Origin of the sequence: Psychrobacter sp. van23A, assembly GCF_030845275.1 — a bacterium.
Classification (GTDB): Bacteria; Pseudomonadota; Gammaproteobacteria; order Pseudomonadales; family Moraxellaceae; genus Psychrobacter; species Psychrobacter faecalis.
Genome location: NZ_CP132595.1, coordinates 230,687 through 288,357, shown reverse-complemented (window position 1 = coordinate 288,357; position 57,671 = coordinate 230,687). Strand labels below are relative to the sequence as shown.

General features: G+C 44.1%; 50 protein-coding genes and 4 tRNA genes (1 of these 54 cut by a window edge). 30 read left to right on the top strand and 24 right to left on the bottom strand.

The window, feature by feature from the left end:
- From RAH45_RS01265 to RAH45_RS01250, 4 genes are all read right to left on the bottom strand, one after another.
- Positions 1–690: the 5' portion of a tyrosine recombinase XerC gene (locus RAH45_RS01265; RefSeq protein WP_286795958.1), read on the bottom strand. 351 nt of this gene lie to the left of the window's left edge; only the first 690 of its 1,041 coding nucleotides appear in the window; the start codon lies at positions 688–690; its stop codon lies off the left edge, out of view.
- Positions 691–696: 6 nt separating this feature from the next.
- The gene (gene dapF, locus RAH45_RS01260; RefSeq protein WP_306495414.1) at positions 697–1,584 is read right to left on the bottom strand and encodes a diaminopimelate epimerase; all 888 of its coding nucleotides are present in this window, start codon (positions 1,582–1,584) and stop codon (positions 697–699) included.
- Between the two features lie 377 nt (positions 1,585–1,961).
- Positions 1,962–3,296 (bottom strand): diaminopimelate decarboxylase, encoded by a 1,335-nt coding sequence (gene lysA, locus RAH45_RS01255; protein WP_306495413.1) that lies wholly within the window; start codon positions 3,294–3,296, stop codon positions 1,962–1,964.
- Positions 3,297–3,411: 115 nt separating this feature from the next.
- Positions 3,412–3,723 (bottom strand): LPS translocon maturation chaperone LptM, encoded by a 312-nt coding sequence (locus RAH45_RS01250; protein ID WP_306495412.1) that lies wholly within the window; start codon positions 3,721–3,723, stop codon positions 3,412–3,414.
- Between the two features lie 693 nt (positions 3,724–4,416).
- On the opposite strand from RAH45_RS01250, the gene RAH45_RS01245 reads away from it, so the two are divergent.
- The 8 genes from RAH45_RS01245 to RAH45_RS01210 all read left to right on the top strand — a co-directional run bounded on the left by RAH45_RS01245 (position 4,417) and on the right by RAH45_RS01210 (position 12,078).
- Positions 4,417–5,646, top strand: coding sequence for an acetate/propionate family kinase (locus tag RAH45_RS01245; protein ID WP_306495411.1), 1,230 nt, complete (start codon positions 4,417–4,419; stop codon positions 5,644–5,646).
- A gap of 115 nt (positions 5,647–5,761) precedes the next feature.
- Entirely contained in the window at positions 5,762–7,918 is a 2,157-nt protein-coding gene (gene pta / locus RAH45_RS01240; protein ID WP_286797529.1) for a phosphate acetyltransferase, read from the top strand.
- A 201-nt stretch (positions 7,919–8,119) separates the two neighbouring features.
- The gene (locus RAH45_RS01235) at positions 8,120–9,013 is read left to right on the top strand and encodes a nicotinate-nicotinamide nucleotide adenylyltransferase (RefSeq protein WP_198328826.1); all 894 of its coding nucleotides are present in this window, start codon (positions 8,120–8,122) and stop codon (positions 9,011–9,013) included.
- A gap of 149 nt (positions 9,014–9,162) precedes the next feature.
- Positions 9,163–9,576: a ribosome silencing factor gene (gene rsfS / locus RAH45_RS01230; RefSeq protein WP_068406254.1), complete on the top strand. Its 414-nt coding sequence runs from the start codon at positions 9,163–9,165 to the stop codon at positions 9,574–9,576.
- Between the two features lie 199 nt (positions 9,577–9,775).
- Positions 9,776–10,549 carry an MOSC domain-containing protein gene (locus tag RAH45_RS01225; RefSeq protein WP_198328825.1) on the top strand — a complete coding sequence of 258 codons (774 nt, stop codon included), beginning with the start codon at positions 9,776–9,778 and terminating at the stop codon, positions 10,547–10,549.
- A 6-nt stretch (positions 10,550–10,555) separates the two neighbouring features.
- Positions 10,556–11,440: an N-acetylmuramoyl-L-alanine amidase gene (locus RAH45_RS01220; protein WP_198328824.1), complete on the top strand. Its 885-nt coding sequence runs from the start codon at positions 10,556–10,558 to the stop codon at positions 11,438–11,440.
- A 30-nt stretch (positions 11,441–11,470) separates the two neighbouring features.
- Entirely contained in the window at positions 11,471–11,674 is a 204-nt protein-coding gene (locus tag RAH45_RS01215) for a hypothetical protein (protein WP_191690133.1), read from the top strand.
- 8 nt (positions 11,675–11,682) lie between these two features.
- The gene (locus RAH45_RS01210) at positions 11,683–12,078 is read left to right on the top strand and encodes a hypothetical protein (protein ID WP_144297857.1); all 396 of its coding nucleotides are present in this window, start codon (positions 11,683–11,685) and stop codon (positions 12,076–12,078) included.
- 318 nt (positions 12,079–12,396) lie between these two features.
- Here the strand turns inward: RAH45_RS01210 and purL are convergent, their stop codons facing one another.
- Complete coding sequence (purL, locus tag RAH45_RS01205) at positions 12,397–16,440, bottom strand: phosphoribosylformylglycinamidine synthase (protein ID WP_198329199.1); 4,044 nt, start codon at positions 16,438–16,440, stop codon at positions 12,397–12,399.
- Positions 16,441–16,859: 419 nt separating this feature from the next.
- Between purL and RAH45_RS01200 the strand changes: the two genes are divergently transcribed.
- From RAH45_RS01200 to RAH45_RS01190, 3 genes are all read left to right on the top strand, one after another.
- A complete protein-coding gene (locus RAH45_RS01200) occupies positions 16,860–17,354 on the top strand; it encodes a pyridoxamine 5'-phosphate oxidase family protein (protein ID WP_198329200.1) in 495 nt (164 codons plus the stop codon).
- Positions 17,355–17,707: 353 nt separating this feature from the next.
- On the top strand, positions 17,708–18,409 hold the full coding sequence (locus tag RAH45_RS01195; protein ID WP_306495277.1) for an IS1 family transposase: 702 nt from the start codon (positions 17,708–17,710) through the stop codon (positions 18,407–18,409).
- 127 nt (positions 18,410–18,536) lie between these two features.
- Entirely contained in the window at positions 18,537–19,031 is a 495-nt protein-coding gene (locus RAH45_RS01190) for a pyridoxamine 5'-phosphate oxidase family protein (protein ID WP_306495410.1), read from the top strand.
- A gap of 136 nt (positions 19,032–19,167) precedes the next feature.
- Here the strand turns inward: RAH45_RS01190 and pgsA are convergent, their stop codons facing one another.
- The 3 genes from pgsA to acs all read right to left on the bottom strand — a co-directional run bounded on the left by pgsA (position 19,168) and on the right by acs (position 23,727).
- Positions 19,168–19,854, bottom strand: a complete 687-nt coding sequence (pgsA, locus tag RAH45_RS01185) for a CDP-diacylglycerol--glycerol-3-phosphate 3-phosphatidyltransferase (protein WP_198329160.1) — start codon at positions 19,852–19,854, stop codon at positions 19,168–19,170.
- Between the two features lie 524 nt (positions 19,855–20,378).
- A complete protein-coding gene (locus RAH45_RS01180) occupies positions 20,379–21,584 on the bottom strand; it encodes an NAD(P)/FAD-dependent oxidoreductase (protein ID WP_198329161.1) in 1,206 nt (401 codons plus the stop codon).
- A gap of 181 nt (positions 21,585–21,765) precedes the next feature.
- Positions 21,766–23,727, bottom strand: coding sequence for an acetate--CoA ligase (gene acs, locus RAH45_RS01175; RefSeq protein ID WP_289049683.1), 1,962 nt, complete (start codon positions 23,725–23,727; stop codon positions 21,766–21,768).
- Positions 23,728–24,125: 398 nt separating this feature from the next.
- Here acs and RAH45_RS01170 point away from each other — a divergent pair, with 398 nt between their 5' ends.
- The gene (locus RAH45_RS01170) at positions 24,126–25,427 is read left to right on the top strand and encodes a BaiN/RdsA family NAD(P)/FAD-dependent oxidoreductase (RefSeq protein WP_198329163.1); all 1,302 of its coding nucleotides are present in this window, start codon (positions 24,126–24,128) and stop codon (positions 25,425–25,427) included.
- 172 nt (positions 25,428–25,599) lie between these two features.
- Positions 25,600–26,595 (top strand): pirin family protein, encoded by a 996-nt coding sequence (locus RAH45_RS01165; RefSeq protein ID WP_289049686.1) that lies wholly within the window; start codon positions 25,600–25,602, stop codon positions 26,593–26,595.
- Between the two features lie 114 nt (positions 26,596–26,709).
- Here the strand turns inward: RAH45_RS01165 and RAH45_RS01160 are convergent, their stop codons facing one another.
- A complete protein-coding gene (locus RAH45_RS01160) occupies positions 26,710–27,813 on the bottom strand; it encodes an alkene reductase (RefSeq protein ID WP_198329165.1) in 1,104 nt (367 codons plus the stop codon).
- Positions 27,814–28,157: 344 nt separating this feature from the next.
- Positions 28,158–28,682 (bottom strand): hypothetical protein, encoded by a 525-nt coding sequence (locus tag RAH45_RS01155; protein WP_198329166.1) that lies wholly within the window; start codon positions 28,680–28,682, stop codon positions 28,158–28,160.
- 26 nt (positions 28,683–28,708) lie between these two features.
- On the opposite strand from RAH45_RS01155, the gene RAH45_RS01150 reads away from it, so the two are divergent.
- Entirely contained in the window at positions 28,709–28,891 is a 183-nt protein-coding gene (locus RAH45_RS01150; RefSeq protein WP_198329167.1) for a hypothetical protein, read from the top strand.
- Positions 28,892–28,937: 46 nt separating this feature from the next.
- On the opposite strand, the gene RAH45_RS01145 is transcribed toward RAH45_RS01150, so the two are convergent.
- Both RAH45_RS01145 and RAH45_RS01140 read right to left on the bottom strand, forming a co-directional pair.
- Entirely contained in the window at positions 28,938–29,840 is a 903-nt protein-coding gene (locus RAH45_RS01145; protein WP_198329168.1) for a DMT family transporter, read from the bottom strand.
- Between the two features lie 95 nt (positions 29,841–29,935).
- Positions 29,936–30,106 carry a hypothetical protein gene (locus RAH45_RS01140; RefSeq protein WP_373429171.1) on the bottom strand — a complete coding sequence of 57 codons (171 nt, stop codon included), beginning with the start codon at positions 30,104–30,106 and terminating at the stop codon, positions 29,936–29,938.
- Between the two features lie 241 nt (positions 30,107–30,347).
- On the opposite strand from RAH45_RS01140, the gene RAH45_RS01135 reads away from it, so the two are divergent.
- Positions 30,348–30,896: a GMC oxidoreductase gene (locus tag RAH45_RS01135; RefSeq protein ID WP_227678337.1), complete on the top strand. Its 549-nt coding sequence runs from the start codon at positions 30,348–30,350 to the stop codon at positions 30,894–30,896.
- A 103-nt stretch (positions 30,897–30,999) separates the two neighbouring features.
- Here RAH45_RS01135 and RAH45_RS01130 read toward each other — a convergent pair whose 3' ends face one another.
- Both RAH45_RS01130 and RAH45_RS01125 read right to left on the bottom strand, forming a co-directional pair.
- Positions 31,000–31,590, bottom strand: coding sequence for a DUF8453 domain-containing protein (locus tag RAH45_RS01130; RefSeq protein ID WP_198329201.1), 591 nt, complete (start codon positions 31,588–31,590; stop codon positions 31,000–31,002).
- 36 nt (positions 31,591–31,626) lie between these two features.
- Positions 31,627–32,073, bottom strand: coding sequence for a hypothetical protein (locus RAH45_RS01125; RefSeq protein WP_191690162.1), 447 nt, complete (start codon positions 32,071–32,073; stop codon positions 31,627–31,629).
- A 233-nt stretch (positions 32,074–32,306) separates the two neighbouring features.
- Here RAH45_RS01125 and RAH45_RS01120 point away from each other — a divergent pair, with 233 nt between their 5' ends.
- From RAH45_RS01120 to RAH45_RS01110, 3 genes are all read left to right on the top strand, one after another.
- Complete coding sequence (locus RAH45_RS01120) at positions 32,307–33,326, top strand: lipoate--protein ligase (protein ID WP_198329202.1); 1,020 nt, start codon at positions 32,307–32,309, stop codon at positions 33,324–33,326.
- A 220-nt stretch (positions 33,327–33,546) separates the two neighbouring features.
- Positions 33,547–34,557 carry a PAAR domain-containing protein gene (locus RAH45_RS01115; RefSeq protein ID WP_198329203.1) on the top strand — a complete coding sequence of 337 codons (1,011 nt, stop codon included), beginning with the start codon at positions 33,547–33,549 and terminating at the stop codon, positions 34,555–34,557.
- A 290-nt stretch (positions 34,558–34,847) separates the two neighbouring features.
- Entirely contained in the window at positions 34,848–35,378 is a 531-nt protein-coding gene (locus RAH45_RS01110; protein ID WP_201590155.1) for a hypothetical protein, read from the top strand.
- A 343-nt stretch (positions 35,379–35,721) separates the two neighbouring features.
- Here the strand turns inward: RAH45_RS01110 and RAH45_RS01105 are convergent, their stop codons facing one another.
- Both RAH45_RS01105 and RAH45_RS01100 read right to left on the bottom strand, forming a co-directional pair.
- Positions 35,722–36,354, bottom strand: a complete 633-nt coding sequence (locus RAH45_RS01105) for a DUF2238 domain-containing protein (protein WP_198327994.1) — start codon at positions 36,352–36,354, stop codon at positions 35,722–35,724.
- Positions 36,355–36,482: 128 nt separating this feature from the next.
- The gene (locus RAH45_RS01100) at positions 36,483–37,691 is read right to left on the bottom strand and encodes a serine hydrolase domain-containing protein (protein WP_306495409.1); all 1,209 of its coding nucleotides are present in this window, start codon (positions 37,689–37,691) and stop codon (positions 36,483–36,485) included.
- A gap of 164 nt (positions 37,692–37,855) precedes the next feature.
- On the opposite strand from RAH45_RS01100, the gene RAH45_RS01095 reads away from it, so the two are divergent.
- A complete protein-coding gene (locus RAH45_RS01095) occupies positions 37,856–38,611 on the top strand; it encodes a lysozyme inhibitor LprI family protein (RefSeq protein WP_306495408.1) in 756 nt (251 codons plus the stop codon).
- Positions 38,612–38,724: 113 nt separating this feature from the next.
- Here the strand turns inward: RAH45_RS01095 and RAH45_RS01090 are convergent, their stop codons facing one another.
- On the bottom strand, positions 38,725–40,860 hold the full coding sequence (locus RAH45_RS01090) for an NADPH-dependent 2,4-dienoyl-CoA reductase (protein ID WP_306495407.1): 2,136 nt from the start codon (positions 40,858–40,860) through the stop codon (positions 38,725–38,727).
- A 380-nt stretch (positions 40,861–41,240) separates the two neighbouring features.
- Between RAH45_RS01090 and RAH45_RS01085 the strand changes: the two genes are divergently transcribed.
- Positions 41,241–42,905 (top strand): AMP-binding protein, encoded by a 1,665-nt coding sequence (locus tag RAH45_RS01085; RefSeq protein WP_306495406.1) that lies wholly within the window; start codon positions 41,241–41,243, stop codon positions 42,903–42,905.
- 258 nt (positions 42,906–43,163) lie between these two features.
- Here the strand turns inward: RAH45_RS01085 and RAH45_RS01080 are convergent, their stop codons facing one another.
- The 4 genes from RAH45_RS01080 to hemA all read right to left on the bottom strand — a co-directional run bounded on the left by RAH45_RS01080 (position 43,164) and on the right by hemA (position 47,360).
- Entirely contained in the window at positions 43,164–43,583 is a 420-nt protein-coding gene (locus tag RAH45_RS01080) for a DUF6691 family protein (protein ID WP_144296760.1), read from the bottom strand.
- Between the two features lie 62 nt (positions 43,584–43,645).
- The gene (locus tag RAH45_RS01075; RefSeq protein ID WP_306495405.1) at positions 43,646–44,083 is read right to left on the bottom strand and encodes a YeeE/YedE family protein; all 438 of its coding nucleotides are present in this window, start codon (positions 44,081–44,083) and stop codon (positions 43,646–43,648) included.
- A 145-nt stretch (positions 44,084–44,228) separates the two neighbouring features.
- A complete protein-coding gene (locus RAH45_RS01070; protein ID WP_306495404.1) occupies positions 44,229–45,371 on the bottom strand; it encodes an aminotransferase class V-fold PLP-dependent enzyme in 1,143 nt (380 codons plus the stop codon).
- A 606-nt stretch (positions 45,372–45,977) separates the two neighbouring features.
- Positions 45,978–47,360 carry a glutamyl-tRNA reductase gene (gene hemA, locus RAH45_RS01065; RefSeq protein ID WP_306495403.1) on the bottom strand — a complete coding sequence of 461 codons (1,383 nt, stop codon included), beginning with the start codon at positions 47,358–47,360 and terminating at the stop codon, positions 45,978–45,980.
- 579 nt (positions 47,361–47,939) lie between these two features.
- Here hemA and RAH45_RS01060 point away from each other — a divergent pair.
- From RAH45_RS01060 to panD, 10 genes are all read left to right on the top strand, one after another.
- Entirely contained in the window at positions 47,940–49,862 is a 1,923-nt protein-coding gene (locus RAH45_RS01060) for a tetratricopeptide repeat protein (RefSeq protein ID WP_306495402.1), read from the top strand.
- 227 nt (positions 49,863–50,089) lie between these two features.
- Positions 50,090–50,725 (top strand): lipoprotein insertase outer membrane protein LolB, encoded by a 636-nt coding sequence (lolB, locus tag RAH45_RS01055; protein WP_198327985.1) that lies wholly within the window; start codon positions 50,090–50,092, stop codon positions 50,723–50,725.
- A 61-nt stretch (positions 50,726–50,786) separates the two neighbouring features.
- Complete coding sequence (gene ispE, locus RAH45_RS01050) at positions 50,787–51,752, top strand: 4-(cytidine 5'-diphospho)-2-C-methyl-D-erythritol kinase (protein WP_198327984.1); 966 nt, start codon at positions 50,787–50,789, stop codon at positions 51,750–51,752.
- A 40-nt stretch (positions 51,753–51,792) separates the two neighbouring features.
- Entirely contained in the window at positions 51,793–52,320 is a 528-nt protein-coding gene (locus RAH45_RS01045) for a hypothetical protein (RefSeq protein ID WP_198327983.1), read from the top strand.
- 187 nt (positions 52,321–52,507) lie between these two features.
- Positions 52,508–52,583 (top strand) — tRNA-Gln (locus RAH45_RS01040).
- 242 nt (positions 52,584–52,825) lie between these two features.
- Positions 52,826–52,901 (top strand) — tRNA-Gln (locus RAH45_RS01035).
- 110 nt (positions 52,902–53,011) lie between these two features.
- Complete coding sequence (locus RAH45_RS01030) at positions 53,012–53,959, top strand: ribose-phosphate pyrophosphokinase (RefSeq protein ID WP_068404706.1); 948 nt, start codon at positions 53,012–53,014, stop codon at positions 53,957–53,959.
- Between the two features lie 299 nt (positions 53,960–54,258).
- Positions 54,259–54,942: a 50S ribosomal protein L25/general stress protein Ctc gene (locus RAH45_RS01025; RefSeq protein WP_068404709.1), complete on the top strand. Its 684-nt coding sequence runs from the start codon at positions 54,259–54,261 to the stop codon at positions 54,940–54,942.
- 207 nt (positions 54,943–55,149) lie between these two features.
- Positions 55,150–55,731 carry an aminoacyl-tRNA hydrolase gene (gene pth / locus RAH45_RS01020; protein WP_144296768.1) on the top strand — a complete coding sequence of 194 codons (582 nt, stop codon included), beginning with the start codon at positions 55,150–55,152 and terminating at the stop codon, positions 55,729–55,731.
- 153 nt (positions 55,732–55,884) lie between these two features.
- Positions 55,885–56,265 (top strand): aspartate 1-decarboxylase, encoded by a 381-nt coding sequence (panD, locus tag RAH45_RS01015; protein WP_045443274.1) that lies wholly within the window; start codon positions 55,885–55,887, stop codon positions 56,263–56,265.
- A gap of 73 nt (positions 56,266–56,338) precedes the next feature.
- On the opposite strand, the gene RAH45_RS01010 is transcribed toward panD, so the two are convergent.
- The 3 genes from RAH45_RS01010 to RAH45_RS01000 all read right to left on the bottom strand — a co-directional run bounded on the left by RAH45_RS01010 (position 56,339) and on the right by RAH45_RS01000 (position 57,591).
- Positions 56,339–56,992 (bottom strand): RDD family protein, encoded by a 654-nt coding sequence (locus RAH45_RS01010; protein WP_198327999.1) that lies wholly within the window; start codon positions 56,990–56,992, stop codon positions 56,339–56,341.
- 248 nt (positions 56,993–57,240) lie between these two features.
- A tRNA-Arg gene (locus tag RAH45_RS01005) sits at positions 57,241–57,317 on the bottom strand.
- A gap of 184 nt (positions 57,318–57,501) precedes the next feature.
- Positions 57,502–57,591: transfer RNA gene (locus tag RAH45_RS01000), tRNA-Ser, on the bottom strand.
- Positions 57,592–57,671: the final 80 nt, after the last annotated feature.

Below are 57,671 nucleotides of genomic sequence, written 5' to 3'. Positions count from 1 at the left end.
TTTAATCGCCTCGGCGGCTTTGATGCCTAAAGGTACTAAGCGCGTTTTGTTGCCCTTACCCGTCACGCGCACGCGCAAATCAGCCAAGTCTATATCGGCCATATCGAGCGCCACCAACTCGCCAACACGCAGACCGCTACTATAAAGCAGTTCGAACATTGCCTTATCACGCAACCACAAGCGCGCCTGCTCTGGCGTATCAGGGATTTCTTGGTCAAGCAATTGCGTCAATAAATCCACATCGGCGATAGACGGCAGCGGTCTAGGGCTGCGCTTAAGCTGATAGCCCGTAGTCGGGTTAATACGCGCTAAACCCTCTTCTATCAACCAGCCATAAAAATGACGGATAGCCGATAGCTCTTGCTGAACGCTCGCCAGTGCCAGCTTATCTTCATCTAGGCGTTGGCTGATATGCTGGGCTAACTGCCGCTTATCACAACGCGTCCATGTCAGACGTTTGCCGCGTAAAAACAGCGCCAATTGATTTAGACCTGCAAAATAAGCCACCAATGTGTGCTCGGAGTGATTGCGTACCGACAGCGTATTTAGCCAACGATGCACTGGCGCTAGCAGTTCACGTAGCGTACTATCTGCTTCGATGGTTGTTGCCAATTCTGCCGATAGCCATGTGTTTGATTTAGTGTTTGATGTAATGTTTGACTGAATATTCGAGCTAGGCGTTGTCGTCATTATCTATTAGCCTTCTGGAGTAGGCTTAATGCCTGCTTGCGCCATTAAGCCATCTGGGCTAAACACCCCTTCATAGACAAACGCCGTTGGCCCAGTCATCATCACAGAATAACCCGGCTGCCATTTGATAATCATGCTGCCGCCATAAAGCTGCGCGCGTATGTCTTCGCCTTCATCAAGCCAGCCTTCACGGATACCAACCGCCACCGCTGCACAAGCGCCCGTACCACAAGCTTGGGTTTCGCCAACGCCGCGCTCATAAACACGCAGACGGATATGACGCTGATTCATGACCTGCATGAAGCCGACATTGACGCGCTCTGGAAAGGCCGGATGTGATTCGATGGCTTTACCCAAAGTTTCGACATCAGCTTCAAGGACGTCATCAACCCTGATGACCGCATGCGGATTGCCCATATTGGCGACATACAGCTGCACCGGCGTACCATTGACGTTTAGATGATAGGCGTTTTGGATTTTGGTCGTCGCTCTTGGAGTAAAGGGAATCTCACTTGGCTCAAATTTCGGTTTACCCATATCGACTTCGACCCAACCGTAACGGTCGGTCGTTAAGGAGATGATCCCGCTTGCCGTCTCAACGCGCAGGCGCTGCTTAAATGACAGTTTACGCGCTTGCACAAAACGGGCAAAACAGCGCGCGCCATTACCGCATTGCTCAACCTCTGTGCCATCGGTATTAAAAATGCGATAACTAAAATCAACATCGGGGCGCATCGGCGGCTCAACAACGAGCAATTGATCAAAGCCTATACCTAAATGACGATCGCCCAGCAGCTGTACCAATTCCTTGGTCAATTCTAAGCGCTGGGTCACCAAATCGATGACCATAAAATCATTGCCCAGCCCATGCATTTTTGTAAATTCTATTAGCATATCCTTGTTATCCTATCCTATTTTTATGTATGCCTTATAGTAGCACGCTGTCAGATACAATCATAATTATCACCGCTATCGAGCTTCCTTTTATATAGCCAGCTTTAAATAATAAAAAAGCATTTATAGTGAGTGAAAAGTAATATAGAGTCATCACGCACTGCTGATATCAATTTTTCTTGCTTGCTGTGCCTACGCAGACAGAGGCTACAAAAAATTGATATCAGCAGTACCGTTGCGCTTTTAGAATATTTTGACTATATAGTAAGGCGAGACGACTATCACTGTCTTACTTCGACCATAAAAAAACCCACTGTCTTTATCACAATGGGTCATTTTTAACTAAAAAATTAGTAAGCACTAAACTGGCTAAAAAACTATTTATCCTGCCACAACACTTCATCAGCATATAAAGACTCAAGCGTTTCGCGTTTGCGAATCAGTTGATGCTTATCATCGGCTACCATCACTTCGCTAGCACGACCGCGCGAATTGTAATTGCTACTCATGGTAAAGCCGTACGCACCAGCACCGGTGATGGCTAAAATATCACCTGTTGCTAATGACAATAAGCGGTCTTTTGCTAAAAAGTCACCAGTTTCACAAATCGCGCCAACGATATCCCACGGCTGTGTACCATCGGTATCTAAACCGTCTTTGGGCAATGTCGCAGGAATCACTGCCATTTCAGCTTGGTATAAAGCAGGACGTATCAAATCATTCATTGCCGCATCGACAATAGCAAAGTTCTTGTGCTCGGTTGGTTTTAACACATCAACCTTGGTTAATAATACACCGGCATTGGCCACGATACTGCGACCTGGCTCGAAGAATACCGTTAAACCAAGCTCACCCAGTTTAGGCAGTAATGCTTGCGCAAACGTCTCGATAGACACTGGCGTCTCATCGATATAACGTACGCCAAGGCCGCCGCCCAAGTCGATATGACGCAGCTCAATGCCTTTAGCTCGCAAACTATGTATCAGCTCAATCACTTTATCGAGTGCCGCGACAAATGGCGCAACCTCTGTCAATTGCGAGCCGATATGGCAGTCGATACCGACGATATCAATATGCGCTAATTGCGCCGCTTGCTCATAAACCGCAACGGCATTTTCATGGCTGATGCCAAATTTATTGTCTTTTAAACCGGTTGAGATATACGGATGGGTTTTGGCATCGACGTCTGGATTGACCCGCAATGAAATCGGCGCGGTTTTATCAAGCGCTTTTGCCACTTCATTAATCAGCGCCAATTCACTAATCGATTCAACGTTAAAGCAGCCAATACCTTGGTTAAGGGCATATTCGATTTCGCTATAGGTTTTGCCAACGCCTGAAAATACCACGCGCTCAGCTTTCCCGCCCGCTGCCAACACCCGCATGAGCTCACCACGTGAGACGATATCAAATCCTGCTCCTGCTTGCGCCAAGATGCCAAGTACAGCAAGGTTAGAGTTTGCTTTCACCGCATAGCAAATCTGATGCTTTAGGCTGGCAAAACTCGTCGTATAAGCCTGATAAACGTCTAAAACCGCTTGTTTTGAATAGACATAACACGGCGTACCATAGTGCTTGGCCACCTCATCAATACTTACCTGCTCCATATATAACGCGCCATCGCGATAATCGAGCGCAGGCAAATGGTCGGTTAAGGCTTCAGGATGCACATACAATCCTTGCTCAGTTTTGGTCGTGACTGACTGACTCATAAAGTTGTCTCTAATATAATCAATGTATTAAGGGATTAATGGGTTTAGTAGCTTGGATAGGCTGAGAATCGTTTGCGTATTTGGCTTTTAATAAACCAATACTAATAGACAAGCATTAATAATCGTTAGGATCCGTACTCGGCGCAGGCAACTGAAAATCTTTAGCGTTTTGCGCGTGATTTGCATTGTCATTAAGCTTAGTAAAGGCGGCATCTTGCGGATGACTGGTGCTCTCAAGCACAGCCGTATTATCTTTTACCGTTTGGCTACTCGATTCTGTTAAGTACAAATCACCTTTTTGCCCGCAACCTGCCAACGCAGTTGCCCCAATTACCAGCGTCGCTATGGTTAACTGATAAACAGAAGATTTGACGTCAACGCTTAAATTAGCGCTGTTAAAATTTGAGGTACGGCGTATAGTAAACATAGAATGGCTAACCTTTCATCTTGCAATGGTTTGCAGGCGATAACAATCACTATCAGCGAAAATAAGGCTGCAGTAGAAAAATAGGACAATTTTTTAATCATAGCATTATTCGATAAAGTTGTGCGCCCCCTGCTGCTGATTGGCGCATAAATTTATAAGAATTAACGACTAACGATAGGCAAAATGGGATTTTATAAACGCTATCAATAGCTACAGATAGAGAACCACAGACAAACTTACTTACAATTTTATAAAAAGTGCTTTTATCCTATTATTTCTGGCAGCGGTTGATGGCATTCGGTGTACACTTGTATAAAACGGCATGATTAAAGCCTTATAGTTATCGTGGTATAAACCTCAAAATATGGTACATTATAGTGAAGCCTTGCAGCGGCAATGAAGCGCTAATATGGGTTTTAATAGCCATTAACTGCTGCGAGAATTTTGGGCAATTATGCGCTTTTAAGGTATTTTAAAAACACTGCAAGCCTGAAATGCGAAAAACAATATTAAGAAAAATATTAAAAACAATGCGAAAAGTAAGACTAAAAGCAAGGATAAAAATCAGCGATAGGATTGTTGCGTATGGCAGCTGTTTGGCTTACGGCGACAAGAATATGGCTGGTTTTTTTATGTAATCGGTGACTATCGATGTCGAATCACCACCCAAAAAATAACTTCTAAGGATAGAGTATGAGCGCTGGCGTAACCACCAATTTTAATGATAAAGACTCTGAAACATCGAATCTAACCAACCCCACTTTAGTCCTTAATTGCGGCTCCTCTTCAATCAAATACGCACTCATCAGCGAAGACAATGCTACGCGTATCACAGGTCTGGCAGAAAACTTAGGCCTCGACACTGCGCGCATCAAACACACAACGCTAAATGGTGAAAAGCTAGAAATCGCCATCGCTGGCGGTCGTCATGAACTGGCCTTGAAAAAAATCCTTGAGTTACTTGAGCAATATCACTTTATTGCTGTCGGCCACCGCGTGGTGCATGGCGGCCGCGAGTATTCAGAAGCGGTGCGTGTCGATCAGCATGTGTTAGAAGAAGTCAAACGCTTAAAAGTATTGGCACCGCTCCATAACCCTGCCAACGCGCTAGGTATCGAAGCGGTACAAGCGATTTATCCCGAGATTCCGCAAGTGGTGGTATTTGATACCGCCTTCCACCAAACCATGCCACCTGTTGCGTTTCGTTATCCACTGCCAAAAGTCCTTTATGATGAATATAAAATCCGTCGTTACGGCTTTCATGGTACCTCGCACGCTTATGTATCAGAACGCGCCAGCGAAATCACCAGTGCTAAAGCGCCACATGGTTGGTTGACCGCGCACCTAGGTAATGGCTGCTCGGCGACGGCTGTCTATAATGGTGAAAGTCTCGATACCAGTATGGGTTTGACGCCGCTTGAAGGGCTGATGATGGGCACGCGCAGCGGTGATGTTGACCCAAGCTTGCATATTCATCTCAAGCGCCAGCTAGGCATGAGCTTAGAAGAAACCGATAAGATGCTCAATAACGAAAGTGGGCTGCTGGGTATTTCAGGCTTATCCAATGATTTACGTACCATCGAGCAAGCCGCCAACGAAGGTCACCAAGACGCCAAACTTGCGATTGAGATGTTTTGCTACCGCGTCGCTAAGTACCTTGCCAGCTTAAGCTGTGCGCTACCTAACTTTACCGGTATTGTCTTTACTGGCGGGATTGGCGAAAACTCAGTGACCACGCGGACGCGTATTTTAGAGATGATGCCGCATTTTGGCATCAAGGTAGATAGCACTAAAAACGCCAGCTTGGTCGGTGGCAAAGAAGGCAGTTTCCATGCCGACGATAGCAGCATTGAGCTGTGGGTGGTACCAACCGATGAAGAATGCCGCATTGCCCAAGAAACGCGCGAAGCCTTAGGTTTATAAGTATAAGATTGCTAAACAAACCATGACTTGTGCCATAAGAAAACAATAAGCGTTTGTATGGCACAAGGATAAGACGCGCTTAAAAAATAGAATAAAACAAATAGTAGGATACATTATGCAAACTTTTTTACTTGTGCCCATCAGTCGCGGTATCGGTGTGACGTCAGCGGCGTTAGGCTTGATTCGCGCCTTTGACTATAACGGTATCAAAGCTGGCTTTATGAAGCCGTTTTTACAAGACGATACCTTAGATAAGCAAAACAGTTTAGACAGCTCAAGCGCGCTGGCAATGCACGCTTTTGGTCTTAATCCACCCAAATCTATCAGCCGTCAGCGCCTTGAGCGTATGCTTGGCGACGACAATCTTGATGATTTGATGGAAGAAGTAGTCGTCAATTATCATACCTTAGGCGACGACTACGATGTGGTGATTTGTGAAGGCTTAGTATCGACGACTGAGACCTCTTATGCGTCGCAAATCAACCGCGCCATTGCCCATGCCTTAGATGCTAAAATCATTTTTGTCAGCACCGCCGATACCAGTAAACCTGCCTATCTGGCTGACAAGCTTGACGTCCACGCCCGTGAATTTGGCGGTATCGCCAGTGAGCGCACGCTTGGTTGTATCTTGATGCGGATGCACAATTTGCCAAACGCCCAAAGCACTCTCGAAAATCAAATGGTCGCCCCAGGCGAAGCCATCGTCAATTTAGACGAGGGCTTTATGCAAGAAGTGCAGCGCTTGTCACCGCACTTTAATACCGAAGAGTTTCGCTTAATCGGCGTGGTGCCCTTCAGTGATTCGCTCTCTGTACCGCGTACGTGGGATATCGCCGCTGAGCTCGACGCCACTTGGTTAAACGTCGGTGAGGCAAAATCGCGCCGTATCAACCGCATCAGTTTGACCGCGCGCTCGGTCGCTCGCGTTGATGAAGTCTTTAAACGTGGTACGCTTATCGTTGTGCCGGGTGACCGCGACGACTTACTGTTGGCCGCAGGACTTGCTTGTATCAACGGCATCCCTTTAGCAGGACTGGTATTAACTGGCGGCGTGGTTCCAAGCGAAACAGTCGCTGAGCTTTGGCAGTCGGCGCTCAAAACCGGCATCCCTATCATGAGTGTCGAAAGTGACAGTTATGAGACCGTACAAAGCCTAATGCATATGAGCTCTGAGATTCCAAGCGATGATACCGAGCGCGCTGAAGAAGTGGCGCGTTATGTCGCCGCGCATTTAGACCTCAACTGGATTAAAGAGTACTTTAGCCAAGAATATGAGATGCGCTTATCACCATCGGCATTTCGTCATCAAGTGGTCAAAAAAGCGCAAAATGCCAAAAAACGTATTGTGCTCCCAGAAGGCTCAGAGCCGCGTACGGTCGAAGCGGCGTGCATTTGCCAAAGTCGCGGTATCGCCAACTGCGTGTTGATTGCCAAGCGTAGTGAGGTCGAGCAAGTAGTGAAAAATCGCGATTTGGTGTTGCCTGAGGGCCTTGAGATTATCGACCCTGATACCCTTGATATGGATAAATATATCAATGCCGTGGTCGAGCGCCGTAAGGGTAAAACCAACGCCGAAGTCGCTGCTGAATACCTCAAAGACACGGTTTATTTAGGTACGACCATGCTCGAGATGGACGAGGTTGACGGTCTCGTTTCTGGGGCAATACATACTACAGCGAATACCGTGCGCCCTGCGTTTCAGCTGATTAAAACCGCGCCGCAGTATTCGCTGGTATCGTCAGTGTTCTTTATGCTGCTACCTGAGCAAGTGGTGGTCTATGGTGACTGTGCCATTAATCCTGACCCGAACGCCGAAGAGCTCGCTGAAATCGCCATTCAATCGGCGCAGTCTGCCGCCGCCTTTGGTATCAATCCAAAAGTGGCGATGATTAGCTACTCAACGGGTTCATCTGGTACGGGCGCTGATGTCGAAAAAGTCATTCGTGCAACCGAAATCGTCCGTCAGCGTGCGCCGCACCTCGCCGTCGATGGCCCATTGCAATATGATGCCGCTTCGGTCATGAGCGTCGGTAAACAAAAAGCCCCTGACTCACCGGTTGCCGGACAAGCAAACGTCTTCATCTTCCCTGACCTAAACACTGGTAACACCACCTATAAAGCCGTACAACGTAGCGCCAATGTGGTCAGTGTCGGACCGATGTTGCAAGGCTTGAATAAGCCCGTTAATGACTTATCGCGTGGTGCGTTGGTCGATGATATTATTTATACCATTGCCCTGACCGCCATCCAAGCGCATAGCGACGCGATTTAATCTCGTTACAGCTTATAATTTACAGTCATGCTTAATCGCTATACATTTAACCGACTATCATCATGATGGTCGGTTTTCTATGGACTATTTTTGTTAAATCTTTAGGGCTTTAAAACATACGACCCTACTGAGCGCTCGACAATAATGCTATAGTTCACTTAACGACACTGTCCATTCGCAGCGCTTTTTGCTCATTTATTTATGCCTCATTCTAAAGACTATCACCTAACGAAAAACGCCAAACCCGCCATTCGTGCCTATTTGGGCGGCTCATTTGATCCTGTGCATAATGGTCATCTGCAAATGGCGCTGTATGTTTATCAAAGTCTACTGCCGCTAGCAAAGCAGCAACAGCGCGAGCTACAGCTGTCATTATTGCCCAATGCGCGGTCGCCTTTTAAAGCAGACAGCACCGACCCTAAGCACCGTCTGGCCATGCTAAAGCTGGCTATAAAAGATACCCCGCTACAAATCAATGAGCTTGAGCTGTGGCAAACGCCGCCGGTCTATACCATTGATAGCGTAAAAACCTTACGCGCGCGCTACCCGCACGATAGCCTGATATTTATCATGGGCATGGACAGCGCGCAGAGTTTGGATAAATGGAAAGACGGTTTGACGCTGACCGATCATGTCAATTTATGGGTATTTAATCGGCTTAGCATTGCTGAAAATGACCCTATTATTAATAATAATGATGAAAATACTATTGCACAAGAAAAGCTTATTAATCAAGACTTAGTAACGTCAAACCTTACTGCACTGCAATCTCAGCTTCCCATAGCATTGCAACACTTCATCACTGACTCGGCTACTGACCTTGTCGCGCCAGCTTTAAAATCTTTAACAGCCAGCAGTAACTTGAAAAACGCCGCTCAAGGACGCATTTATATAGACCCGCGCCCTGTGGCAGCGATATCAAGCACCCAAGTACGTCAACAGCTGCGCAAGCAAGGTTCGCAAAACGCAACTTTAAAGCCAATAAATGCTATCATTAACCCGACTGTACCCAATTCGTTCGCTAAATGGCTAAATCCTGCCGTTTATCAATATATTATCGACCATCAGCTATATTCTGCTGCTCAATTCCGTTAAAATCGCCTTATACGTTTAACTTTACCTATTTTATCCATGTTGCCGTAAAAACACCTGCCTATTTACCTATTTTTCAAGGGCTCGTGAGCAAGCAATGTGATGATTTACTATTTTATTTTTAATATTTATGATTGAAGAGAAGACCATTTATGACCAATACCATGACTGAAGAACGCTTAAAAGAATGCTTAGCGGTAGTCGAAAACACGCTTGACGATATGAAAGCAAAAAATATCACTGTTTTAAACGTAGAAAATCTAACGGACGTGATGGAGCGCATCGTCATCGCTGACGGTACTTCAAAACGCCACGTCCGTGCGATGGCAGACAGCGTCGGCGCTGAAGTTAAGCAAGCGGGCTTTATGCCACTTGGCCGTGAAGGCGGTACCGATTCTGACTGGACGCTGATTGATTTGGGCTCTGTTGTCGTGCATATGATGACGCCAGCTGCGCGTGAGTTCTATGACTTAGAAGGCCTATGGTCGTCACCTGATCAATTGGCTGAGCTGGTCGCTGTACCGCGTGAGAAGAAAACCGCAGGTCGCCGTAATAAAAATAAATAATCTTGTTTGTTAACAGCACTGTTTAAAAAAAGACCAGAGTCAACTCTGGTCTTTTTTTGTTTAAAATTTGGTACAGATAAAGGTTAAATCGCTAAAGCCATATAATCACATGCCCGATTAGGCTAAGATAATAGCCATCTTTAACACCTCTAATGAGTTAACCACTCGCCTAATAAATCCCTATCGATTAGGATAATCCATGAGCATAGAGCAAATAGCATCTTCTAGCCAAAAAAATAGTGCTGATTTCAATCAACCTTTACCGCTACATATCGCCAATTTAACCTGCGTGCGTGCTGGCAAAGCCATGCCATTTGCCCGTGAGCAGATGAGCGCCATTGATAAGGCACCCATCAAAGAAGCGGTTGCGGTCAACTTCATGGGTCTGAGCACTGATGAACAAGCCGATAGACGCCATCATGGCGGCCCGCTAAAAGCTGTACATCAGCTAGCGACGTCAACTTATGACAAGATAAATACAGAGTTTGGCTTAAAGGTACGCGTTGGCACACTGGGTGAAAACTTAACGACTGAGGCGGTCAATGGCCTGCCTGCAATGGATGAGTCGACGGTGTGTATTGGGGATATTTTTCAATACGGTGGGCAATATGGCAATACTGATAATAACAACAGCGTCCAACTTCGCATCGTGCAACCTCGCCGCCCCTGCTACAAAATCAATGACCAAATCGGACAGTTTAAACTGAACAAAGTGCCAAATATCGCCTCTTGGGTGACCAAACAAGGTATCGCTGGCTGGTATTTTCAGGTTGTACGTGATGGTATGATTCACGCTGATTTGCCGGTTTATCTCATCGAACGCCCCTATCCTTTTGCGACACTTGAAAAGCTATGGCAATTATCAAACTCAAAAGAGAAGTTTGCAGCAAAAGTGATTGAGCCGTGGCTGGCGATTGAATGTTTAGAAGAAAGCTGGAAAAAGGTTTTAGCAAAGAAAATTAGGAAGGGTTAGCATTTCATGGCAAAAAATATCTTTTTAGCATTCGCATGTGCCTTAACGCTGCCCCTCATTGGCTGCGTGACCACTCATAATGTCCAAATAGCGACCAGCGAGCCTTTCGTCATCGATAGCGAAACCTATCAAGCTACGGGCAAAAGCGAGCGTATCAAAACCATTATTTTGCATTATACGGTGAGTAATAATGCCCGCGCTATTAGGCTTTTGACTACTGGTGACGTCAGCGCTCACTATCTGATTTTGGATAATAACGATAATAAAATTTATAACTTAGTGCCCGAGGGCGAACGCGCGTGGCATGCTGGCACGGGCGGTTTTGCTGGTAGAACGATACTCAACGATACCTCTATCGGCATCGAGATTGTCAACCCAGGCATCAAACCTGAATATCGAGACGCCTTAAAAAGCGGTGCGCTCGACTATCATCCTTATGAGCACTATGTCGAATTTAATGAGGTTCAGATTCGAAAAGTAGCGCAGCTGGTACAAGACTTGGCGAAAATATATAATATCTCAGCAAAGAATATCATCGGTCATGCGGATATGGCACCGTCGCGTAAAATCGATCCTGGTGCTAAATTCCCTTGGGAGCGACTGCATAAGGAGTACGGCATTGGGGCTTGGTATGATGAGTTTGATAAGCAATTCTTTATGAATCAAGACGCGTTTGCCGCGGCAACGATACCTGAGATTAAGCAAGCGTTTCGCGATTATGGTTATCAAATCAATGACACAGACGCGTGGGATAAAGCCAGTCGCGATGTCGTGTATGCCTTTCAATTGCATTTCCGTCCGCAGCAGCCAACGGGCGAGCTGGATTTAGAAACGTATGCGATACTACGTGCACTCAATAAGAAGTATGCTGGTCGTGATGACTTTTATTAATGGATAAAAAAATAGTAGGAGACATAAGCCATGAGCAACTCACAATACAACGAGAAAAATGAGCAAGACGAGCTACAGAAATATCTGGAAGAAAAAGCAAGGCAGGAGCAAGAACAGGAAATAAAAAAAGAACAAGAACATGAGCAGCTGTCGGCTTATGAGGCTTGTGTGTTAAGAGAAAGCGCAAAGATTCATGAGTTGATTGCTGAGGCGCAGAAAGGGAAAGCTGATTAGGAAAAAATATGGATAAAGAAATCATCTTTTATGATCTTCGTATGCTAGCGAAAGCAGAAAATGGAGCTTACACTTTAAGTATTTCTGTTGAAAGTGGTTTCGCAGAATATAACGTGATCATAGATATAAATGCTCAAGACTTCAAAATAATCGAGAACGATAAATATAGAGTGGCATTGCTTCAAGCTGCGCTACATAGACCCTTTCAACTTCAAGAAACTACATTAGACAAGAGTGAACAACGATATTACTTAGATAAGATACTTCATGCGAATGAATCTGAAGTCAATACTTTTCTTACAAAGCTAGACCATGGACAAGCTAACGGTGCAATATCTAACATGGTGCGTAAATCAAGTGACAGAGATATAGAAAATCTTCGTAATGGCGACTGGTTTTATTGAAAAGCTCGTAGTGTGCACCTAGCGCACCGATTAAAATTAAAGTTCAGACTAATTTATCATAAAATGGTCATTCAGAGGCGCGTTTTAGCCCCGACTGCAGCGGTATCCTGCTGGTTTGGGCGAGTTGCGATGGCTAGAGTTTGAGGTGGTGCCGAGGCAACAGCAACATCTCAACTCGTGTCACCGCCTCGCCCATACTGGCAGATACAAGCGGAAGGCGGGATTAGCTCCCCTACTTCTTAAAAACCCAAATCCCAAACACAAAAAAGGTGAGCCTAAGCCCACCTTTTTTTATGTTTAAAATTAACTCAAACTATCTTAACGCAACCAAGCCCGCGCATTACGGAACATACGCATCCACGCGCCGTCTTCATCCCATGCTTCTGGTTTCCAGCTATGATTGTAGGCACGTAGCGTACGCTCAGGGTGCGGCATCATGATGGTGACGCGACCGTCGGTGCTACACAGACCAGTGACACCGCCGACCGAACCGTTTGGATTGAGCGGATAAGTCTCAGTTGGATAACCTTGGCTGTCGACAAAGCGCATGGCGAGCTGACCGTGTTTTTCCATACCGTCGATCTCGGTATTGTCCAGCGTGGCATAGCCTTCACCGTGCGCGACAGCGATTGGTAAAATACTGTCTTGCATACCTTTGAACAGGATAGACTTGGTACGCTCGACTTTGACGTTGACCGTACGCGCTTCAAATCGCGCCGACTTATTGGCAATAAATCTTGGGAAGTTTTCCGCACCCGGTATGAGGTCTTTTAACTGCGCCATCATCTGACAACCGTTACAGACACCAAGCGAGAAGGTATCAGGACGGGCAAAGAAGCGCACAAACTGCATGCGCAATTCGTCATGGAATAAGATAGAGTTTGCCCAGCCAGAGCCAGCGCCGAGTACGTCACCATAGCTAAAGCCACCACAAGCGACCAGACCATCGAAGTCACGTAGATTGATACGACCTTCAAGTAAATCGCTCATATGGACGTCGACCGCTTCAAAGCCTGCTTGGGTAAAGCCTGCTGCCATCTCTGACTGACCGTTGACGCCTTGCTCACGCAGGATAGCGACTCTTGGTTTAGTTTCACGGCTGTTTAAGTATGGTTCTTCAACTTTTTGATTGAGGTCAAAGTTTGGTGCAGCGATAAGACCTTGATGGCTAGCATCGCTAATCAAGTCATATTCTTGCTGTACGCACGCTGGGTTATCACGGCGTCGGGCAATTTGATAGCTGACCTGAGTCCACTCTTGTTGCAGCTCAGAACGGCTAAAGCGTAAAGTATCATCGCCCATATGTAGCGGCGTTTGAATGATAAGGCTGTCTTCCTCACAGCTTTGACCGACGAGGCTTAGCATATCGCTGACGTTAAATTCTTCTGCCAATTGCATAAGAGCAGCGACGTTTTCCGGTAATACTTGAATGACCGCGCCCAGCTCCTCACTGAATAATTGACCGAGTAGGTTTTTATCGTCCAATGACAGCTTGATACCTTGACGACTGGTAAACTGCATCTCAGCAATCGTCGCCAGCAAACCGCCATCGCCGATATCGTGATAAGCGCTAATGACGCCTTGGGCATTACCCGCTTGGATAAAGTTAAAGAAATCGATTAAATCGCTTGGCTTTTCAAGGTCAGGACATTCATTGCCCAATTGGCTTGCCGTTTGCGCAAGGATTGAACCGCCAAGGCGCAGTTTACCTTTTGACAAATCAATACGGTAGAAGGCGCTATCACCATTGATTAGCTCAGGTGTTAAGGTTTTTGCCACATCAATAACAGGCGCAAAAGCCGTAATCACAAGACTCATTGGCGAAACCACTGATTTATCTGTGCTGCCGTCTTTGTTGCTATCCGTCCAATTAGCACGCATCGATAGCGAGTCTTTACCAACAGGAATCGCTATACCGAGTGCTGGGCATAGCTCTTCACCGATCGCATACACAGCGTCAAATAATGCAGCGTCCTCATTGTCATCGCCGCAGGCTGCCATCCAGTTCGCTGACATAGTGATGTCTGATAACTGGTTAATACGCGCGCCGGCGATGTTGGTGATGGCTTCACCGACTGCTAAACGTGCAGAGGCTTTTGGATTAATCAGCGCAACAGGCGTTCGTTCACCAACGCTCATTGCCTCACCGCTCATTGGCTGACCATCTAGCGCTAATAAACCAGACGCGGTAACGGCGCAATCGGCAACGGGCACTTGATAGCGACCGACGTACTGATCGCGAACAACCATACCAGTGATTGAGCGGTCACCGATGCTAATCAAGAAAGACTTGCTCGCAACGGTTGGATGACGCAATACATCTTTGATAGATTCAGCTAAATTAAAGTTATTAAGCTCAAGCGGTGGCAGTTCTTTCTCTTGACGGCTAAAGCTACGCTGCATCTGCGGCGTTCCACCGAGCAGTACTTGCATCGGCATATCGACTGGCTGCTCATCGAGCATCTCATCATCAACGATAAGCTGACGAACTTCCGTCGCTACGCCTAAGATAGCATACGGACAGCGCTCACGGGCACAGATGGCATCAAACTGATCTTTACTCTCTGGGCGAATCGCTAACACATAACGCTCTTGCGCTTCGTTCGACCAGATAGCCATCGGTGACATTCCCGCTTCCAGCGACGGGATTTTACGCAGGTTTAAATGGGCGCCCATATCATGGTCATCGACCAGCTCAGGCATAGCGTTTGACAGACCGCCTGCGCCGACGTCATGAATAGAGACGATGGGGTTACCGTCTTTACTAGCATTGCTGGTATTACTGGCATCAGCGTCATTTCCCGACGCTTCATTTCCAGCTAAGGCCCAGCAGCGATCGATCACTTCCTGACAGCGGCGCTCCATCTCAGCGTTATCGCGCTGAACCGATGCAAAGTCCAAGCCTTCATCTAGCTCGCCGCTATCGACAGACGATGCTGCGCCGCCGCCCAAACCGATTTGCATCGCAGGGCCGCCAAGAACGATCAAGAGATCACCTTGTTGAATGGTATTTTTTTCAATCAGGTTGCGTTTGATATTGCCGTAACCACCTGCCAGCATGATGGGCTTATGATAGCCGCGCATTTGGCTGCCATCTTTTGCCGCTGAGGTATCTAATTGGAAGCTACGAAAATAACCGCAGAGGTTTGGACGACCAAATTCGTTTGAGAAATTGGCTGAGCCGAGTGGTGCTTCGGTCATAATCTCAAGGCTGGTGGCCATACGATCAGGCGTACCATAATCTTGCGTACTCACTTGACCTGATCGTTCCCATTTTTCCGCAAGCTCTGGAATATGTAAGTGTGAGACATGAAAACCAGTCAAACCAGCTTTTGGTTTACCGCCACGACCGGTTGCGCCTTCATCACGAATCTCACCGCCCGCACCTGTCGCTGCACCCGCATAAGGCGCAATCGCCGTTGGATGGTTATGGGTTTCAACTTTCATTAAGATATCGATTTCTTCTTTATGAAAGCCATAAGGATGGGCAGAATTTGCATCCGTGGCATCTGTCGGCACTGGGTAGTAACGCAGCCCCTTAGCACCAGCCATCACCGCAGCGTTGTCTTTATAAGCCGACAAAATACCTTGTGGATTGGCTTTATAAGTATTCTTAATCATCTGAAATAGGGATTTTGGCTGTGCTGCACCATCGACTGTCCATTCAGCGTTGAAAATCTTATGACGGCAATGCTCTGAGTTGGCCTGTGCAAACATCATCAGCTCAACGTCAGTTGGATTACGCTTTAGCTCATTAACGTAGGCATTCATTAGATAGTCGATATCTTCGCTCGACAAGGCAAAACCAAATTCTTTATTGGCGGCTTCTAGTGCTGATTGACCTTGACCAATGACGTCGATGCGATTAAGCGACGCGGGTTGTTCATCATCGAACAGTTTATTTACGTCATTTAAATCATAAACTAGGCTTTGGGTCATACGGTCAAACAATAATTGCTCAGCGGCTTTAGGAAGCTTGTTATTAGTTGCACCTACGTCGCCGTCTGCTTTTGCATCAATCGTTAGAGTATAAACGATAACGCGCTCGACGCGTTTAATCTCAATTTCACAGTTATTAAAAATATCGGTCGCTTTACTGGCCCACGGCGAAATCGTCCCAAAACGCGGACCGACGATCACTTGTATTTGATTGTCCTTTGAGGCGGCAAGTTGAATATCGGCATGCACCCCAAACAAATCCAGCGCTTTTTTCTGCTCATCACCTACGAGGTCGCGCGATAGCACATAAACCTGCTGAGTATGAATCTGGCTGACATTTAGCTCGGTTTTTTGCTGAAACTGACTGATGAGTTGCTGCGTCTGAAAATCGGTAAGAAACGGTTGTCCGGCGATGGTCATCATAAAGGCATAATCCGTAAGATCAAGGCATCTCTGCCATGCAAAGTAAATGGTCTGCGTATTATAACAAGAAGCCCTGTAATAAGCAGGTCAAAACCAAGATAAAAAACTTTTCGTCAGAGAAATATTGCTCAGCTGGCGTCACAATTTTTACCTAATTCTTGTAAACCTTACAAACACTCACATCGCATTACTGGCGACCTATATAAATAAGAGAGTGATAATCGCTATTCTAGTTGGCAGTTGTGATGAGTTAAGCGCCTTATAACAAGCTAATAAATATAAAGAGCTTTAAAACTATATCTATAACCTGCTCATAAAAATTATTATAAACGGCGCTGGCTTGTCTAAACTGAATGATTAATAAGCAACCATAAGTTAAACAAAGAACCACTTGCTATAATGATAAAAGGATAAACCTAATGAGTAACCAAGAGCATATCGCCAAAATCCAAGAAATCATCAAAGACGTAAAATTTGCTATGATGAGTACCACCAATAAAAAAGGTGACATTCATGCTTGGCCGATGACCACTAGTAAAGCGGATGTCGCTGCCAAAGAAATTTGGTTTATCGGTGATAAAACCTCAGACGTCGTCAAAGACATTCAAAACGATGCAAGAATTGGATTAACATACGCCACTCAAGATGAAAAGAATTACGTTTCTATCAGTGGTAACGCTGAATTATCAACCGACAAAGACAAGTTAGATGAGCTATGGTCGCCTGTTTATAACGCCTTTTTTGCCGAAGGTAAAGAAGATGAAAACGTCCAATTGATTAAAGTGGTACCACATGGTGCCGAGTGCTGGATCAGCGGTAGCTCAGTGGTCAATATGTTTAAAATGGCAACCGCAGCCGTTCAAGAAGGTAAAACTGCTGAAGATTTAGGCGAGACTTTCTCCGTCTCTCTATAACCTCGCTTTCTGTAAGTTTTGCTGTCTTAATAATAAAAAACAAAAAATAAGACATCTATTTGAACGCCAGTAAATTATTAATTTACTGGCGTTTTTTGTTTTTAATTTTGCCAATATGTTTATGACCTTGCTCGTTGTTTTTGGCACATTAAAGCTTACAAAGCGTCACAGCGTATTACAGAGCAGCTATATCGTTTTATTAAGCAACTTTATTATATTAATAACTGATTGCACACATAACGAGTCATCGGCTAAGAGTTATTAATCATTCATCAATTGGTGGTGTATCAGAAAGTATGCTGAGGAAATAAAAGGAGGAGTGACAGCCAGAGCAAGATGATATATTTGAGGTTATGAAGACACAAATAGATATCAGTTGCCCCGACTGTCACAGTAATAGTCTAAAGAAAAATGGCAAAAAAAGCTATGGCAAGCAGAATTATCAATGTAAGGACTGCAAACGTCAGTTTATTGGCGACCATGCCTTAACTTATCATGGCTGTCACTCTAAAGTAGAAGAGCTTATACGGCTCATGACAGTTAGAGGCTGCGGCGTTAGAGACATAGCTGTTATAGCCTCAGTCAGTATCGGTAAAGTATTGAGCACCATAGGCTCATCTGTTTATAAGATTACGCCTAAGAAGCGCTACTATGAACGCTTAGAGGTTGATGAATTCTGGACTTACGTGTATCGCAAAAAGCGTAAAGTTTGGCTTATTTATGCTTATGATCGCGTTACTAATGAGATTGTCGCTTATGTCTGGGGCAGACGCGACTTAAAAACGGCTAAGAAGTTAAGAGCTCGTCTCAAGCAGCTTAAAGTCAGCTATGGCTCTATCAGTATGGATAACTGGGACAGTTTTATAACCGCCTTTAAATTTGACCACAAACGAGTTGGCAAATCTCATACGGTAGGCATTGAAGGTAATAACTGCCGTCTTAGACACCGATTGCGTCGGGCGGTTAGAAAAACCTGTTGTTTCTCTAAGAAGCTCGATAATCACTTCAAAGTGTTTGATATGGTGTTCTTTTACATCAATTATGGTTACGTCTGATGCCGGCATACTTTTTAGAACACCACCCATCAATTATCTGCCGATAGCTTTTAAACCCAAGCTTTTAAACCCAAGCTTTTAAACTTAAAACTCAAACTGCCTATTTCAATAGTAAAGGATAACTATTATGAGTAAACAATCACAAATGGACACCATCCAAGCGATGGTAAAAGACATTAAATACACCATGATGACCACGCGCAATGGCGAAGACCATCTGCACTCTTGCCCAATGAACACCACTGAAACTAGCATTGGCGCGAAAGAAATTTGGTTTATTGGACACACGCCATCTGAAACTGTCGATAACATTAAGCAAAATGCAGAAGTAAATTTGGCTTATACCTCGAAAGGTGACGATAAGTATTTGTCTATTTCTGGTACCGCTGAATTGGTCGAGGATGCAGAGAAACTCGATGAGCTATGGTCGGTTATGTATAACGCCTATTTTGAGCAAGGCAAAGAAGACCCAAGGGTACAGCTGATTAAAGTGGTGCCGCATGGTGCGGAATACTGGGCGAATGGTAATGCAATTACTAGCGCGGTCAAAATAACGGCGGCGGCAGTTACCGATACAGCGATTGAAAAAAGCTTAGGGGAAAATTTCTCTATTGAGTTGTAATTATTTGATCATTAAATACACTTAAAACTATGATAAATAAAAAACGCCAGTCACTTATCATGACTGGCGTTTTTGTTTATGAGCGGTTTAAACTTAAGCATGTAAACTTAAGGACTGATAGCATTTATTCTATATACTAACCGCTTTGTTTTAAATATGGCCATGCAGCTCTGAGGTAAATCATCATCGACCATAAGGTTAAAACCACCGCCGCCACCATCAATATATAGCCTATCATCTCAAGCGATTGCCAATTTAACAATAACACAGTGATAGCGATCATCTGAAAAGTGGTTTTGAGTTTACCGACATACGAGACAGCAACACTAGTGCGATTGCCAAGCTCCGCCATCCACTCGCGTAGCGCCGAGACGGCAATTTCACGCGAGATAATCACAATCGCCGCAATCGCCATGATTATATTGGGATGCCATTGCACCAAAATAATCAGTGCGGCTGCGACCATGAGCTTATCAGCGACTGGGTCTAAGAAGCGCCCAAAAGCAGAGACCACGTTAAGCTTACGAGCAAAATAACCATCGAGCCAATCGGTCACCGCGGCGATAATAAACACACCGGTCAACAGCAAATGACGCAGCAAACTGTCGCTAAATTCGCTCATACCTACCCGCGCGATGACATTGTCCGAAATCGCTGGCATGCCAATTCCCATGGCGGGTGGCCAATAAGCAATCGCCACAAACAGCGGAATCATTAAAATACGCGCAATCGTAAGATTGTTGGGTAGGTTAAAGATACTTCTGTCGTTTGGCGTTGGTAGCGGTTTTTGTTCTGGTGTGTGCAGCGGTGTACTCTCGGTCATGACAAACCCAGTTTATAGTCAGCGATAAGAATGTGGCTAGCTTAGCATTTTTCAGCCATGTCGTCATGCTTCTGTACAGGTCGGTTTTGGCTTTACTCAATTGCAAGTGTTTTTGAGCAAAAAATCCTTAGCAAAACGCTTGTTATTAAGATTTCTAGCTAATAATCGGCGGACAATAAACCAAAACGTAATGACATGTAAGTAAGCTAGGTAAATCGGCTAATTTCAGTTATGATGACTGAGGAATAAATACAGTTGTACACTGGAAATTGTAAGCAGACGTGATAATTTCTTGAAATCATAGATTTTGTCATCATCTTTATATTAACAATAATAAATCTTGATCAATTTACTTGTGGCTCGTTAATCAGTAGTAGCTCGGTCGCATGATAAGTTTTCCTCAGCCCACGACACCTCCTTCGTGGGCTCTTTTTTGCCTATAAGTTAATGATCTATATAAATTCAAATTTATTATGATGTAATACGTCTAAGTTTAATTCCTTAAAGCCTTTATTATCTGTAAATTAAACCATCGCTGTCACCGTCTGCGCCGCCATTTGATAGCAGCTTTCGATATTACCTTGTCCGCACCAATCGCCACTAACAATCCATTGCCGCTCATCATCAACCAATACTCCTAACTGCTCTTTATGAGAAGCGGTTACGGTCGCGGCGTAACGCCAACGGTGACAATCAACTTGGCTTGGCGCGCTCTCCGCATTCCAGTTTAATGCTCGCTGAGCGGCTTCTAACAACTTTGCTTTTATGGTATTGATATCGTCATCGACGTGCTGCTCTGACCAGTCGTTGCGCGCATGAATGGTCATGCTGGGTAATAGCGCATGATGCTCAGGCTTATGATGTTCGATAAATATTCTATCAATGATAGAATCCTGTACATAAGCCACATCCCACGCCGTGTCCAAACAGCTTAGCGCCTCAGGTAATGGTTGGTTCTCATTCCAACCAAGCATTAAGCTATAGCACGCCTGCATTGTTGGCTCAGTGATTTTTGCGCATTCACTAAAACCGCTATCTGCCATCAGCTCGACGGCTTGTCCATTTGGCGCCGTACAAATTACCCAATCAAAATGACCAAGACTGTTGCCATTTTCATCGAATAGCTCAGTTTTATTACTGGTTTTTTCACTGGTTTTGTCGTAAGTTTTATTATTGATGTTGCTATTTGGCGTTTGCTTATATTGAGATAATGGCGCGACGCGGGTGTTAAACTTAATGGTGCTATGCTGCAATTCATCAGCCAATGCTCGCCCCCAACTGGTCATCTTTGGCGCGCTGATATAACGCGCTTGCGTACTCCCCCATTGCTCTTTGAGGTGAATATCGGGTTTCTGATTATTTGCCGACATTGGCGTTAAGCTCACTACTTGCGCGCACCATGGCTGTAGCAAACCTGTCTGTGACCACGGTTCAATAAATTGTTGAAAGCTTGCGCTCTTAGCGGTAAAAAACTGCGCCCCAAATACCCATTGCCAGTTTTTATCAGTAAGGCTATCGCTGCGGTAACGTGTTGCTAGACGCCCGACGCTGCGTGATTTCTCAAAAATAGTGATTTCTGGTATTGAGGATTTGTCATTAATTTTCTGCTCATTCATTTGGCTAGAAGCGCGCTCTAATAAGGTGGCAGTAAATAGTCCCGTTAAGCCAGCACCGATAATGGCAATTTTTGGCGCTGATATCGGCGTAGGCTGCAAAGAAGAGTTCGGCATAATGACGGTAAACCTTGTAAATATGGAGAAAAACAAAAGTTATTGAAACTTTAAAGCGCGCTAATAGCAATAACCTCTACGTAAAAAAGCCATAATATTTACGATAGTATGGCTTTTAAAGAAGGGAAAAATTAGTTTAGTGCATATTCTTTTAGTATATCCAATTAACGAATCATACTCTTTACTCTCCGCGTTCCGCTTTGACCACGTCAATCAGCTCATTGATGACAGCGCTATCAGCAAGGGTCGATAAATCGCCCAGACCAACATATTGCCCTGCGGCAAGATTTCGCAGGATACGGCGCATGATTTTACCAGAGCGCGTCTTGGGTAAGACATCCACCATATAAATAGCATCCAAGTTGGCAATCGGGCCAATCTCCGCGCGCACGTGGCGATTGAGCTCAGATTTTAAAGCATCCGTTGCGGTTTCGCCCGATTTTAGAATGATAAAGGCACAAACCCCCATACCGCGAATGTCATGCGGCATACCGACAATCGCTGCTTCAGCCGTTGCTGGGTGCGCAACCACCGCGCTTTCAATCTCTGCCGTGCCCAAGCGATGCCCGGCAACATTGAGCACATCATCCACGCGTCCGGTAATCCAGTAGTGACCGTCTTCGTCACGCTGCGCACCATCGCCAGTAAAGTAATAGCCCGGATATTCTGTGAAATAGGTTTTTAAAAAGCGCTCGTGATCATTATAAATAGTACGCATCTGCCCCGGCCAGCCGCCACTAATCGCAAGGTTACCTTCTGCCGCACCTTCTAAGACATGACCATCAGCATCGACGACGACCGGCTCGATGCCATATAGCGGATTCATCGCCGCACCCGGTTTCATATCGACAGTACCCGGTATTGGCGCCAGTAAGATACCGCCGGTTTCCGTCTGCCACCACGTATCGACAATCGGACATTTACCGCCGCCAACGACATTGTAATACCAATCCCACGCTTCTGGATTGATCGGTTCACCAACGGAGCCAAGCAAGCGCAAACTTGAACGGTCAGATTCACGGACAAAGGTATCGCCTTCTTTCATCATCGCACGGATGGCGGTCGGTGCTGTATATAAAACCGTGATTTGGTGTTTATCAATAATATGACCGATACGCGCCCAGGTTGGATATTCTGGTACGCCCTCGAACATGACCGTCGTCGTCCCATTGGCGAGCGGTGCATAAGTGGCATAAGTATGACCAGTCACCCAGCCGACATCGGCCGTACACCAGTAGACATCATCTTCTTTGATATCAAACACATCGCGAAACGTAGAAAGCGCATAAATGATATAACCGCCAGTGGTATGCAGCACGCCTTTTGGCTTGCCGGTAGAGCCTGAGGTATATAATAAAAACAGCGGATCCTCGGCATTCATGACTTCAGGCTCGCAATGCTTTGATTCGCCATCGACCAAACTGTGATACCAAACATCGCGCCGACCGCTCATCGGCACAGAATTACCCGTACGATGGACGACCACGACATTGGTCACGCTTTCCGTGCCATCCATGTCTAATGCACGGTCGACATTGGCTTTGAGCGGCGTGCGTTTATTACCGCGAATACCTTCGTCGGCGGTAATGACCAATTTTGATTGGCTGTCGATAATGCGATTGCCCAAACTCTCGGCAGAAAAACCGCCAAATACCACCGAATGTACCGCCCCGATGCGCGTACACGCCAGCATGGCGACCATCGCTTCTGGTATCATTGGCATATATAAAGTGACGCGATCGCCTTTTTTGACCCCAAGTTTGCGCATGGCGTTCCCGAGGCGACACACCGCTTCGTGCAGCTCTTTAAATGAGATAATTTTGTGCAGCGATGGATGGTCACCTTCCCAAATAATAGCAGGCTTATAAGGGTGATTTTTGACGTGTCGATCAAGGCAGTTGACTGAAATATTAAGCTCACCATCCTCATACCATTTGATATGAAAATCTTCCAAGTCATAACTGACATCGCTGATTTTGGTGGGTTTTTTTATCCAATCAATCAGCTCGGCACGCTTGGCCCAAAAGGCATCGTTCGCCTCAGGTGACGCAATAGATTGTTGGTATTCTTTTTTGTACTGCTCAGCGCTAGTATTGGCAGCGGCGACAAACTCAGCCGTGATAGGAAATGATTTTTGAGTCATCGTAGTCATCCTTTTTTAATTATTCTGACTTGTAGCAGCTGTCGTTGCGACTATCATTAAACGGCTTGCGTTAAATATGAACGGCAAACGGTGGCCTATACAAGTGATAAGAGTCATCTTCCATAATGTCTGACACTTAAGTTAGTTTGACAAATAAGCAGCGTCGTTGCAAGACGTCGAGCGCAAAACACAACAATTTCGCTGCACAGCTGTATACTTAATCAGGGGTAGCAACTTTTATAAGTTGACTGGGCAAAAATATTTAATCCTTGTAACCTGCTATAAAACATGGACAATAGCTACCCTTTATGATTAAAACGTCCACTCAGCTACTTTTTAATTTTACGATTTTTTTATTTCTATTTTTTAAAGCTTAGCGCTTTTTGGAACCTATCATCATGGAAAATCCGCGCAATGCAGCAGCACACAATCACTACGATGTCATCGTCATCGGCGCTGGCGCGTCGGGGTTATATTGTGCGCTCACCGCGGGTCGCCGTGGTCGCCGCGTCTTGGTGCTCGACCACGCCAATAAAGCTGGTAAAAAAATCCTCATGTCAGGTGGCGGGCGCTGCAACTTTACCAATTACTTCGTCGAGCCTGAGCATTTTATCGGTAGTAATGCCCATTTTTGTAAATCTGCGCTGAGCCGTTATCCGAGTTGGGAATTCATTGCTATGGTTGAGCAGCATAAAATCCCTTACCATGAGCGCGAGCATGGGCAGCTATTTTGTGATGATTCGGCACAAGATATTTTAACCATGCTCCTTGATGAATGCGCTGCCGTGGGCGTGCAAGTCAAGCTCAATACCCACATTGAACAAGTAAAAACTGATGAGAATAATAAGAAATCTCTCTTTGAATTAATTACCAGCAAAAGTCTGAGTAAAAAAGAAAAACAAGAGAGAAAAGATAACGGCAATCAAAGTAAGCTGCCGCAAACCAGTTATAACTGCGAATCGCTTGTGGTAGCAACGGGCGGCTTATCGATTCCGACCTTAGGTGCGAGCGGTTTTGGTTACGAGCTGGCGCAACAGTTCGGCCATACGTTAGTCGCAACTGATGCCAGCCTTGTGCCATTTACCTTTACCGATAAAACGGGTGAGCTGATTCGCACGCTTGCCGGTATCAGTCTGCCGGTGATTGCCAGTAATGAGCGCATCTCCTTTAAGCTACCGCTGCTCTTTACTCACCGTGGCCTGTCGGGCCCAGCTATGCTGCAACTGTCCAACTATTGGCATGTTGGTGAAACTATTACTATCAATTTGCTACCCGAAATAGATATAACGGCGCTTTTGCTAACTCATAAGAAATCGCACCCGCGCCAGCTTATCCGCACGGTCTTGGCAGACAATACCAACAATGCTTTGCCGAAAAAACTGCTGGCAGCGCTACAAACGCATTTGTGGGACGATATAAAAGATACCGAGCTTGCCAATATTAAAGATGAGCGCTTGATAGAGCTTGGAGCAACGCTGAACGGCTGGCAGCTAAAACCGTCTGGCACTGAAGGCTATCGAACCGCTGAAGTCACACGCGGCGGCATCACAACCGATGAAGTCTCGTCAAAGACCATGCAAAGCAAATATCAAGACGGGCTATATTTCATCGGTGAAGTGCTTGACGTCACCGGTTGGCTTGGCGGCTATAACTTTCAATGGGCGTGGGCCAGTGGTTTTGTTTGCGGCGAAGTGGTTTGATGTTAAGTCATACATACTCTTTAATTTAAAAGCCAGTGATACAAATTTAAAAACACTCATATAAACCCATACAGATTTAGAATTACTTAAGAGTAGGTATTTCATTCCTGTTAAAAAATGACGGTGAAATAAATAAGTATTCTTTAATACAGTTAGGTTGACGAGGTATGCAATGCGCGCCATCAAACATATTCATAGCAATAAAGTACCGCATTGGGTCGGCGATGGTTTTTATGTCAAAACTTTGTTTAATCATTTAGATAACGAAGCTGATTTTAATTATCAGCATACCGATCCATTTTTATTATTGGACTATGGTCAGCCGACCACCTTTACGCCAAATCCAAACCATGAGAAGGAGCCGCACGGTATCGGGCAGCATCCGCATAAGGGTTTTGAAACGGTGACGATTGCCTACGCCGGCGAGATTAGCCATGCCGATTCGGCTGGCGGTTGTGGCATCATCAAAGAAGGCGATGTGCAATGGATGACCGCAGGGCGCGGCATTATGCACGAAGAATTCCACTCACCCGACTTTAGTCGCCGTGGTGGACTTTTTAGCATGGTGCAATTATGGGTCAATTTGCCAAGCGCCCATAAACTGACTGCGCCTAAATATCAAACGCTAAAACGCGCTGATTTGCCTATCGTTGACTTAAGCAATATTGAAAATGGACATGCTATTGGTCAAGCGAGGATTATTGCAGGTAAGTGGCAATATACGACAGGCGCGGCAAGTACCTTTACGCCAATCAATATGTGGAATATTGCTTTGCATAGCGCTGGCTCAACGACGCTGCAAGTGCCAAACAATCATAACATCATGATATTGGTACAAGAAGGCACGCTACTGGTTAATGAAAAGTCAGTAAGCGCAGGCAGTCTGATTCAGTTTACAGCGCCGACTGTTACTGATATCGCTATTATTGATTTCGACAATGGACAATCAGCAACGCAGGTAAGCGATAGTATTAAGTTGACGTACCCTGAGCCAGCTGATGATAAGCTTTCTGGTGATAAGCAAGCACCAAGTACGGTTAAACTATTACTATTAAGCGGTGAGCCGATCGGCGAACCAGTGGTAGGCTATGGTCCTTTTGTCATGAATACCCAAGCGGAGTTAAAACAAACATTTCGTGATTACCAAACGGGTAACTTTGGTAAATAGCTAAATATTACCCATTAAAAAAGCCACCTTACTATTGTTAGCAAGGTGGCTTTTTATTCATTATCACTTTATTTTAATCGATAAAGCCAATTTAAAATGGCTATCCGATAATATTTAAGCTTGTTTTAAAAAAGGATAATCGGTATATCCTTCTGTACCGCCACCATAAAAGCTTTGCGGATGTTGCTCATTAAGCGGCGCGCCTTCGCGGATCCGCTCTGCTAAGTCAGGATTGGCAATATAATCACGGCCAAAAGCAACGGCATCGATATAACCATCTTTGATATTCTGCTCGGCTTTTTCAGCGGTATAGCCACCAGCAGCAATAATCATTTGCCCAAAAGCATCACGAACGCGCTGACGGAATTCGGTGCTATAAGGCGTACCACCTGCCCAGTCGGGCTCAGACAGATGTAAATACATCAACCCGCGCTTATTGATTTGCTCAATTAGCCAAATATTTTCGTCTTCATGGTAGCCTGCTTCAACATTATTAAAAGTACCAAGCGGCGAGATGCGAATACCAACATGGTCAGCGTCCCATGCAGCGATACAAGCATCGATAACATCAAGGGTCAAACGCGCACGGTTTTCGCGGCTACCGCCATATTCATCATCACGTTGGTTGGTTTGCTCAACCCAAAACTGATGCAACAGATAACCATGCGCGCCATGAATTTCTACGCCATCAAATCCTGCTTCTTTGGCGTTCTTAGTCGCAAGCCCAAAGTCAGCGATAACTTGCTTTACTTCCTCAAGCGTGGCTGGACGCGGGGTTGTAGATTCAACGCGTATCGGTTGATTATTACTGTCACGCAATGTCGTGCGCACGCCCACATGAACATCAGACGCCGAAATAGGCGCTTTGCCATCAGGTTGGACGCTTTCGTGTGAAACCAAACCGGTGTGCCATAGCTGGACGACAATCTTGCCGCCTTTGGCATGGACATTATCAACGATGGTCTTCCACGCCGTCGTCTGATCTTCGGTATGAATACCGGGCGCGCCAGCATAGCCTTTTGCCTGAAAAGACACTTGCGTCGCTTCGGTAATGACCAATCCTGCACCACTACGCTGTGCGTAATATTCACTGGCTAGTGCCGTAGGAACATCGCCCGGCTCGACCGCGCGTAAGCGGGTTAAGGGAGCCATAAAGATGCGATTTTTTAGAGTTTGGGTACCCATTTTTACGGGTTCGAATAAGGTATCGTGTGCCATGAGGAGCCTTGTTTGTTGTTATAAAATAGATTTATAAGAGTTATTGAGCTTTGATAAATAGCCATGCTAGTTGTTAAGACAGCCATTTATCAGCCGAGTTCTTTATAAGGGTAGATACCGCGATTCCAAGTAATACTTACAAACAAAAACACCTACGCAAGTGTATTTCCAACCTTTTAAACGCTATTATTTATGTGACCTTATAAGGGTGTTAAGCTAATAGAATCATTAATTTTTGCTAAAATTTAGTAATAAAAAAAGCACCTACTTTTAAGTTAGTGATTTTTTCTATTTTCTATCAGCACTAATATGAGCTATTTTTAACAAACAATCTCAGTCAATTTTTAAAAATGATAACCCAATTTCATGCCAAGTGCGTAGCCAGTTCCATCGTCAATATTGGCTACCCGACCATCAACCTTAGTATCGACTGGACCGCCTTCAAACCACATATATTGACCGCCCGCAGAGACACTAAGCTGCTCGGTCAGTTTGTATTGCGCGCTTAACCCCAAGCTTTTGATAGAGTCATAAGGTCCTAATAGACTGAGCGGTGCGCCAGTACCGTGGTCATAGCCGACACGTACTTCGCCTGAAGCTTTTGGATTAAACTGCTTACCTAATGCCACTTCAACCGCATAACCATCTTTTTTATAGGCGGCTAAAGGCTCTTGTGTCGATAATGTCGCTAAAGGCGGGGCAACATTAAAGTTACTCCAATCTACCCAGCGGGCGTTAACCATACCTAGCAACTTATACTTTTCACTCAGACCGGTTTGGAAATCGAAATTGACCGACTGCGGCATCTTCACTTCGGTCTTGCCCGCTAGTGGTAAGGCAACTTCATCAGTCGCTGGTCCCGGTGTCACCCCTCCCTGTGACGGTGGCTCCGGCGGTGAAAAATATTGAGACGCTCGCCTATTGCTTGCCGCAACCGACCACGCTAAAGTTTTATCATTATCAACCAGACAAAGTATTAGCAGAAGAAAAAAGGCTGAAAGCACTGATGCCATTTGCCAAGGCGTTTGACATCATTACCTTTCCCATTCAACTTATTATGGTAGAAGATGTTAAATAAGTGCCATTGATTAAAAGGCTATTTATCAATTAGAAAAATCAATATCTTAGGATTTAAGCATCTTTTTGATAGACAACTCTAAAGACAAATACGTACCAAATAATATCACCACCGAACCGATAATCGCTGGCGTGCCTAAAGCTTCACCAAGCAGCAGATAGCCTAAAATAATGGCAAAAATCGGAATGACTAAGGTAATACTGGTCGCGCGCATCGGACCGATACTTTTGATGAGTTGATTCATAAAAATCAGCGCGATGGCGGTTGAGAAGACGCCGATACAAATGACTGACGTCCAAGCAGTGAGGCTAATGGTTTTGCCATAGGGAAACTCATACACCGCTATCGGCAGCATAATAATACTGGCAATGATAAGCGAGCCTGCGGTAATCGCCACCGGCGAGACATCGTATAAATAGTTTCTGGTGATATTGGCGCCGACCGCATAACCGACACAGGCCAATAATGCATAGCCCATCGGCAGTAACCCTGAACCTGACTCAGCGCCCTGCCCGCTGCCGCCAAATAAGTTCTCACTCATCAAAATAATCACGCCGATAACGCCAATGATTAAGCCGATAATTTGTTTTTTTGACAAACGGTCTTTAAAAAAGGTGCTGGCGATAAAACCACTCATCATCGGTACGGACGCATTAAGCACTGCCAACACCCCAGCATTGACCGAGCGCGCTGAAAAGGCAAATAGGATAAAAGGGATAGCGGCAGAAAACAGTCCGACTAGGGTCAAAACTTTCCAGTTATCACGGATACCTGCTCTGTTTTTTGGGCTGATTAAGACAAAAACCAGCATGGTCAAGCCAGCTAGCACCACGCGCAAACTGGCAAATGCTAGCGAGCCAAATTCTGGCACGCCGACACGGTAAAAAATAAAGGACAGCGACCACATAAAGGACAATGTCATAAAAATAATGAGGTCGCGGTTGGACATGGGTAAATCCTATCAAGCGTTAGACTAAAAAAACCACGATGATAACTGGTTACACGCTTGAGAGCTGTTGTTTTTTTATACTGCTTGCAGATTTTTTATGGCTTTACCTTATCCAAAATAAAATCAATATCCTTATCGCCGCGCCCTGATAAATTGACCAAAATCGTCTCATCCGCTGACATATCTTTGGTGATTTTCATCGCATAGGCAATGGCGTGCGCCGACTCTAAAGCCGGAATGATACCTTCAAGGCGTGATAGCGCCATAAAGGCTTGTAAACATTCTGCATCAGTCGCCGACTCATAGAATGAGCGACTCAGATTAGAAGTTCATGTCCTCAATACCACGGGCGGCATCGATAAAGTTGAGCATTACACTTGCGATAAGCTCTTCCTTAATGCTGGCAGTACGGGCACCTCAGAGCTATTATTAAAAAGCCAAGCGGAAGGCAAGCTTACTAAGCTAAACGAGCATATTGGCCAGCATTGGGGCCCAAACGGTAACATCATGACGGGGCGCAATTTTGTCCACGCCGCGGGCACCACCCAATCGACCATTCCGGTTAAAGGCATCAATATGTGGGACGGCGATAGAGATGGCTCAAAGTACAAAATCTTTGCCGAACTCGCGCCATTACCGCTAGGGCTTGAGACATGGACGACGCTATATCTCGCCATCACTGATAATCCAGAACGCGGTAACTATTACTATGATAAGGCCACAAAAACCGTCAAACTCAACTGGAAACGCGAGCAAAACGAGTACTCAGTAAATGCGGCCAAAGAGCTGATCGAAAGACTCGCCAAAGTAAATGGTGGCTCGACATCAAGCTTATTATTTACCAAAGGCTTCGGCGATAACTTCTGCTATCACCCGCTTGGCGGCTGTGTATTAGGCTTGGCGACTGATGAATTTGGACGCGTCAAAGGGCACGAAAATATCTACGTGCAAGATGGCGCATTAATCCCCGGTAGCGCTGGCGTCAATCCGTATGTGTTTATTACGGGGCTTGCTGAGCGTAATATGGCGGCTATTCTGAGGGAAGATTTTGGGTAGGTTATTAGTAGTGTAGAATTTGCTAACATAATATACACGTTTCTACTAATAGGAATAAGGCTAATGGTAACTTGTGTGTAGGGTCTGTGCTTGTGAGCAAATTCTAGCTTTCCCCCGAACCTAATTTTTTAATTGCTTTATCAATATTTTGTAATTGCTCATTAGTTTTTATTAAACTTTCTGAAATCTTCTTATCCCAGTTTGAATCAGAAATATCTGTTCCGTGAAATGCTTCAACGAAAAGCTGAGACGAACTCGATGATCTATTAAACCAAGTCATAGAATTAGCTCTTCTGTACTTAGCTTTAACTATAATATTATTACCTCCAATATATTTTTTTAACCCTCCATATTGCCCCCAAGAAATAATAATTTTTTGGTTAGGGGCTAAGAAAGGAATTCCATCTACGATAGGCCCAGATATCATTGTTTTTGGCATGCTCTGAGGTTCTTCTATAGTGAAAGCTTTTTCAGGTAAATCTCTAGACGTTTCAAAACTTATATTTTCTGCTGGCCCTTTACCTATGTTCTCAATAATTAAAATAATAAGTGATGGTCGCTTTTTATCTGTATCTACATAAACAATAACTTCTGGATCGGTTGACGAACGGTAGACCGCATAAGTTATGGCAGCTGAGGCCGTTGCTATTAAAGCTATAAACACAGATATCCAATTTGCCAAATCTATTTGCATGCATAACTCTCCAACTAAGTTAAAATTGTGTTTATTCTAAACATTTTCTTTCCACTCGCTCATTCGTCGTTGAGATATTTCTACAGCACTGTCGGAAAACAGTTCAGGATAGCGAAGTATTACTGCTTCGAAAGCATAGGCTTCCAAGCCCATCTCTAATAATGCGGTATAACCTTTTGTCTCAGATTTACGATCAACGGCGCGCTCGACAGCATTAATTATTCCGTATTTTTGAATCATTGGCCAAGTTCTAGATGCGCGTGTTTTCTTACCATTTTTGGCACTTAGCACCTCTTCATAAGCATAGACTGCTTTTATAGCTTCTTTCTCTGCCGACGTTTCAGCACCATAGTTTTCAGCTTTTAAGTGAATAGCTCGTTCTTTTGCTTGTTTTACCAAATCTTCTCTGCCTGCATTCAAAGCATTTTTAGCAAAAATCTCACATTTCTTAGGAGTATCTAAGTTTTTTATCCTTTCATCCATAACCAAGTCTCTTCTTATGCATCAGTTAGCTGGTTTGAACCAATGCTATTTGTCACTTAATATCAGTCGTAATCATAACAGAAAGACTAAAAATAAGTTAACTTCTTAAAACCTCAGACTTAAACCGCTCCCATACCACACACCCATTGAATTCCAACCACGCATCGGCAACAATGACAGTATCTATTGATAACATTCAATCTAGAATAATTATTCAAGAAAAAGGATAAGTAATGAAACTGCGCATTTTAAAGTCTGCTGTGACCAACCCTTGGTTCAACCTTGCGACCGAGGATTGGATATTTAATACGCTCAATCCCGACTCGCACACGCTATTCTTATGGCGCAATAGCGAGACCGTGGTCATTGGGCGCTCGCAAAACCCGTGGGTGGAGTGCAAAATCGATAAGATGGAAGCCGACGAGGTGTTTTTGGCACGGCGGCAGAGTGGCGGCGGCGCGGTGTTTCATGATTTGGGCAATACCAACTTTACCTTTTTATCACCCAAAGACGACTATGACCAAGCAGCGAACTTTACCATTATCATCAATGCGCTAAAAAAATTGGGCATAGACGCGGATTTATCTGGGCGTAACGACATGCAAGTCGGCGATAAAAAAATATCAGGTAGTGCCTTTAAACACGCGGCGGATCGTAGCTTTCATCACGGGACTTTATTAGTTAATGCCAACATGCAAAAGCTAGGCGATTATCTCAACCCCCATCCCCTTAAGCTCAAAGCCAAAGGCATCAAGTCGGTGCGTGCGCGCGTTGCTAACTTAGTTGAGTTTAATGAAGACATCAATCACGAGACCTTATCTAATGCGATTATCGAGGCATTTTGCGAATACTATCGTGACACTGATTATGGCGACACTACGCCAGTAGAAGAATTGGATGAAGCCAGTCTCGCCAAGCAGCCGACACTCAATAAATACTATCAGCAAATGGCAGATTGGGATTGGCGTTTTGGTAAGACGCCTGAATTTAGCCATCATATCGAGACGCGATTTGATTGGGGCATTATTGATTTGCACCTTGATGTGAAACAAGCAGTGATACGCGATGTTGTCATTTTCTCTGATGCGCTAAACGTTGAGTTGATTGATTTGTTAAAAGAGACATTGACTGACATTAAATATAATAGACATGAAGTAAAAGCCACGCTTGCTGAATTAAGCAAAGCGCATCCTGATTTGGCAGCGCAAATTGATGATGTCTCTAATTGGTTAATTGGCGAGATGGAAGGTTAGATTTTTGCTTGTTATTTATAGTGAGTAAAGAGTTTCTATTTCTTATTACCGTCAGCATTTTAATCGCCTTTATACTTTGCATGGATTAAGCTTGCTGCCTAAATCACACCCTTAGATAAACTTAAGTTTGATATTTAACGCTCTAGCCATCTATAATGTCAGGCAAATAATAGACTCGAGTTAAGAGTTTACACTTTGGGCATTTAAGCAAGGTAGCACTATGGCAGCCTATATCACCGTCGGCGCAAAGACCTCTCACGGTGGGACGGTCATCTCCGGCTCACCGCGCACCACTCATAACGGCATCCCTGTTGCCCGTAAAGGCGATAAAGTCATCTGTAAAAAGTGTAAAAAGGTCACCACTATTGTTAGTGGTGATGCTTCCTTTATCGTCGATGGTGCGCCTATCGCACGTGGTGGCGATGTCACCAGCTGCGGCGCGAAGCTGATTGCGACTCAGCAAGCGTTTGCAGAGTCTGACTTTGATGTTGGCAGTATTGCGCAGGCAGAACCTTTGGTGTTTCCTAAAACTGATCCAGAAACTGTACTTTCTAACTTTGCAGCTTCTGACAACAAAGATTCTGAAGATGAAATGTCTGATGAGGAGTTAGGGATTTGGGTTGACGTATCTACTGAACAAGCATTGAAAGACAGTGGGCTTTGGGCAGGAGCAGGTACTCCTGAAGAACTAATTTATCAAGAACGTCTTAATTCTCTATGGGTAGATGTCAATGGTGATCGTGCGAAATACCATGAAGGTGTGCAAAAAATTGGAGATGAAGCGGGATTGGTTTTTGATATTATGTCATTTCCGCTAGGTTGGGGTGCTCTATCTGCTAAGACTAGCGTTAAAGCTGGACAGTACGTGATTCGAAAACGAGCGTTAAGTAATAACAATATCTACAGAGACTCTGAAAAAGGTTTCGACTGGACTTCTACTAAGAAAAGATCTCCTAATACAAACCTAGCAGAGCATTGGAGTAAACATAGCAAAGAATTTCCTGAGCTAAAATCTCAAAATGACTACTATCGTCATGCTCAAGAGTTTGTGAGTGACCCTCCGCGTGGAACTTTAAATAAAACAAGAAAGAATGGTGATACGGTTTTATATAATCCGAAAACAAACACATTTGCCGTCAAAACGAAAGATGGTGCACCTCGAACAATTTTTAAGCCTGATGCTTCCACACATCCCTACTCAACTAATTTGGAATATTTTCATGCTCAATAGAGAGTTACACAGTTGTAAAATATGCGGTTACTATGATGAGGATTTCTTGCCATGGGGTCTAGACGGTGAATTCCCATTATATGAAATATGTCCTTGTTGTGAAGCGGAGTCTGGTTATGAGGACTTTACCTTAGAATCCATTATTCATAATCGTAACAAGTGGGTTGAATCTCCAAAATTTAGATCGAATGAGAAATATAGAGAACAATTAGTTAACTACTTGGAATATTTAAAACAGATTAAATAACCTAGTTTTGAAAAATATAATTAAGTATGTAGGAAAATAATCAGTGAAAATAAGAGGTAAAGAGTATAAGTTATCTGATATTTCACTTATTGCTTTCGTTATTATTTTATTTATATGGACTGTAGACTTAGAACCAAATAAAGAGCTTGAAATATACCAACAAGAATTGGTTGAGAAAGAAAGCTGGCTTATATCCGAACTTGATAATATTGCTAAGTTTATGAACTTCAAAGTAAGCGATAATATTCATTCTAATAGGGATGTATGGTACACATCCAGATATGCAAGCCCCGAGTTTGAAAAGAATAGACTATTACATTTACATGGCTTTCTTCTTAAAGAAGGCTGGGTAGATATGACTTATAAAATTGACAGAAATGATTATATAGCTAATACCTCAAGTAGATCTGATAAAACAGCCAAACGTGTCCGTATTCTATGTAAGGATAAAGCTACCATTTTTATGTATATGACTGACATGCAAAATGATTACATTATTGATTTATTTAAAGCTCGTACTTTGGTGGAGCTTAAGTATGATTATAACCTTCCTTGCTACAATTTAGGTCAATAATAGCTTTTGAATTATACATCGTAAAATTAAACTCTTTGAGCTAATACTTAATCAGTTTTCTACTACAAGACTTTGTAACAAACTACCTAGGAGAGCATTAATGCATCTAAAAAAACATAACGTCCTAGCTCAGTCTTTATTACTGACCACGTTATTCTCTGTATTTGATGGCTGCTGCTTGCTCAGCAGAGCCATCAAATACAGAGATACTTTCCAACCAAAATGCACCTGCTGAAATATACGAACTCGTGCTAGCCTACTACGAGGGCGACTCAGTTACTGTAGGTAATGACAAAGCTTTTGAACTGTTTCAAAAAGCTGCTTGATCAAGGGTTACGCTCGTTTAAGTCAATTTACGGATACTTGAATTCTGCCATTTTCGAAAAAAAGATAAAAATATAGCTGAACCAATCAACGCCATAAACATATCAGACTGCGTATCCCAGACATAACCTTGCGTGCCCAAAAAAGCTTCTGCATCGCTGCCAATGGCTAACGCTACCCACCATTCTATCAGCTCATAAAAAGCACTAAACGCCAAACAAACGGACATCACAAAGACCAATAACCAACGCTCATTTTTCACCACATTTAAGCGCAGTAAAATTTCTCTCACAATCCCTGCCGGTACAAACCCCTGAACGAAATGCCCCAATTTATCATAGTGATTGCGCTCCCAACCAAACCAGTTGGCGATAGTATCAAACAGAGGTACTTCAGCATAAGTATAATGACCGCCTATCATTAATACGATGCAGTGCAGCAATATTAAGGAATACGTGAGCCTTGATAGGGTAAATCTTTGATAAGTCGCGGCTAGTATGCTCAAACCAATCAGCGCGGGCGCAACTTCCAAAACCCAAGTGAAATAATTTTTAGGTGCAATACCCGACCAAATCAGCACCGCAAAAAATACCACTAACCAAATGATCTTAAGCGAGCCATCATGCTCTCTATTTTTATTTGAATGATTCATGAAGGTTTTAATATTCCTTGTTAAAAATAGAAACTTTTATCACTATGCTTATTTTTCTGATTATTAATGATGTGTGATGGACTTAGCAATTTATGCTATTACTCACTCGCCTTATAAATAAACTCAAATTACTGCTCTAGTGGTAGATTATCCAAAATTATTTTCGCCTCCGTCACATACTGCCCTAAGTCTGGCTCCAAGTGAAAGCCTTCAACCGGTGTCGGTAAGCCTTTTTGTTTACCGAGTCTAACGACAATCGCGTTCTCTTCTGGCAGCACCAGTACCCGCTGACCTAAGTGACCAAGCATGGCATAAAACGGAATCGGACTATCCATATCCGTCCATACCGAATGGCCGTAAACTTGCGCTTGCCCGTCTGCGAATGCATCCACGTTTGGCGTAATCATAAAATCAACGTGCGCTTTACTAAGTAATTGCTCGCCTTGCCACTCACCACCATTTAATAATAGCTGTCCAAATTTGGCAAAATCTAATGCGCTAGCATTGAGACAGCAATATACTTTTTCGATGCTCGAAGCACCATCAAGCGACCAATAAGCATCGCCTTGCATGCCGAGAGGTTGCCAAAATTTCTCTTCTAAATAGCTAGAAATAGTATAGCCATGCGGCGCAAGCGCTCGCGATAAAGCTATGCCAAGCATTTGCGTGTCGCCTGATGAGTATTCAAACTGGCCGCCACATTCTTCTACAAACTTACGATTGACCATTTGCTTGACCAAGTCATGACCATAATAGGATTCAGCCGTCGGGTTGATGGGAAAGTAATAATCTTCCGTCCAATCATAGCCCGAGGTCATCGCCGAGAAATCTGCTAAGGTACAGTTCTGCGCATATTGATTGTCCGCATATTCAGGTAGCCACTTGGTAATTGGCTCATCAATGCTTGATATATAACCATCTTCTACCGCTTTGAGATACAGCATGGTAGTGACAGTTTTTGCCATAGAAAAGCTATTGGTGTGCGAATCAGCACCATAACCTTGCCAGTAGTTTTCGTACAGCAGTTTGCCGTCTTTGATAATGGCAAAGGCAACGGTTTCATCGGTATCTAAAGCATTTTGCAAAGTCGGCGTGAGTTTGACCTGCTGAAAGTTGGCAACTTTTTCCCATTCGATAGGATTTTTTGCGCGGATAGTACGATTATCAAAATCGACATAATCGTCAATATTGGCAGTGTTTTCACCTTTAAGATAAGTAAGCTGTAGCCCTCGAAAGATATAAGCGTTACCCGTCACTACTAAGCTCAAGCTGATAATAATGAGTAGCGCTACAATAGGCAAAACGATCCATTTAAACAGGGTCTTTAACACTACCATTATAAAATCCTTTTTTATGGCGTGAGTAATGAGTACGATTGAGTATCGCTGATGGGTTAGCGTAGCATTTATAGGTTATTTACGAGTGACAATGCTATATTCATATTCAGCTTTAGAACAATGGTATCAATTTTCGAAATTAAGCATTAAACGATGAGAGTAACATGAAAAAATCAACCGTAATTATTATTACTACTTTAGGTGTTTGTCTACTATCTAATCATGCAAACTCAGCAAGTTTTGATTGTAAAAAAGCCAGCACTTGGGTAGAAAAAACTATTTGCCAAAGTCCTGAGCTTTCTAAGCTCGATGACGCAATGGCGAAGAAATATAGAGCTAATCTCAATGATGGAGCTAACGAAGAAGACAGCGAAAGCTATAAAAACAATGTGATTATAGATCAAAAATTATGGTTAAATTTTCAACGAAATACCTGTAAAGATACTAAGTGCCTTAAACGTGAGTATGAAGAACATATCGGAGAAAAGACAGATTCTAACTGGAACGATGATTTAGATTCTTCTGATTTGCCTAATAAAAATGCGTTTGGAGAATTTTCTAAAAACTTCCAGATTTCAATCTATAATTTAGATGGTCAGCGCAAAAATACTTTGCAAGACGCAACGAATACTTTATCTATTAATAAGGTTGATAATAAACCTCATCTTTCTGTAATTGAAAGTGACTTAGTTTTTAATAACTTACACACCTGTGGAATTGAAGAAAGTATTGCAACATGGTCACGGAACCACTGGGCGATTCATGATAATAGTCAAGATAAAGAAGTTAGGTTAATGTTGTATCCTGCACTCTATCAAGGTAAAAGTCAGTTACTCTTAAAAGACGTTGATTATCAATTTAGTTCAGGGCGTTGTGGGGTGCGCGGCTATTTTGACGGAATTATATTAGAGCGAGAGTAAATAACTTTGGACTAGAAATATACTCTAAAAGCTTAAAACCTAGAAACAAAAAAACGGCAGGAAATTGCTCCCCTGCCGTCTGCGAATCTTACACTACGACTTTAAATCATCAATTATATCGCTGCCGCAACCTCAGCACCATCTCTTATAGCACGTTTAGCATCCAGCTCCGCAGCAAGTTTAGCACCGCCAATCAAATGATATTGTGCGTCTGGTGCATCACCGACATTTGGCATCAGCTCAACCACTGATTCTTGACCAGCACAGACCACGATGCTATCGACACGTAACAGCTGGCTTTGACCTTGATTGTTAGTAATCCAAATACCTTCGTTGGTAATTTTGTCGTACTGCGCACCTGATACTTGGATGACGCCATGCGACTTAACATGAGCACGATGCACCCAGCCCGAGGTTTTATTGAGCCCACTGCCCAAGCGACCTTTAGTACGCTGCATTAAGTACACTTGGCGTACAGGTTTAATGCCTTCAGGTTTAATCAAGCCGCCATCTGCCTGATAGTTAGTATCAGACGTCACGCCCCACTCTTCGCGCCAATCGCTGATTGACTGCGGTTTTGGACGATAGCTTGGGTCTTTTAGCAATTCAGGACCAAGCTCATCTAATGGCTGCCCATGATTGGCGGTTAGATATTCACTAACATCAAAGCCGATACCGCCCGCACCGATGACCGCGACGGTTTCACCCACGGATTTTTCACCAGAAAGCAATTCAGCATAGCTAATGACTTGTGGTAAATCTGCACCTTCCAATTTGCCTTTTAGGCTTCTTGGCACCACGCCAGTTGCGACAATGACATGATGGAACTTGGCCTTCTCGAGCATCGCTTTATCAACTTTGGTATTAAGTTTAATCTCAACACCTAAGTGCTCAAGCTCATTGATATAGTAGCGAATGGTTTCAAAGAATTCTTCTTTACCAGGTATGACTTTAGCATAGTTAAACTGACCGCCCAAAATATCTTTTGCTTCAAATAGGGTGACGTCATGACCACGCAAAGCTGCAACGTGAGCGGCTGACATGCCAGCGACACCGCCACCGATGACCGCCACTTTTTTAGGCTTTTTGGTTTTCTTATAAACCAATTCTGTCTCATAGCAGGCTTGTGGGTTGACCAAACAGGTTGAGCGTTTATTTTCAAAAGTATGGTCAAGACAGGCTTGGTTACAGGCGATACAGGTATTGATACGATCGGCTTGACCTTCTTTAGCTTTATTGACCCAATGCGGATCGGCTAAGAACGGACGCGCCATCTGAATCATATCCGCTTGCCCACTGGCAACGATTTCTTCCGCTGTTTCTGGCATATTGATACGGTTGGCTGCCATCATTGGAATATTAATATGCTTTTTAATTTCAGCAGTGAAATCAACAAACGCCGCGCGTGGTACGCTAGTGACAATGGTCGGTACGCGCGCTTCATGCCAGCCAATTCCAGTATTCATAATGGTCACGCCCGCTTCTTCTAGCGCTTTAGCAACAGTGATGACTTCATCCATAACGTTACCGTCTTTGACCAAATCGATCACTGACAAGCGGAATAGGATAATAAAATCTTCACCCGTTGCTTCGCGAACTGCTTTGACCACATCGACCGCAAACTTCATGCGATTTTGAATATCGCCGCCGTATTCGTCGGTACGTTTATTGACATGACGCGATAAAAACTGATTGAGCAAGTAACCTTCAGAGCCCATGATTTCAACGCCATCATAACCCGCTTGTTTGGCAAGTTTGGCACAGCGCGCATAGTCTTTAACGGTTTGTTCGATATTTTTGATGCTCATCTTACGCGGTTTAAACGGCGAGATTGGCGATTTAATCGGGCTTGCTGACACGGCAAACGGATGATAACCATAGCGACCACTGTGCAAGATTTGCATGATGATTTTGCTGTCATATTTATGCGCCGCACGGGTGACGCGTTGATGATTAATGACGTCAGCGCGGGTGTTCATGGTGCCGCCAGCAGGGAGCAACCAGCCTTCGCGATTGGGCGATATGCCCCCGGTAATCATCATCGCCACGCCGCCTTTGGCACGTTCGGCAAAATACGCCGCCAGCTTGCCGTAATTATAAAAACGGTCTTCAAGCCCCGTATGCATCGAGCCCATCACCATGCGGTTTTTAAGTGTAGTAAAGCCCAAATCCAGCGGCTCAAATAAATGCGGGTAGTGCTCGTTGGTGCTGGCGGTCTCAATGGTATTGGCAGTGCGGCTGGCGGTCATATCATTTTCCTTATGAATGAATTAACAAACTACGTTCTGAAAACAGAAAAGTCACGGGATTTAGCGTTGCTGCTATCGTAACACACCGCTATTATCATCAGCTATGCGGACAAGCGACTGATGAGTGAGCACTATCTTGATACCAATCCTAGACAATCAGATGTTTACCTCGACTTTATGGCTTTTATTAAGCAAACCTCATAAAACCCGCCCAATTTTTGGGGCGATTGGCTATAATAGCGTGAGCGTTGTCAATATTTAACGTGTTTTATAACGACCGTTTTTATGACAATTGTTTTTATGACAACGGCTTCTATAATAGCCGCTTCGCTAAATCCCTGCACCATCGAATACCCGCAATACGATAAAGGACTATCCCCATGACAGACTTTCACACCGGTCTTGGCAAAAACGCTGCCAATCACCAACCGCTGACCCCTATCGATTTTATTATCCGCAGCGCGCAGGTTTATCCTGACAAGACTGCAATTATCTACGACGACCTAGAGCATAATGAGCTCACGCAGACATGGCAACAGACTTATGATCGCTGTCGTCAATTGGCCGATGGTCTGCGTAAATTGGGTATCGATAAAAATGACACGGTGGCGGTGATGATGCCGAACACGCCAGCGATGGTCGAATGCGCCTTTGGCGTGCCAATGTCAGGCGGCGTGCTTTGTACCCTTAATACCCGACTTGATATCAATGCCCTAACCTTTTGCCTGCAACACTCTGAAGCCAAAGTATTGATTTTAGACAGCGAGTTTGCTGAGCATGCTGAGATTATTGATGAAGCTTTTCCCAACCTCATCGTGATTCATGCGACCGATAAAGCGCTTGATATCGAGCGTTTTGGCACTATGAGTTATGAAGAGTTAATCGCCAGCTCAGACAATTTGGATAATTGGGAAAAACCGCTCAATGAATGGGATGCCATTGCGCTCAACTATACTTCTGGCACCACTGGTAAGCCCAAGGGCGTGGTCTATCATCATCGCGGTGCCACGCTCAATGCCGTGTCTAATATTTTAGATTGGGATATGCCCAAGCATCCCATGTATCTATGGACGCTGCCACTATTCCATTGTAATGGTTGGTGTTTCCCATGGACCATCGCTGAGCGCGCGGGCGTCAACGTCTGCTTACGTAAAATTGACGCTGATTTGATTTTGCAGCTGATTGCCAAGTATAAAGTCAGCCATTATTGCTCAGCGCCCGTGGTGCACAATATGATTGCCGGCGGTAAGCCTGAGTATAAAGAAGCCATTAACCATGAAGTCAAAGGCTGGGTCGCTGGTGCGCCGCCGTCTGAAACTATGCTCGCTGCTATGGAAGCCATGGGCTTTCATATCTCACATGTTTATGGCCTCACCGAAGTTTATGGTCCGGTCACTGTTTGTGCTGAGCAAGAAGAATGGGATGCGCTTGATGTCGCTGCTCGTGCGCAGAAAAAATCTCGTCAAGGAGTGACCTCGCATTTGATGACAGGCTTTGAGCTGTTTAAACAAGGGACCACTGAACCCGTTGCTGCTGATGGCGAAGAGATGGGCGAGCTGGCACTGCGCGGTAACATGGTGATGAAAGGCTATCTTAAAAGCCGAAAAGCCACTGAAGAAGCCTTTGTCGATGGTTGGTTCCGTACCGGTGATTTGGGCGTCAAATACCCTGACGGCTATATCAAAATCATGGATAGGCTTAAAGACATCATCATCTCAGGTGGCGAAAATATCTCTAGTATCGAAGTCGAAAACGTCTTATATAAAATGCCGGAAATCCAAAGCTGTGCGGTCGTTGCCGCGCCGCATGATAAATGGGGCGAAGTGCCCATCGCCTTTATCGAAATTCATGCTGGTAGCACTTTGCAACGCGATCATGTCATGGAGCATTGCAAGCAATATTTGGCTGGATTTAAAGTGCCGAAATATATTATCTTTGCTGAAATTCCGAAAACTAGTACCGGTAAAGTACAGAAGTTTGAGCTACGCCAAGCCGCCAAATCATTGGCGCACGAAACGCCAAAAGTTACGGCTAGCGCTAAATAATAGCTTTTGAAAAACTTGCACTTTGAGCAATTTGCATAAAACAGGGTCAGTCTTATGATTAGGCTGACCCTTTTTTCTTGAACTAAGAACGTAAAACTTATTCTTGTAGACAGTCTGCTATAAAATAAACACAGAGCTACTGGTATTCATTTTGCGCAGCCTCTGTCTGCGTAGGCACAGCAAGCAAGGAAAATGAATACCAGTAGCGCGTTATCATACTTGTACTAATTTTATTTAGGACTGACTATAGCCAAACAACTAATTCAACTTTGGTTCAAGCCATTGATAAACCAACATACCCATTATCATTGCTGGAATAAAGACATACGCTTGCCATTGTCCTGTCCCAAGTAGCACGATACCCGGTCCTGGGCAGATACCCACAAGTCCCCAACCGATACCAAACATCATCGCGCCGATTAGCAACTTTTTATCAATCACCGTCTTACTTGGTAATAAGATAAAAGTGCCCACCCAGCTGGTCTTTTGCCATTTGGCTAATTGCACACCGATTATCGCTACTATTAAACCGCCGCCCATCACCAGTGCCAAGGAGATATCCCACGCGCCAAAGACGTCCAAAAAGCCTTGTACTTTAGCAGGGTCGGTCATCCCTGATATCAGCAGTCCAAAACCGAATAATAATCCTGCTACTAATCCAATTATATTTTTTAGCATTTTTTCTCACACCTAATGTATTAATCCAAGCGGTTATAAATAACGTGCTGTCTATGCGATTTTTAAATCAAACCCAAAACATGGCGACCGATATAAACGGTTAAGATACCAAACAACATAAAGGTCACTGTCGCCGCCATCGAACGTGGTGACAGTCGCGCATTACCGCAAATACCGTGGCCACTGGTACAGCCTGAACCGAAACGCGTGCCAAAACCAACCAGTAACCCTGCGCCAATTAACAGCGGTAATGACGTGGTGATTTCTATATCAGGCAAAGGTCGAGCCAAACTGTAAAGTAAAGGCGAGATGATAAGGCCTGCGATAAACAGTACCTGCCACATCTCTATATTTTTGGGTTTTAGTACACTTGACACGATACCGCTGATACCCGCAATACGGCCAATACCCAACAGCAAAATGACAGTCGCCACCCCTAGCATCAGTCCGCCTACTAAGGAGATTGGCGTAAATGCCTGCCAGTCTATTTGTATACTCATAATGTTTACCTAAGCCAATTTATCAAACACAGTTTTAAATTCGTTTTATATAAATACATTATATAATAAAATATAATAAATAGGTAAAAAAATACTGAGATCTGTTTAACAGAACTCAGTATTGTTACCTAACTTATAGTAAAAATTATGCAGGCTGCTCTGCCAATACTTCATCAAGCGCTTTTTCAAAACGTTGTACCGCTCCGTCGACATCGGTCAATTTATCAAGACCAAATAGACCTAAACGGAAAGTTTTAAAGTTCTCAGGCTCGCCTACTTGTAGCGGGACACCAGCGGCGATTTGCATGCCAGCTTCAGCAAAGGCGCTACCTTTATGCATGTCATCACGGTCAGTATAAGCAACGACAACACCCGGTGCTTCAAAACCTTCTGCCGCCACGCTTTCAATGCCTTTGTCCGCCAATACTTTACGAATACGCTTACCAAGCTCCCACTGCGCCTCGCAAAGTTTATCAAAGCCGACTTCCTTAGCTTCATGAACGGTATCGCGGAACTGGCGTAAGCTATCGGTTGGCATGGTTGCATGATAAGCGTGACCGCCATTTTCATAGGCGCGCATGATATTTAACCACTGTTTTAAATCTAGGCTAAAACTATCAGATTCAGTGCTCTCTACTTTTTGCACAGCCGCGTCGCTGAGCATCACCAGACCTGCGCCCGGCGTGCTGCTCCAGCCTTTTTGCGGCGCGCTAATCAGCACGTCAATACCCAAGTCTTTCATATCAAGCCAGACGCAACCCGAGGCAATACAGTCAATGACCAATAGACCGCCAACGCTATGAACAGCCTCGGCCAATGCTTTGATATAGTCTTCTGACAAAATTATGCCTGATGAGGTTTCAACATGAGGGGCAAAAACGATGGCAGGTTTTGTTTCTTTGATTTTAGCAACCGCTTCATCGATAGCAACTGGAGAAAACGGCTTTGGCGTCTCACCCTCTTCACGATTGGCAGTTAATACTGTAGACGACTTGGCAATTTTGCCCTTGTCTAAAATTTGCGTCCAACGATAGCTAAACCAACCATTACGGATAATCAGGCAATCTTCATCATTGGCCAATTGACGTGCCACGGCTTCCATACCATAAGTGCCAGAGCCCGGTACAATCGCCACCGCATCAGCGTTATAGACTGACTTTAAGTTGCTAGATAAGTCATTCATTACTTGCTGAAAGACTTTTGACATGTGGTTTAAGGCGCGGTCAGTATAGACCACCGAATATTCTAATAAGCCATTTGGATCAATATCTTGACGTAATGCAGTCATAGGACGCTCCTAGTTTATAGTTAGGCAATATAGGTATTGGCAAATTCTAGTAATAACGAGCCGAATACTACGATAGATAGTATTTATCGGGCCCTCATATCGAGTAATCATCGAGAGTATGACGCAGGGTTGACGATATAGCGCTTTATCCTAGCGCTATTGCCGTTGACGAGTATGTCGTGTGCGCTTTATTTTTATTTTAAACAGTACTACTATTCTAAACAGTACTACAGACGATAGGCGCGCCATTATGAGACCGTGAATGACAGCCTATTGAATTATCAATACTGAGAATTAATGAAATGAGAAGATATTAAGAGGCAATTGATAAAATTAGACTTTGAAAAAAAGCCAAAATTAATTGATTAAAGGCTCATTATAAATAACCGCTACCACATAACCAAAAATTATCGCCACTTAATATACTCATAACAACTTGATATTAGCACTGATAATGCAGGTTGACAACGCTCAGCTTGCATAAGTCGAAAGCTTAGCCAATTTATGACTTTTAAAGATAAACCGTTTCAAAACGAAGAGTTTTAAAAGAAACGGTTTTAAGAGAAATAATAGGAAAAATAATTAGTGCATTAAAAGGAGTAATGCTTACTGACGACGACCACGATGCGCGTCTTGTAATCCCGAGACCACAAAATCTAGCAATTCATTGTCACCTTCGCGTGCCGCTTTACGCATCAGCTTCGAGGGCGCATGGGTCAGCGTCTGGGTTAAACGCCGCGATAGCTCAGTGATAATAGCTTCAGGGCTGGCGTTATCTTGTTGCAGCTTAGCAATGGATTCATGCAGCAGCTTATCGACTTGGTCATGGGTGCGCGCGCGATATTGTTGAATCTCTTTACCGACTTGGCGCACCTGAAAGCGCCGATCCATCTCAACCACCAACTGACTGACCAGCAGCTCAGCATCGACCGCTGCTTGCCGGCGCTGCTCAATATTACCAGCAATCACGTGTTGCAAGTCATCAACAGAATACAAATACACATCGTCGATACGGCTAATGGTAGAGTCGATATCGCGCGGCACCGCCAAGTCAATCATCAGCATCGGCTGATAACGCCGGCTTTTAAGCGCGCGCAAGGTCATGGTCTTATCAATCAATATATCCATACTGCCGCTACAACTACTGACGATATCAGCTTCTGCCAATACTTGCGGCAACTCTTGCAGCGATTTCACTTCTACCATACGCTCGGGTCGACGCAATTCGGCGGCCAACGCTTCGGCGCGCTCAGGATTGCGGTTACAAATAATGACCCGCCCGACCCCAAGCCCAGCGATATGCGTTGCCACCAAGCGATTCATCTCGCCTGCCGCAACAACCAATAACGTGCGATTGGGCAAATCGTCAAATATCTGCGTCACCAATTTGGCTGCAGCATAGCTCAGCGATACCGCTTGAGCGCCGACTTTGGTTTCGTTACGCACGCGTTTGGCAGCAGCAAATACTTGGTCAACAATCCAGCCGAGCCGATTGCTGAGCGCTTTTTGGTCTTGCGCCAAATGCACAGAACGTTTGATTTGACCAAGTATCTGCGGCTCACCCAATATCATCGAGTCAAGACCAGCAGCGACTCGCAGCCAATGAGTCAGCGCATGGGTATCACGATGCACATACAAATAAGGGTCAATTTCAGCTAAAGGTAACTGTTTAAAATCCGCCAGCCACGCTTTAATTTTTAAGATATGTGCGCTGATTGCCGCGGCAGAAGGCTGCGCACTAATGGCATTACTACTCGAGACAGCAGTTTGCTGCGCTGCTAAAGCCGCGCCTGATTCTGGCGATGCTGGGACTTGCGGAATCAGCGCATAAATCTCAGTACGGTTGCACGTCGAGACAATCACGCTACCATCGGTGAAGCGCTCTAGCTGCTGAAGGGCAATATTCACATCGTCACCGACAAGCGCCAAGCGCTCTCGCAGAGCGACTGGTGCGGTTTTGTGATTGACCCCAATGACCACTAATCTCATTATTGATAGACCATAAATATAACGTTTACCTGCTAGCCAAACGCTTTTAGAATGTGAAAAAACCTATTCAATCAGCAGTGCTAAAAAACAGTTTTTCACAGACAGCGCTTGCTAAACTGGCTGTGAAAAAACGTCTTTAATTAATACTTGCCAATATAAACGTCTAAAAAGCGCCTATTATATCATTATTGCTGGCTTTATTTAACAAGCAGCGTTGGGCGATGGTATTTGTCTGTATCTGGGCATGGCGACGATAAATCAACTGCTCCAAGGCTTTAAAATAAATGCCAGTGTTATTTGTCTAACTTAAAAACGCTGGTTTACTAGCAGATGTTTAAGCTATCAGATTTTATTGAACGCTACTTAAAGTCATTTATCGTCATTAATTAATCGCCTAAATATTGTTAGTATTTGAGTAACATAGGCGCTATTGTTTATCGCTTTCATCTGCTCTTATAATGGTAATGACGAATACTTATTTAAAATAATGACAATAAAATCCTCCTGTTAGAATGCAAGTGGACTAATGGGGAAATATTGCTCGCTAGATTTTTTGGGTCATCCTTTAGACTGCAACCTATGTATAATGATCAATCTCGCCTCCGCGCCTTATTGCAAGCCACCATAGAGCGCCTATGCCAGCGTTATAAGCTAACCTTGTCGTTGGCCATTTGTCTATGCCTAGGATTACCCGCCCACGCCAAGTATGTCAGCCCGGCGTTGACCGCTCCCATATTAAACACTGATTTGGCCAATTCGCCTACAACTTCACCAGCCAAGAAAAGCGATATCATTGGTCATACTGCTCATGAAATACCTTCTCAACTACCGTCTACTGAGCAGTCTCAGCTAGCAGAAACCGATACTTCTGTAAGCAATCTAGTAGCATTTAGCCCAGCACAATCTGAGCTTGGTGAGCCAAGTTTATACGCGCTGTTGGATGCCGAGTTTGCCGCAGATCGCGATAATAATAAGCGCGCGCTAACTATTTATAAGCAGCAATCTTTTAAACAAGATGCAACTGCGGTATTTGAGCGCGCCCTAAGCTTGTCTTTACGTAATGAAAGCGTTGAGGATTCATTGCGCTTTGCCAAAACTTGGCAAGACCAAAACCCCGACCACGTGCCCGCTTGGTTCTATGTGGCGCATTTGGCCCTGCGCGCGCACGACTATGAACTGGCGGGCGCCACTCTAAATCGCATTTTAAGCTATGACCCGCGAGCCGATCTGAGCGAAATCCTGATTGGCATTTATCCCAATACTGATGAAGACAAACGCGAGTTACTTGCCGCTTTGCAACCTATCGATAGCGAGCAAAACGCTTCGCTTTCGGTATTAAAGGCTGGTTTACTGTATCAATTTGATGAGCCTGAGGTTGCTATTGTCCATATCGATCGTGCCCTTGCGCGCCAGCCAGATTATGTGCCTTTTATCACTTTAAAAGCCGACATCTTACGCAAGACCAAGCCATCAGCAGCCGTGCTTGATTATATTAACCAAGCGCGCCTACGGAACCCTGATAGCAAGAGTTTATACTTATATGAGATTCGTTATTTACTCGATTTGCGGCAAAGCGAGCAGGCTTGGCAGCTATTACTCGATGCACACGGGCGCTTTGCTGATGATGACGAAATCACTTTGCTCGCCGCGCTGGTGAGCTTGGACGTTGAAGAATACGCCAGCGCCGATCAGCTGCTGAATATCTTGGCTAAAAATCCGGCTTATCTTGACCAAGCCTATTACTACCTTGGCATCAGTGCCGAGCGCCAACAGCGCTTTGAGCAAGCAAAATACTATCTCAATGGCGTGATGCAAGAGGACTTGGTGTTAGAAGCGCGGCGAAAAGTGGTGTCGTTTGAGCTGCTAAATGACGACGTCGATGCAGCCATTGCTACTTTAGAGAAGCTGCGTAAAGACTTTAGCATCTTCGCGCCTGACAGCTTTGTCATGCAAGCGGATATCTTATGGCAGCAAAATGAATCCGAGGAAGCGCTACGGTTATTAACGCGCGCCAGCCGCAAATATCCTAATAATGAGATGCTGCTATTTGCCCGCGCCCAGCTGCTTGACGACAAAGACGATTATATCGTCAAACGTACCTTATTGAACCATTTGCAAACGCTCGACCCAACCAACCTTGCTTATCAGCTTAGCTATGCGCAGTTATTGCTCGCCAATGAACGCAGCTCCAAGCAAGGTTTGGCGCTAGCAACGGCTATCATTCAAATCCGTTATGATGACCCGCGCTATGACAATGAGCTGCATTTGCAAGCGTTAAACGTACTCGCCGCCAATGCTTTAGCGAACGAAGATTATCAACAAGTCATCGATTATCTACAAACCCCGTACGACGTTTTTCCAACCCTACGTTCAGGCACGCTACTGCTGCGCGCTTATCAAGGGCTAGGCGATAATGAAAAAGTTGAGGCGTTGCTTGCTGAGTTACAAGAGCGTTTTTCATTTGGGCAGCGCAACGTCAATGATCGTATACAGCTTTATTAAGCAGCTTTTTGCTCAAAGCTTATTGAATACTCATCATAAAATACGATTAAAAATAAAAACGTTTGCGATAAAAACTACAAGCCAGTTATAAGAAATGAACAGCCATGCATCAGCGCGTAACAAATCATGCTTAAGCTAAGCGTTTATTGTTTTATTTAATCTTTTAAAAAATCTATTACTTTTAAAACTTGTTACTTTTAAAACTTGTCTATTTTTGAGGATATATCATGTCAGTATTAAAAAAAAATCAGCCGAATAAACTGGCGCTATTTAGCGCTTTAACCGCCGCGCTCGTTATCACATCTGGTTGCCAATCATTAAAAACCGCTAATGCTACCAACCAGCCTATCGGCACGGTACAAGGTCAGAAACCTGAACAACCTAAAAAGCTTGAGAACTTTAATATCACGGGCAAAATCGGCGTTACCACACCTAGTAAGGACAATTCAGGAAACCAAGGCGGCAGTGCGTTTTATGCATGGGGACAACAAAATGACCGTTTTGCTATCGAATTGATTGGTGCGCTTGGCATTGGCAAAACCAATATCGAGTATAATGGTCAGTCGGCGACTTTAGTCAGTGAAAAAACCGGTACTTTAACCGCTGATGACCCTGAAACCTTGCTCAAAAAAGCCACAGGCTGGCAAGCGCCGATTTCACAAATGCCGTATTGGATATCGGGTCGCCCAGCGCCTTCAGACAGCGCGCCACAGCTTGATGACCAAAGCCGTTTGATTAGTTCGGTCAATGGTGAATGGCAAGCGAACTTTAGTTATAAAGGCAACGACAAATTGCCAAATAAAATCAGTGCCGTACAGTCACAAGGCAATAAAGTAGTGATGACTATCGATCATCAAAAATAATAGCCTTATGTAGACAGTAGAAAACACTATCTTTACTTACAACTCATAAAGACATTTATTTATGACTGAACGCACCACCGCAACATCAGTTATCACGCGCTTGTCACCGGCCAAGATTAATTTATTTTTGCATATCACTGGTAAGCGCGCTGATGGCTATCATAATCTGCAAACCGTCTTTCGCCTGCTTGACTGGGGCGATTATCTGCATTTTACGTTTGTAGACGATGCAGTATTTTCTATTATAGATAAAACCTTCGACGCTACTAAGCTTTGTCATCAGCTGCTAACGCTTGCTGGTGCCGACACCATAACCAGTAGTATCGATGACAATCTGATTTTTAAAGCCGCCCAAGCGTTACTAGCATTTGCTCTTCAAGCTGACAGACTACCTAAGCAGCTGCAATCAGTGCAAATCACCTTGGATAAGCATTTACCAATGGGTGCAGGCTTAGGCGGTGGCTCATCCAATGCCGCAACGACCTTATTAGTCTTAAATGAGATTTGGCAGCTTAACATTACTAAAAATGAGCTGATAAAAATCGCTGCTACTATCGGCGCCGATGTGCCGATATTTATCTTTGGGCAAGATGCCATTGCTATGGGTATTGGCGAGGAGCTGACCGCCATTGATTTGCCCGAGCAAGAGTACTTAGTCTTAACCCCAAACGCCCATGTGAACACGGCTAAGCTGTTCGCCCATCCAAAGCTACAACGAGATATCGACGCCCTATCCATTGACATTATCAAAAGCCAGACCAATGACTATGTGCAACGTTTAAATACACCTTATCAAAATGTGTTTAGTCATGTCGTCACCAGTATCGCCCCTGCCGTCGATGCAGCGTTACGGTATTTGCAAGGGTTAGAATCACAGGCACTTGGCACAGCTCGGATGACCGGCTCTGGTAGCGCGGTATTTTTACCATTGGATGCGAGTATTATTGATGATAAAACGCTGTTGGCAAAGTGGGTTAACAATGCGCCTTGTGCGGCGTACGTAGTGGGGAATCTACAAGTTAAATAGAATTAATAATATGATTTTCTTCGCTTAAAGGTTATTTATCATGAAAGGCAATTCTTTTACGTTATCAATAAGTATTTTGGCCCTTTCAATAGCCATGACAGCCTGCACCAACAATTCTGATACTCAAAACGTCACGTTATCTGCGCCAAAAGTATCTATCGATAATATGGCCAGTGATAGCAGTATTAACGATTTTAAGAATAAGCCCTATGCCCAGTTTTTTACTTATTCATATAAACATGGTGCGGAAATAGAACCAGCTATGGGCGGCATTTTGGTTATGAAAGACGGCTGTTTGCTTATCCAAAACAATGATAGGCTTAACGTTCCTGTGTTTCCTCATGGCATAACCACTTGGAATGAGGAGACCCAGACTCTGACCGCCAATGGCGTTGATATACCTTTGAACACTGAGCTATTTACTAACGGACCCTTAAGCGGCGGGAAATACGACCCTAGTTACGATTATAATTTCGAGCAACAAGCCAACCCTAAATGCTTGGAAAATAGATATATCGTATTTTTGGGTTCACAGTTTATGGACACCACAAATTTGCCAAAACATTAGCCTATACAAGCTCAAACTGAGGCCAAACCCTACTTATAGCGTATAAATAAAATGAGTATAAAGACCATATATAAATTTCCATTAACTCAACATCGGTTTTATTTTCGACCTATTTATAATAAAAGCCATAAAAAGGCGCAAATGACTTGCAAAATCTAAATATTTATTTATAATAGGTCGCCTCAATAGGGGTATAGCCAAGTTGGTAAGGCATCAGGTTTTGATCCTGACATCCGTTGGTTCGAGTCCAGCTACCCCTGCCATTTTTAAGTGTAAAGCGTTCGATATGTCGTCATTATAAGCCGTTTTTAAATAAACGCTTATTTTATTGACATTGACAACGTTATCCCAGTTTCGGTATAGTTCGCAATGAACACCGTTAGGGAAAAGTTATATTGTAGACAGTTTATCTGTTTATAATATAACGAACAGGTCGTGACGCTATTTTAAGCGTAATTTAGTATAAATTATGCCTAGATATCGACGTACACAGCCTAGACATTACAGGGGTATAGCCAAGTTGGTAAGGCATCAGGTTTTGATCCTGACATCCGTTGGTTCGAGTCCAGCTACCCCTGCCATTTTTTACTGTAATAGTAGTCATCAATAGTTTTCCATACTCTTTTCTAAATTTGAGCAGTTTGATACTGCTTAGCGGTCGCTGCTTGAGTTAATCAATAGGACTTCTGTCATGCCTTATTTGGCGATTTTTACGGGTAATGCCCACCCAGAATTAGCAAAAACCGTAGCCGATCATCTCCATATACCTCTTGGTAAAGCTGACATCACGCGTTTTTCTGATGGCGAAATTGCCGTGGAAATCAAAGAACACGTACGTGGCAAAGACGTGTTTATCATGCAGCCTACTTGTGCACCGACTAACGACAATTTGATGGAAATCATGATGATGGCCGATGCCTTGCGTCGTTCTAGTGCTGGCCGGATCACTGCTGTCATGCCATACTTCGGTTATGCCCGTCAAGACCGCCGTCCGCGTTCAGCACGTGTACCTATCTCGGCCAAAGTCGTCGCTGACATGCTAAACATCGTTAGTATTGACCGCGTTATGACCGTTGATTTGCACTCAGATCAGATTCAGGGCTTCTTTGATATCCCAGTTGATAACATCTATGGTACGCCTGTCTTATTGAACGATCTTAAAAAACAAGATTATGACAATATCATGGTGGTTTCACCTGACGTCGGCGGTGTGGTACGTGCGCGCGCGATGGCGAAGCAGTTGGGCGATACCGACATGGCGATTATTGATAAACGCCGTGCCCGTGCCAATGAATCACAAGTGATGCACATCATCGGTGATGTCCGTGACCGTGATTGCGTCATCGTTGATGATATGGTTGATACCGCAGGTACGTTATGCAAAGCCGCTGAAGCCTTAAAGCAAAATGGCGCTCGCCGCGTACTCGCTTATATTACCCACCCTGTCCTATCGGGTAATGCGCTAAAGAACATCAGCGAATCGGAATTGGATGAGATTGTGGTAACTGATACCATTCCATTGTCTGACGCGGCTAAAGCCTGTAGCAAAATCCGCCAAGTAAGTATCGCTCCAATGCTGGCTGAAAGCTTACGTCGTATTAATAACGAAGAATCTATCAGCGCTATGTTTGATGCCTAATTAATGCTTAAGATTTTCTTTCGCTAAAAAATATATTACTAAAAACGCTAAGTTTAATGACTTGGCGTTTTTTTATGTAAGACTGGCGTGCGCTATTTTAGCTAGGTCTTTATTATTGTTAAAGAATCACGTATAATGCGCGCCTGTATTCATCATTCGTTAACCCCTATTATTTTTGGGTATTTTATACTTAGCGACATGATTGATACTTTCTAAAGTATTGATTATCCGGTGATAGACTGGTCGCAAGTCTGTTATTGCTGGTAGATACTTCACATACTCTCTATAGGATTATATCCATGGCTATTGATCATTTTGCAATCAACGCAGTTGACCGCTCTGCTGAACAACAAGGTAAAGGTGCGAGCCGCCGCCTACGTAAGCAGAACCTAGTTCCTGCTATCATTTATGGTGGTGGTGAAGAACCAACTGCTATCTCTATCAAAATCAACGAGCTCGTAAAATCGCTTGAATATGAAGCGTTTTTCTCACAAATTTTGACCATCACTACCGATAAAGGTGATGAGCAACAAGTCGTTATCAAAGACTTGCAGCGCCATCCTGCTAAAGGTTTCCCAATGCATGCAGATTTTCAGCGCATTGTGAAAGGTCAAAAAATCAACATGCACGTACCGCTACATTTTGCTGGTCGTGAAGAAGCGCCAGGTACGAAAGCGGGTGGTATCTTATCTACGCTAGTATCTGATGTTGAAATCGTTTGCCTACCATCACAATTACCTGAGTACTTAGAAATCGACGTATCAGGCATGGAAATCGGTGATCTATTCCGTTTATCAGACATCAAATTGCCTGAAGGCGTAATTATCTTTGATCTTGACATGGAAGATGCGCACGACCGTACCGTTGTGAACATGCAGCCACCAACAGTTGAAGAAGTTGACGAAGACGCTGACGAAGTTGATGCAGCTGACGTACCTGCTACTGAGCAAGGTGCTGAGCCTGAAGACAAAGACGCTGAATAATAATCTTTATAACGCTTATATAGCAGCCTTATGGTTGCTCGGTTATAAAAGATTGGTTTAGTCAAAAAATAGCAGGTGATGAATATCTCCTGCTGTTTTTGTAACTGAGGTTTGAAAAGAAGGTTTAAAAAGTAGGATAAGCACGATCAGTTCATCTTACTTTTCAAACCTTATCTCTTATTTATTAAATTTAAGCAGGGTGTTTTTATGGCCATAAAGCTTATTGTCGGTCTTGGTAATCCTGGTCAGCAGTATATGTTTACGCGTCATAATGCCGGGTTTTGGTTCGTCCATCATTTGGCGCAGCAGTTTAATATTGCCCTCGCCCCTGACAAAAAATTCCACGGGGTGACGGGACGCGGGCAAATTCATGGTCACGATGTGCGCCTGCTCATGCCTCTGACTTTTATGAATAAATCTGGTCAATCGGTGGTGCCGATGGTCAATTTTTATGGTATTAACAATAATGAGCTGCTGATTGCCCATGATGAGCTCGATATACCCGCTGGCAGTATCAAGCTCAAAACCAACGGCGGACACGGTGGTCATAATGGTCTGCGTGATATCACCCCGCACATTGGCAACGACTTTCATCGCCTGCGTATCGGTATCGGTCATCCGGGTCACAAGTCTAAAGTCAGCGGTCACGTATTATCGAAAGCGGCGCCTGATGAGCAAATGGCTATCGATAGCGCGTTAAGTGCTGCTTTTGACGCCTTACCGTTATTATTAGATGGTGATATTGAAAAAGCGCGCTCGCAGATTAATGGCTTTAAATTACCAGAATAATCTGCCGTTGATGGCAAACATTTAAGTCATTTAAATCGCCAAAGCGTAAATTTAGCCGTGACTTTTAGGCAAATAACTTTTATTCTACTTACCCTGTCCCCATTAAGTTTTTGATTTGGTTCATTTATATCAGTTACCCTAAGGAAGCAACCTATGCTACTTAATATGCTCAAGTGCAAATTACATCGCGCCCGTGTTACCCATGCTGAACTGCACTACGAAGGCTCATGCGGTATCGATGGTGACCTACTAGACCTCGCTGGTCTGCGTGAAAACGAATCTATCGATATCTACAATGTCACCAATGGCAAGCGTTTTCGCACCTATGCGATTCGCGCTGAAGCGGGCTCTGGCATTATCTCGTTAAACGGTGCCGCCGCGCATATGGCAGACCTGGGCGATATCGTCATCATTTGTGCTTATGCCCATTTTGATGAAGTAGAAGCCGCTACCTATCAGCCAAAACTGGTGTATTGCAACGAAGACAATACCGTGAAAGACACTGCCAATATCATTCCGGTACAAGTGGCTTAATTATCCATGACTGCTATTTAAGTGATCAATAAAAAAGTTGAATCTGATTAAGATTCAGCTTTTTTTATGCTATTTATTTATCCTGCTTACGGTTTCTAATCACCCGCCATAGCCCTTCATTTTCTGTTTTCGGCATTTTTAAAGTGATGGTATTTGATAGCATGTCTTGTATTGCCAAACCGCGACGATTAAACAGACAAAAGGCATAGTTGAAAACAAAGCCCAAAAAAGCACTGGTCAATAAGATAGCGCGTGAACCACCGATGACACTACCGATGAGTCCAAATATCAGCGGCATCAGGCTCGCCGCCAAGATACGTTTGAACGACTGCCCCCACGTAAGCAGGTCACCATCATTATTGACCGTTTTTAAGCGCCACGTTTGCATACCTAGTGTTTGCCCACCGCGGCGCCAAAATAGCCCGTAGAAGCCCACCAGCGTCAGGATAAACGAAGGGGTCATAATAAAGTTTTGATACCATGTCGGTAGCGATCTGGCTTGCTGTGACTGCGTGCCCGTCTCCATCGTCAATAGCGTACCAATTACTGTCAGCACCGTACCAACCAAAAACAGTAGTGCCAAAATCAACATACCATCATAAAGGATGGCCGCCATACGCGTGCCTGGCTTGGCAATCACTGCCTCTTCGGCAACGGAGTCTTGATGCGCTGAGTTGTTGCGTGGCGATTTTGCTTTAGTAGCAGCTTTTGGTGACGATTTTGACATGATACCAGCCCATAACAAGCGAAAAATAGAGCGCTCATTGTACCGTAATTCAGGCACTTAGCGTACCTTATGATAAGACAAGACTTTTGCTATAAAGACAGGAGATTTGAATTTAGGAAAAAATAACAAGGTAAGATTGTACTGCTATAAAAACGACAGACATAAAAAAATCGCCAAATTGTCATAAGACAGGCGATTAATTTAGTTTTAGCTTAATAGTTAAATAAACAAGTAAGCTAGTATGCAAATGGTGCGCTTGGAGAGATTCGAACTCCCGACCCCTTAGTTCGTAGCCAAGTGCTCTATCCAACTGAGCTACAAGCGCGTACTTTGCACATTATCTACTGAATTATTCAAAAACAATTGCAGTAAATTAGGTTGGTTATTATATAGATAATCTCGCTTGTGTCAACTTATTTTTTAATTAAATTCAAATTATTTTTGAATGCTAAACTAAAAAATTATTAACGCTATTTTTGCGTCATTACTCTTTATAACAACTGAATAAATGGCGGTGAAGGAGGGATTCGAACCCTCGATACGCTTACACGTATGGTTCCTTAGCAGGGAACTGGTTTCAGCCACTCACCCACTTCACCGAACGATTTAAGACACTTATCAAAATATTTTTATAAAAACCATTTCTCTAAACATAGTATCGATGCTAATGATACGTCTT

Coding starts and splice junctions, on each gene's coding strand:
- dapF (WP_306495414.1), bottom strand. CDS start 1,584: ATGCTAATAGAATTTACAAAAATGCATGGGCTGGGCAATGATTTTATG.
- lysA (WP_306495413.1), bottom strand. CDS start 3,296: ATGAGTCAGTCAGTCACGACCAAAACTGAGCAAGGATTGTATGTGCAT.
- RAH45_RS01250 (WP_306495412.1), bottom strand. CDS start 3,723: ATGTTTACTATACGCCGTACCTCAAATTTTAACAGCGCTAATTTAAGC.
- RAH45_RS01245 (WP_306495411.1), top strand. CDS start 4,417: ATGAGCGCTGGCGTAACCACCAATTTTAATGATAAAGACTCTGAAACA.
- pta (WP_286797529.1), top strand. CDS start 5,762: ATGCAAACTTTTTTACTTGTGCCCATCAGTCGCGGTATCGGTGTGACG.
- RAH45_RS01235 (WP_198328826.1), top strand. CDS start 8,120: ATGCCTCATTCTAAAGACTATCACCTAACGAAAAACGCCAAACCCGCC.
- rsfS (WP_068406254.1), top strand. CDS start 9,163: ATGACCAATACCATGACTGAAGAACGCTTAAAAGAATGCTTAGCGGTA.
- RAH45_RS01225 (WP_198328825.1), top strand. CDS start 9,776: ATGAGCATAGAGCAAATAGCATCTTCTAGCCAAAAAAATAGTGCTGAT.
- RAH45_RS01220 (WP_198328824.1), top strand. CDS start 10,556: ATGGCAAAAAATATCTTTTTAGCATTCGCATGTGCCTTAACGCTGCCC.
- RAH45_RS01215 (WP_191690133.1), top strand. CDS start 11,471: ATGAGCAACTCACAATACAACGAGAAAAATGAGCAAGACGAGCTACAG.
- RAH45_RS01210 (WP_144297857.1), top strand. CDS start 11,683: ATGGATAAAGAAATCATCTTTTATGATCTTCGTATGCTAGCGAAAGCA.
- purL (WP_198329199.1), bottom strand. CDS start 16,440: ATGATGACCATCGCCGGACAACCGTTTCTTACCGATTTTCAGACGCAG.
- RAH45_RS01200 (WP_198329200.1), top strand. CDS start 16,860: ATGAGTAACCAAGAGCATATCGCCAAAATCCAAGAAATCATCAAAGAC.
- RAH45_RS01195 (WP_306495277.1), top strand. CDS start 17,708: ATGAAGACACAAATAGATATCAGTTGCCCCGACTGTCACAGTAATAGT.
- RAH45_RS01190 (WP_306495410.1), top strand. CDS start 18,537: ATGAGTAAACAATCACAAATGGACACCATCCAAGCGATGGTAAAAGAC.
- pgsA (WP_198329160.1), bottom strand. CDS start 19,854: ATGACCGAGAGTACACCGCTGCACACACCAGAACAAAAACCGCTACCA.
- RAH45_RS01180 (WP_198329161.1), bottom strand. CDS start 21,584: ATGCCGAACTCTTCTTTGCAGCCTACGCCGATATCAGCGCCAAAAATT.
- acs (WP_289049683.1), bottom strand. CDS start 23,727: ATGACTCAAAAATCATTTCCTATCACGGCTGAGTTTGTCGCCGCTGCC.
- RAH45_RS01170 (WP_198329163.1), top strand. CDS start 24,126: ATGGAAAATCCGCGCAATGCAGCAGCACACAATCACTACGATGTCATC.
- RAH45_RS01165 (WP_289049686.1), top strand. CDS start 25,600: ATGCGCGCCATCAAACATATTCATAGCAATAAAGTACCGCATTGGGTC.
- RAH45_RS01160 (WP_198329165.1), bottom strand. CDS start 27,813: ATGGCACACGATACCTTATTCGAACCCGTAAAAATGGGTACCCAAACT.
- RAH45_RS01145 (WP_198329168.1), bottom strand. CDS start 29,840: ATGTCCAACCGCGACCTCATTATTTTTATGACATTGTCCTTTATGTGG.
- RAH45_RS01140 (WP_373429171.1), bottom strand. CDS start 30,106: ATGGCGCTATCACGCCTTGAAGGTATCATTCCGGCTTTAGAGTCGGCG.
- RAH45_RS01135 (WP_227678337.1), top strand. CDS start 30,348: ATGACGGGGCGCAATTTTGTCCACGCCGCGGGCACCACCCAATCGACC.
- RAH45_RS01130 (WP_198329201.1), bottom strand. CDS start 31,590: ATGCAAATAGATTTGGCAAATTGGATATCTGTGTTTATAGCTTTAATA.
- RAH45_RS01125 (WP_191690162.1), bottom strand. CDS start 32,073: ATGGATGAAAGGATAAAAAACTTAGATACTCCTAAGAAATGTGAGATT.
- RAH45_RS01120 (WP_198329202.1), top strand. CDS start 32,307: ATGAAACTGCGCATTTTAAAGTCTGCTGTGACCAACCCTTGGTTCAAC.
- RAH45_RS01115 (WP_198329203.1), top strand. CDS start 33,547: ATGGCAGCCTATATCACCGTCGGCGCAAAGACCTCTCACGGTGGGACG.
- RAH45_RS01105 (WP_198327994.1), bottom strand. CDS start 36,354: ATGAATCATTCAAATAAAAATAGAGAGCATGATGGCTCGCTTAAGATC.
- RAH45_RS01100 (WP_306495409.1), bottom strand. CDS start 37,691: ATGGTAGTGTTAAAGACCCTGTTTAAATGGATCGTTTTGCCTATTGTA.
- RAH45_RS01095 (WP_306495408.1), top strand. CDS start 37,856: ATGAAAAAATCAACCGTAATTATTATTACTACTTTAGGTGTTTGTCTA.
- RAH45_RS01090 (WP_306495407.1), bottom strand. CDS start 40,860: ATGACCGCCAGCCGCACTGCCAATACCATTGAGACCGCCAGCACCAAC.
- RAH45_RS01085 (WP_306495406.1), top strand. CDS start 41,241: ATGACAGACTTTCACACCGGTCTTGGCAAAAACGCTGCCAATCACCAA.
- RAH45_RS01080 (WP_144296760.1), bottom strand. CDS start 43,583: ATGCTAAAAAATATAATTGGATTAGTAGCAGGATTATTATTCGGTTTT.
- RAH45_RS01075 (WP_306495405.1), bottom strand. CDS start 44,083: ATGAGTATACAAATAGACTGGCAGGCATTTACGCCAATCTCCTTAGTA.
- RAH45_RS01070 (WP_306495404.1), bottom strand. CDS start 45,371: ATGACTGCATTACGTCAAGATATTGATCCAAATGGCTTATTAGAATAT.
- hemA (WP_306495403.1), bottom strand. CDS start 47,360: ATGAGATTAGTGGTCATTGGGGTCAATCACAAAACCGCACCAGTCGCT.
- RAH45_RS01060 (WP_306495402.1), top strand. CDS start 47,940: ATGTATAATGATCAATCTCGCCTCCGCGCCTTATTGCAAGCCACCATA.
- lolB (WP_198327985.1), top strand. CDS start 50,090: ATGTCAGTATTAAAAAAAAATCAGCCGAATAAACTGGCGCTATTTAGC.
- ispE (WP_198327984.1), top strand. CDS start 50,787: ATGACTGAACGCACCACCGCAACATCAGTTATCACGCGCTTGTCACCG.
- RAH45_RS01045 (WP_198327983.1), top strand. CDS start 51,793: ATGAAAGGCAATTCTTTTACGTTATCAATAAGTATTTTGGCCCTTTCA.
- RAH45_RS01030 (WP_068404706.1), top strand. CDS start 53,012: ATGCCTTATTTGGCGATTTTTACGGGTAATGCCCACCCAGAATTAGCA.
- RAH45_RS01025 (WP_068404709.1), top strand. CDS start 54,259: ATGGCTATTGATCATTTTGCAATCAACGCAGTTGACCGCTCTGCTGAA.
- pth (WP_144296768.1), top strand. CDS start 55,150: ATGGCCATAAAGCTTATTGTCGGTCTTGGTAATCCTGGTCAGCAGTAT.
- panD (WP_045443274.1), top strand. CDS start 55,885: ATGCTACTTAATATGCTCAAGTGCAAATTACATCGCGCCCGTGTTACC.
- RAH45_RS01010 (WP_198327999.1), bottom strand. CDS start 56,992: ATGTCAAAATCGTCACCAAAAGCTGCTACTAAAGCAAAATCGCCACGC.